Source organism: Lentibacillus jeotgali (assembly GCF_000224785.1).
GTDB classification, from domain to species: domain Bacteria; phylum Bacillota; class Bacilli; order Bacillales; family Amphibacillaceae; genus Lentibacillus; species Lentibacillus jeotgali.
Genome location: NZ_AGAV01000024.1, coordinates 1 through 40,639 on the forward strand (window position 1 = coordinate 1; position 40,639 = coordinate 40,639).

Annotated in this window: 35 protein-coding genes, 3 rRNA genes, 1 riboswitch and 1 other annotated feature; of the genes, 24 read left to right on the forward strand and 14 right to left on the reverse strand. The window is 45.2% G+C overall.

The features are described from left to right. Positions 1 to 327: 327 nt before the first annotated feature. The 3 genes from ON01_RS17440 to ON01_RS17450 are packed head-to-tail and all read right to left on the reverse strand — an operon-like array spanning position 328 to position 2,018. Entirely contained in the window at positions 328 to 672 is a 345-nt protein-coding gene (locus ON01_RS17440; protein ID WP_010532307.1) for a TraR/DksA C4-type zinc finger protein, read from the reverse strand. A gap of 4 nt (positions 673 to 676) precedes the next feature. Continuing rightward, positions 677 to 1,048, reverse strand: a complete 372-nt coding sequence (locus ON01_RS17445; protein WP_040912602.1) for a hotdog fold thioesterase — start codon at positions 1,046 to 1,048, stop codon at positions 677 to 679. A 40-nt stretch (positions 1,049 to 1,088) separates the two neighbouring features. Further along, positions 1,089 to 2,018: a 1,4-dihydroxy-2-naphthoate polyprenyltransferase gene (locus tag ON01_RS17450; protein WP_010532309.1), complete on the reverse strand. Its 930-nt coding sequence runs from the start codon at positions 2,016 to 2,018 to the stop codon at positions 1,089 to 1,091. Between the two features lie 174 nt (positions 2,019 to 2,192). On the opposite strand from ON01_RS17450, the gene ON01_RS17455 reads away from it, so the two are divergent. The 9 genes from ON01_RS17455 (at position 2,193) to ytkD (ending at position 11,214) form a co-directional block, all read left to right on the forward strand. Next, positions 2,193 to 3,578: an isochorismate synthase gene (locus ON01_RS17455; protein ID WP_010532310.1), complete on the forward strand. Its 1,386-nt coding sequence runs from the start codon at positions 2,193 to 2,195 to the stop codon at positions 3,576 to 3,578. 4 nt (positions 3,579 to 3,582) lie between these two features. Continuing rightward, positions 3,583 to 5,322 carry a 2-succinyl-5-enolpyruvyl-6-hydroxy-3-cyclohexene-1-carboxylic-acid synthase gene (menD, locus tag ON01_RS17460; RefSeq protein ID WP_010532311.1) on the forward strand — a complete coding sequence of 580 codons (1,740 nt, stop codon included), beginning with the start codon at positions 3,583 to 3,585 and terminating at the stop codon, positions 5,320 to 5,322. A gap of 48 nt (positions 5,323 to 5,370) precedes the next feature. Then, the gene (menH, locus tag ON01_RS17465) at positions 5,371 to 6,171 is read left to right on the forward strand and encodes a 2-succinyl-6-hydroxy-2,4-cyclohexadiene-1-carboxylate synthase (protein WP_010532312.1); all 801 of its coding nucleotides are present in this window, start codon (positions 5,371 to 5,373) and stop codon (positions 6,169 to 6,171) included. Positions 6,172 to 6,200: 29 nt separating this feature from the next. Then, entirely contained in the window at positions 6,201 to 7,019 is an 819-nt protein-coding gene (gene menB, locus ON01_RS17470) for a 1,4-dihydroxy-2-naphthoyl-CoA synthase (protein ID WP_010532313.1), read from the forward strand. 204 nt (positions 7,020 to 7,223) lie between these two features. Further along, on the forward strand, positions 7,224 to 8,678 hold the full coding sequence (locus ON01_RS17475) for an o-succinylbenzoate--CoA ligase (protein ID WP_010532314.1): 1,455 nt from the start codon (positions 7,224 to 7,226) through the stop codon (positions 8,676 to 8,678). A gap of 116 nt (positions 8,679 to 8,794) precedes the next feature. After that, positions 8,795 to 9,625 (forward strand): ABC transporter ATP-binding protein, encoded by an 831-nt coding sequence (locus ON01_RS17480; protein ID WP_010532315.1) that lies wholly within the window; start codon positions 8,795 to 8,797, stop codon positions 9,623 to 9,625. A gap of 88 nt (positions 9,626 to 9,713) precedes the next feature. After that, positions 9,714 to 10,031, forward strand: a complete 318-nt coding sequence (locus ON01_RS17485; protein ID WP_010532316.1) for a hypothetical protein — start codon at positions 9,714 to 9,716, stop codon at positions 10,029 to 10,031. 117 nt (positions 10,032 to 10,148) lie between these two features. Next, a complete protein-coding gene (locus ON01_RS18640) occupies positions 10,149 to 10,718 on the forward strand; it encodes a hypothetical protein (protein ID WP_010532317.1) in 570 nt (189 codons plus the stop codon). 31 nt (positions 10,719 to 10,749) lie between these two features. After that, positions 10,750 to 11,214, forward strand: a complete 465-nt coding sequence (gene ytkD, locus ON01_RS17495; RefSeq protein WP_029329186.1) for an RNA deprotection pyrophosphohydrolase — start codon at positions 10,750 to 10,752, stop codon at positions 11,212 to 11,214. Positions 11,215 to 11,460: 246 nt separating this feature from the next. Here ytkD and ON01_RS17500 read toward each other — a convergent pair whose 3' ends face one another. The 4 genes from ON01_RS17500 to pckA form a co-directional block, all read right to left on the reverse strand. Beyond that, positions 11,461 to 12,267: an ABC transporter permease gene (locus tag ON01_RS17500; RefSeq protein ID WP_010532319.1), complete on the reverse strand. Its 807-nt coding sequence runs from the start codon at positions 12,265 to 12,267 to the stop codon at positions 11,461 to 11,463. After that, entirely contained in the window at positions 12,257 to 13,066 is an 810-nt protein-coding gene (locus ON01_RS17505) for an ABC transporter ATP-binding protein (RefSeq protein ID WP_010532320.1), read from the reverse strand. Before ON01_RS17505 ends, ON01_RS17500 begins: the two co-directional genes overlap by 11 nt. A 13-nt stretch (positions 13,067 to 13,079) precedes the next feature. Then, on the reverse strand, positions 13,080 to 14,072 hold the full coding sequence (locus ON01_RS17510) for an ABC transporter substrate-binding protein (RefSeq protein WP_010532321.1): 993 nt from the start codon (positions 14,070 to 14,072) through the stop codon (positions 13,080 to 13,082). Positions 14,073 to 14,300: 228 nt separating this feature from the next. Continuing rightward, positions 14,301 to 15,890: a phosphoenolpyruvate carboxykinase (ATP) gene (gene pckA / locus ON01_RS17515; RefSeq protein ID WP_010532322.1), complete on the reverse strand. Its 1,590-nt coding sequence runs from the start codon at positions 15,888 to 15,890 to the stop codon at positions 14,301 to 14,303. A 199-nt stretch (positions 15,891 to 16,089) separates the two neighbouring features. Continuing rightward, a riboswitch (SAM riboswitch) is annotated at positions 16,090 to 16,197 on the forward strand. Positions 16,198 to 16,324: 127 nt separating this feature from the next. Here pckA and metK point away from each other — a divergent pair. Beyond that, positions 16,325 to 17,527: a methionine adenosyltransferase gene (metK, locus tag ON01_RS17520; RefSeq protein ID WP_010532323.1), complete on the forward strand. Its 1,203-nt coding sequence runs from the start codon at positions 16,325 to 16,327 to the stop codon at positions 17,525 to 17,527. 255 nt (positions 17,528 to 17,782) lie between these two features. Further along, positions 17,783 to 19,684 carry an asparagine synthase (glutamine-hydrolyzing) gene (gene asnB / locus ON01_RS17525; protein ID WP_010532324.1) on the forward strand — a complete coding sequence of 634 codons (1,902 nt, stop codon included), beginning with the start codon at positions 17,783 to 17,785 and terminating at the stop codon, positions 19,682 to 19,684. Positions 19,685 to 19,768: 84 nt separating this feature from the next. Here the strand turns inward: asnB and ON01_RS17530 are convergent, their stop codons facing one another. Further along, the gene (locus ON01_RS17530; RefSeq protein WP_010532325.1) at positions 19,769 to 20,278 is read right to left on the reverse strand and encodes a gamma carbonic anhydrase; all 510 of its coding nucleotides are present in this window, start codon (positions 20,276 to 20,278) and stop codon (positions 19,769 to 19,771) included. A gap of 82 nt (positions 20,279 to 20,360) precedes the next feature. On the opposite strand from ON01_RS17530, the gene ON01_RS17535 reads away from it, so the two are divergent. Continuing rightward, positions 20,361 to 21,431, forward strand: coding sequence for a tetraprenyl-beta-curcumene synthase family protein (locus tag ON01_RS17535; protein WP_010532326.1), 1,071 nt, complete (start codon positions 20,361 to 20,363; stop codon positions 21,429 to 21,431). 37 nt (positions 21,432 to 21,468) lie between these two features. Here ON01_RS17535 and mnmM read toward each other — a convergent pair whose 3' ends face one another. Next, positions 21,469 to 22,038 carry a tRNA 5-(aminomethyl)-2-thiouridylate-methyltransferase MnmM gene (gene mnmM, locus ON01_RS17540; protein WP_010532327.1) on the reverse strand — a complete coding sequence of 190 codons (570 nt, stop codon included), beginning with the start codon at positions 22,036 to 22,038 and terminating at the stop codon, positions 21,469 to 21,471. Positions 22,039 to 22,170: 132 nt separating this feature from the next. Then, positions 22,171 to 22,384 (forward strand) — a binding site (T-box leader). A gap of 129 nt (positions 22,385 to 22,513) precedes the next feature. On the opposite strand from mnmM, the gene leuS reads away from it, so the two are divergent. Continuing rightward, complete coding sequence (gene leuS / locus ON01_RS17545) at positions 22,514 to 24,928, forward strand: leucine--tRNA ligase (RefSeq protein WP_010532328.1); 2,415 nt, start codon at positions 22,514 to 22,516, stop codon at positions 24,926 to 24,928. A gap of 675 nt (positions 24,929 to 25,603) precedes the next feature. On the opposite strand, the gene ON01_RS17550 is transcribed toward leuS, so the two are convergent. After that, entirely contained in the window at positions 25,604 to 26,350 is a 747-nt protein-coding gene (locus ON01_RS17550) for a hypothetical protein (protein ID WP_010532329.1), read from the reverse strand. Positions 26,351 to 26,461: 111 nt separating this feature from the next. Here ON01_RS17550 and ON01_RS17555 point away from each other — a divergent pair, with 111 nt between their 5' ends. The 5 genes from ON01_RS17555 (at position 26,462) to ON01_RS17575 (ending at position 32,521) form a co-directional block, all read left to right on the forward strand. Next, positions 26,462 to 26,770, forward strand: a complete 309-nt coding sequence (locus tag ON01_RS17555) for a rhodanese-like domain-containing protein (protein WP_010532330.1) — start codon at positions 26,462 to 26,464, stop codon at positions 26,768 to 26,770. Between the two features lie 372 nt (positions 26,771 to 27,142). After that, positions 27,143 to 28,708 (forward strand): 16S ribosomal RNA (locus ON01_RS17560). 194 nt (positions 28,709 to 28,902) lie between these two features. Continuing rightward, positions 28,903 to 31,828 (forward strand): 23S ribosomal RNA (locus tag ON01_RS17565). Between the two features lie 328 nt (positions 31,829 to 32,156). Further along, positions 32,157 to 32,272 (forward strand): 5S ribosomal RNA (gene rrf, locus ON01_RS17570). The 16S, 23S and 5S rRNA genes sit together here, the layout of an rRNA operon. Continuing rightward, positions 32,273 to 32,521 (forward strand): hypothetical protein, encoded by a 249-nt coding sequence (locus tag ON01_RS17575; protein WP_010532331.1) that lies wholly within the window; start codon positions 32,273 to 32,275, stop codon positions 32,519 to 32,521. Here the strand turns inward: ON01_RS17575 and ON01_RS17580 are convergent. Both ON01_RS17580 and ON01_RS17585 read right to left on the reverse strand, forming a co-directional pair. Continuing rightward, complete coding sequence (locus ON01_RS17580) at positions 32,518 to 32,697, reverse strand: hypothetical protein (RefSeq protein WP_010532332.1); 180 nt, start codon at positions 32,695 to 32,697, stop codon at positions 32,518 to 32,520. The genes ON01_RS17575 and ON01_RS17580 overlap by 4 nt on opposite strands. A gap of 76 nt (positions 32,698 to 32,773) precedes the next feature. Further along, positions 32,774 to 34,045: a BaiN/RdsA family NAD(P)/FAD-dependent oxidoreductase gene (locus ON01_RS17585; RefSeq protein WP_010532333.1), complete on the reverse strand. Its 1,272-nt coding sequence runs from the start codon at positions 34,043 to 34,045 to the stop codon at positions 32,774 to 32,776. Between the two features lie 148 nt (positions 34,046 to 34,193). On the opposite strand from ON01_RS17585, the gene ON01_RS17590 reads away from it, so the two are divergent. Beyond that, the gene (locus ON01_RS17590) at positions 34,194 to 35,816 is read left to right on the forward strand and encodes a putative polysaccharide biosynthesis protein (protein WP_010532334.1); all 1,623 of its coding nucleotides are present in this window, start codon (positions 34,194 to 34,196) and stop codon (positions 35,814 to 35,816) included. 12 nt (positions 35,817 to 35,828) lie between these two features. Beyond that, positions 35,829 to 36,554: a pseudouridine synthase gene (locus tag ON01_RS17595; protein WP_010532335.1), complete on the forward strand. Its 726-nt coding sequence runs from the start codon at positions 35,829 to 35,831 to the stop codon at positions 36,552 to 36,554. A gap of 33 nt (positions 36,555 to 36,587) precedes the next feature. Here the strand turns inward: ON01_RS17595 and ON01_RS17600 are convergent, their stop codons facing one another. Beyond that, complete coding sequence (locus ON01_RS17600; protein WP_040912605.1) at positions 36,588 to 36,785, reverse strand: DeoR family transcriptional regulator; 198 nt, start codon at positions 36,783 to 36,785, stop codon at positions 36,588 to 36,590. Between the two features lie 181 nt (positions 36,786 to 36,966). Between ON01_RS17600 and thpR the strand changes: the two genes are divergently transcribed. Together thpR and ON01_RS17610 are read left to right on the forward strand one after the other, a co-directional pair. Further along, positions 36,967 to 37,527: an RNA 2',3'-cyclic phosphodiesterase gene (thpR, locus tag ON01_RS17605; protein ID WP_010532337.1), complete on the forward strand. Its 561-nt coding sequence runs from the start codon at positions 36,967 to 36,969 to the stop codon at positions 37,525 to 37,527. Positions 37,528 to 37,715: 188 nt separating this feature from the next. Further along, positions 37,716 to 38,531: a phosphotransferase family protein gene (locus ON01_RS17610; RefSeq protein WP_010532338.1), complete on the forward strand. Its 816-nt coding sequence runs from the start codon at positions 37,716 to 37,718 to the stop codon at positions 38,529 to 38,531. Here the strand turns inward: ON01_RS17610 and ON01_RS17615 are convergent. Further along, the gene (locus ON01_RS17615; protein WP_010532339.1) at positions 38,518 to 38,805 is read right to left on the reverse strand and encodes a YtzH-like family protein; all 288 of its coding nucleotides are present in this window, start codon (positions 38,803 to 38,805) and stop codon (positions 38,518 to 38,520) included. The genes ON01_RS17610 and ON01_RS17615 overlap by 14 nt on opposite strands. Positions 38,806 to 38,897: 92 nt before the next feature. On the opposite strand from ON01_RS17615, the gene trmB reads away from it, so the two are divergent. Further along, positions 38,898 to 39,536, forward strand: coding sequence for a tRNA (guanosine(46)-N7)-methyltransferase TrmB (trmB, locus tag ON01_RS17620; protein WP_010532340.1), 639 nt, complete (start codon positions 38,898 to 38,900; stop codon positions 39,534 to 39,536). Positions 39,537 to 39,681: 145 nt separating this feature from the next. Beyond that, entirely contained in the window at positions 39,682 to 40,533 is an 852-nt protein-coding gene (locus tag ON01_RS17625; protein ID WP_010532341.1) for a YtnP family quorum-quenching lactonase, read from the forward strand. Positions 40,534 to 40,639: the final 106 nt, after the last annotated feature.

The following is a 40,639-nucleotide window of genomic DNA, read 5'->3' on the forward strand; positions in this document are numbered from 1 at the left end:
GGAATATGCGAGACTCCTGTGGGATAGCGAGCCTAAGAGACCCCACAGCGAGCGTTCTATGCGAGCGAGGAGGCTTGTGGTGAGCCCGCGGAAAGCGAGTATATTCCAGCTGCGTCGTTAGAGATTCTCGCTAACTTCTGGTTTGTGTCGCAATTTATATCAACTGCACTGATTTAAGAACACAAGATGCACTGAAGGAGATTAATATTAGAAAAATTGGCTATTGCGAAGCATTATGGCGAAAGACTTAGATGCATTTATTCAGTAAGAAAGTATTTATACTTTCTTAACTGCCAAAAAAAGAATACCTATACGACAGTCACTTCGTTATTGTTCGTCGACGCGGTACTTTGCTGTTGGTTCTGCTTCAAGTCGCTCTTCAGGTATTGGTTTCCCGGATTTTTCGCTTATTCCAAATGTGCCATTCTTAATGCGTTCAAGTGCGGCATTAATTTCTTCAAGCTGGTCGGTTCTAACTCTGTTCAGCCCGGCTTCTTTCTCTTGTTCGAATTGCTCAGTCCCCATATCGCCTGGGTGGTTATCATAATCGGCCAGATCGCCGGTCGCATCATTTGGGCTCGATTCTGCTTCTGTCGCTATTTTCGATTCCAGATCTTTTTTCATTTTCAGCAGCAGGTCTTTAAAATGTTCTTGTTTTTCCGCATTTATCATTATATTACTCCTTTCTATCCTTAGGAACAATGCCAATTGTACAGCGAGAGGTGCATAACAGATTATTCTGTTCATCAGTTATACTGATATTCCATACCATGGTCGTACTGCCTTTGTGGACAGGCTTTGCAGTTGCTGTCACGGAGCCGTCGCGCTTGCTTTTGATGTGATTGGCGTTAATTTCCATGCCAAATACAATGAATTTTTCCTGATCAACATTTAAAAATGCGCCAATACTGGCAGCTGTTTCTGCCAAAGCGACGTTTGCGCCGCCGTGCAAAAAGCCAACCAGCTGATGTGTGCGTTTATCAACCGGCATGGTCATGACAACCTGATCTTCTTCAAGTGATACGGTTTCAATTCCAAGTGTTTCCATTAACGTGTTTTCAAAGTCCAAACATTGTCATCTCCTTCAATCAGAAAAAGTTGCTGACCAAAAGTGAAACGCCAAGCAGTAATCCATATAATGTGTTGGTTTTGCCTGTTGCAGCCATGGCGGGCATCATTTCCAAAGGTTTTGTTTTTCCCCGGAATTTTCTAATGACATCAGCGGCTTTTTTGATGCTCAAAAATACCAGTACGGACCATATAGGTAAAACGCCTGTAAAAATGTATGTTGCAGTTAATAAATAGGCAATGATAAACATTGATGCCAGGAATCGTACAGCATTTTTTCTGCCGAGGAGGATGGCAACTGTTTTTCGTCCGTTTTCTTTATCGCCATCCAGATCACGGATATTATTGGACAGCATGATGGCGCCAATAAAAATAGAAACCGGGATGGACATCCAAATGACAGGTGCTGTCAGTGCTTCTGTTTGAATATAGTAACTGATGCCGATAATGACCGTTCCCATAAAGAAACCGGAAAATAGTTCTCCGAATGGTGTATAGGCTATCGGAAAAGGCCCTCCAGTATACAAATAACCAAAAAGCATGCAGATTAAACCAATCACAGCAATCCACCAGCTTGATTCCATGCAGATGTACACACCAAGCAGAATGGCAATCCCGAAGAATGAGAGTGCCAGTCCCAAAACTTTTTTGGGTGAAATGCCATCACGGACAATTGTTCCGCCAATACCGACGGACTGCTCATTGTCCAGTCCGCGGACAAAATCATAGTATTCATTGAACATGTTTGTCGCTGATTGGATCAGAATAGAAGCCAGCAGCATAGCTAAAAACAATAATAGATTTATGTTATGACTGGTGAGCGCGAACATTGTTCCTACAAATACCGGAATGAAGGAAGCAGTCAGCGTGTGCGGCCGCAAAAGCCGCCACCAGATCTGGAAACCGCTTTTTTCATTGAGTTCTTCTTTTATGGATGTTGTGGTACTCAAAGTTTCCCTCTCCTTTATAAGTGTCACTATAAGTTTAGGCAATTCCATAGGGGGTGTCAATCGGGAAAATCTTCAACAGAGACGTTTGAATGGATTTTCTTGAGGAACGTGTTAAAAAAGAATAAAATAGATGTGACACTTTGTAAGGGAAGAATGGTACGGAGGTTAATATAGATGATAGAGGTAAAAGAAACATCCCTTAAATCAATGCTTGACAGAGCTATAAATGAAGCAAAAAACAATCAGTCATCACCTTTGCTGAGTATGACAAAAAAGATAAATGATATTGATCCGCTCCGTTTCTTTGAAGCGGCTGGACAGCTTTCGATGAACCGCACGTTTTGGTCAACGACAGCTGAAGCATTTTACATTGTTGGTGCCGGCAATTCATATGATTTGGCAGCCAAAGCCAATACGATTGAACAAATGGAACAAAATTGGCAGGAATTGCTTGCTGCATCAATCATTCATAATCCATATGAGACACCTGGCACAGGACTGCTTACGCTTGGCGGCATGTCATTTGACCCGGCAGCACACAAAACCGATCAATGGAAAAATTTCAGCCATCTGTCATTTATTATCCCGGAATTTATATTAACGAAGGACGAAGACAGTTGTTATTTAACTATAAATACCCGCGTAAGAGAAAATGATCATTCGGGTCAATTGGCCAGTCGGATAAAACGGATGGAAAACACACTATGTGACGATTCAGTATACATCCCCGGAGGAACCGGTGTTGAATCAACAGAGGACATTGCCCCTGAAGAGTGGAAACAAACCGTTAAATTTGCTACTGACTATATAAAGCAAAGTGACGTAGATAAAATTGTGTTGGCGCGGGAACTCCTTGTGAAACTGTCAGACAACGCGCAAATAACCCCCGTGCTGGGCAATTTGATCGAAACCCAGACAAATAGTTATGTGTTTGCGTTCGAACGTGACGGGGACTGCTTTGTTGGATCGTCCCCTGAACGGCTGGTCAGACAGGATAAGAATGAGGTTTTGTCCACTTGTCTTGCCGGTACCGCTCCACGCGGGAAGACACAAAAAGAAGATGCCAAAATCGGCAATTCTTTGCTGCATGATGAGAAAAACCGAAGTGAACATGATTTTGTTGTTAAAATGATCAGACAGTCAATGGAACGTTATTGCCGCGCTGTAGACGTTCCGGATAAGCCGGTTATCTATCCTTTGAAAAACCTCCAGCATTTGTATACACCTGTTAAAGCAACGCTGAAGGAAGGGTACAGTATTTTTGATATAATTGGTAAGTTGCATCCGACGCCTGCACTTGGTGGTGTTCCACGGGAAAAATCACTCGAATTTATCCGCAATCAGGAACGTTTAGATCGCGGCTGGTATGGTGCGCCAGTCGGCTGGCTTGACAGTAATGCCAGCGGCGAATTCGCGGTGGCTATCCGATCAGGTCTGATTCAGGGTGATCAGGCATCATTATTTGCCGGTTGCGGCATCGTAAGGGACTCAGATCCGGAAGCAGAATACGAAGAAACTAACATTAAATTCACACCGATGCTGTCTGTGTTGGGAGGATGAAACAATGAATCATACAGAGGAACTGACACGCTATACGGCAAATTTTGTTGACGGGCTTGTCCAAAGCGGGCTAAGTGATGTCGTGATTTCGCCTGGGTCCCGTTCTACCCCGCTGGCGATGACAATAGCTGAACACCCCGGCTTAAAACAGTGGGTTGTCATTGACGAGCGCTCGGCGGCTTTTTTTGCGTTGGGCATGGCGAAAAAGCGACATCATGCTGTTGCCATTGTATGTTCATCAGGAACTGCAGCTGCCAATTATTTCCCGGCGATTATTGAAGCATATTATAGCCGGGTTCCACTGGTTGTGCTGACGGCTGACCGGCCTCACGAGCTGCGGGATACAGGAGCACCGCAGGCAATCGATCAAGTTAAAATGTATGGTGATTATGCCAAATGGTTTCACGAAATGGCACTGCCGGAAGCTGACGAAAAGATGCTCGCTTACGCCCGGGGAAAAGCCTCAAGAGCGGTTAATACCGCTAATGAAGGCAATCCGGGACCGGTCCACTTGAATTTTCCTTTCCGCGAACCGCTTATCCCTGATTTATCCTTGGAGAATCTATGGGGAGAACGAAGCCCTGAACCGTTTTATACTAAAACTGAAGGGAAACGAAAACTCGACCGGGATCAGCTTGAGAACCTCCGCAGCAAACTGCAATCATTTCATAAAGGACTGATTGTCTGCGGGCCGCAAACCGACCAGGCATTACCCGCGGCGGTGAGCGAACTTGCGGCGGCATGGCAGATACCGATTCTCGCAGATCCGCTATCACAGGTAAGAGCTGGGGAGCATCATAAGGATGTCGTCATCGAAGGCTACGATGCCATTTTACGAAGTGAGTCCATCAGGGAAAAGCTGAAGCCTGATTTTATCATTCGATTTGGAGCGATGCCGGTTTCCAAGCCGTATCTTTTTTATGTCAAAGAACATAACAGCATTCCACAGTTCGTGGTTGAAAATACGGCTGGATACCGCGAGCCTGCTGGTAATAAAACAGAAATGATCTATGCGGATGCGGCGTTACTCTGTAAAGATTTGATGAATCTGGCTGACCGAGATTCATCTGATGCGAAGTGGCTGCAAACATGGCAGAACATGAATCAGACCGCAAAGGATTTCTTGCTGGAATCTGATGATGAAAATGGCGTCACGGAAGGTGAGGCTGTTCGCTCGCTAATGGAGGTTATTCCTGACAATAGCGGTATCTATGTCGGCAACAGTATGGCTGTCAGAGATTTGGATACATTTTTTATGACCACTCCAAAGTCAATTGAAGTGCTGTCAAACCGGGGCGCCAACGGTATTGATGGTATGATTTCCAGCGGAATGGGAGCGGCATCTATTGGTGCTCCGGTTACACTATTGCTCGGTGATTTGTCCTTTTTTCATGACATGAATGGACTCTTGGCTGCCAAACACTACGGATTAAATATTACGATTTTGGTCGTGAACAATAATGGCGGGGGTATCTTTTCGTTCCTGCCGCAAGTCAAGCATGAGGCACATTTTGAAGCGTTATTCGGAACACCGCTTGACATAGAATTTGAACAGGCTGTCAATATGTACGGCGGAACCTATCAGCAGCCGGCAAATGAAGCTGAGCTAAAACAGGCGCTGGAAAGCAGTTATGAATATGACGGCTTATCAGTTGTTGAGGTTAAAACAGACCGGGCAGCAAATTTGAATTGGCATCGTGCTAAATGGCGGCAAATCGAGGGATCAATGCGAGCCCGCATCTAACGTGAGACGTCACTTAAGCAAGTAAGAAATGCTCAAAGGGATGACCATATGTATTTGACAGTAAATGACACGAAGTACTGGTATGAACTGAATGGCCAAGGGAATCCGGTTGTGCTCTTGCATGGCTTCACCGGTACGAATGAAACATGGAAGGAAATTACCTCTAGGTGGATGCCTGATTATCAGACGCTCACAATTGATTTGCCCGGTCACGGCAGAACAAAGATGGGCCCTGCTAAGAACATGGAAGGCTTTTGCCGGGATTTAACCGTATTGCTGGATGATTTGCATCTGGAGAAAGTGCACCTTATCGGCTATTCCCTGGGAGGGCGCACTGCACTTTCATTTGTGATGCTTTACCCCGAACGCGTAAAGTCGCTGACATTGGAAAGCGCCTCGCCGGGTCTAAATGATGAACATGAACGTGAAAACCGTCGTCAGCGGGATGAGAAATTGGCTCAGTCAATTAAATCCGGCAGCATTAAAGCGTTTGTTGATTATTGGGACGATCTTCCGCTATTTGAGTCGCAAAAACAATTGCCCGATGCCGTTCGTGAAAGAATTCGTTGTGAGCGCCTGTCACAATCACCGGAAGGGCTTGCCCAGTCGCTTCGCTTTATGGGGACGGGATCACAGCCTTCATGGAAGGGGAGACTTCCAAATCTTTACGTTCCAGTTTTGCTCTTGACCGGAGAGTACGACAAAAAATTTATTGATATCAATCAAACAATGGCGAAACTTATACCATCAGCCCAACACAAAACCGTTAAAAATGCGGGACATGCAATTCACGTGGAACAGCCGTCGATTTTTGGTAAAATAGTAATTGGATTTTTAAAATCTCTCTAAAAAGATCATTAATTAAAGGAGGAAAAAGTATGACTGTACAATGGGAAGAAGCGAAAAAGTACGAAGAAATAATTTATGAGAAATCCAATGGTATTGCAAAGGTGACGATGAATCGTCCGGAAAAGCGCAATGCATTCACCCCGCTTACCGTCAATGAAATGATTGATGCATTCGCGGATGCACGTGACGATTCCTCAATTGGTGTCATTATTCTGGCTGGTGCAGGGGACAAAGCGTTTTGTTCAGGCGGAGACCAATCTGTCAGAGGACATGGCGGGTACGTTGGCGACGATCAAGTGCCACGCTTAAATGTTCTTGATCTGCAGCGTCTGATGCGCACAATTCCGAAGCCTGTTGTAGCAATGGTTTCCGGCTATGCAATCGGCGGAGGGCATGTACTGCATGTCGTTTGCGACCTGACGATTGCTGCTGATAACGCCATCTTCGGTCAGACCGGTCCGAAAGTGGGAAGTTTTGATGCAGGATACGGCGCTGGCATGTTGGCACGCATGGTCGGCCATAAACGTGCCCGGGAAATCTGGTATCTCTGCCGCCAATACAGCGCCCAAGAAGCATATGAAATGGGGCTGGTCAATACGGTTGTACCGCTTGAAAAACTGGAAGAAGAAACATTGCAGTGGTGTGAAGAAATGCTGGAAAAATCACCAACTGCTCTCCGTTTCCTGAAAGCATCGTTCAACGCGGACACAGATGGGCTTGCCGGACTGCAGCAAATGGGCGGCGACGCAACACTGCTTTACTATACAACCGATGAAGCAAAAGAAGGCCGCGACGCATTTAAAGAAAAACGGAAACCGGACTTCAAACAGTTCCCGCGCTTTCCGTAATACATCATTTGAAAAAACCTTTGCTGCAAACAGGCAAAGGTTTTTCGTATGCGAATCGCAGTCAGAGGGCATTGAAATGTAGATCAAAAAGGATAGTAGTAATCCAAAATGCCCGATACTGTTTAACTAACAATAAGTGGGGAAAAATGTCCCACTGATTGAAGTTTCACTTAAACATTTTAATCACGAAAGCAGGTAGTAGTTATGGCCGAAATCATTCCACACTGGCTGACAAAGCAGGCTGATCTTGCACCAGAACAAACAGCTGTCGAACTGACGGATGGAACAAAATATACATTTCGGGAACTGAAAGAAAAAAGCCAGTCATTCGCCCGAAAGTTACGAAGACTGGAGGTCCGGAAAGGTTCAAAGGTTGGGATTCTATCAGCGAATCACATCGATATGGTAATTGCCATACATGCGTTAACCTATCTTGAAGCTGTGGCGGTTATGCTTAACATCCGCCTGACGAAACAGGAATTGAATTATCAGCTTAACGATGCCGGGGTTGGACTCGTGCTGGCACAGAATGACGACAGGAAGCTTGATTCAAACACAGTGTTCTTTTCTGACGTCAGGGAACTACAGGAACAAGAGGGTGAGCTATGCTCGGAGATAAATCTCGACGCGATGTTCACGATTATTTACACATCAGGTACAACCGGTTTTCCAAAAGGTGTTGTCCATACATACGGCAACCACTGGTGGAGTGCTACAGGCTCAGTGCTGAACCTTGGTCTCAGCAAGCAGGATAAATGGCTTGCTGCAGTCCCGATGTTCCATGTCAGTGGCTTATCGATTTTGCTGCGGAGTGTCATTTACGGAATCCCGGTTTACATGCTGGAAAAGTACGATAAACAACAATTCCATGAGGCACTTATGAAAAAAGGTGTCACCATCGCTTCTGTTGTCACGATGATGGTCAGAGATCTTATCAATCAGCTGGGAGATAACCGTTATCCTGATACTCTTAGATGTCTGCTTCTGGGCGGCGGACCTGCACCGGAATCTTTGCTCGAGAAAGCAAAAGCCCGTCAAGTGCCCGTTTTCCAGTCATATGGCATGACGGAAACATCGTCACAAATTGTAACACTTAGCCCTGGGAAAGCACTGGAAAAAATCGGCTCATCAGGGAAACCGCTATTTCCTGCTCAACTAAAAATAAATGCTCCGGACGGCCAAGTAGGCGAAATTTATGTTAAAGGGCCCATGGTCACTAAAGGATACTTCAATAATGAGCAGGCCACCAAAAAATCAATTGAAGACGGATGGCTAGCCACTGGAGATCTCGGCTATACCGACTGGGAAGGTTTCCTGTATGTCGTGGACCGGCGCAAGGATTTGATTATTTCCGGTGGTGAGAATATTTACCCAACGGAAATTGAAAAGACGTTATCAGCGATGGAAGGCATTCGTGAAGTCGGTGTTATTGGGAGGTCGGATGAGAAATGGGGGCAAATCCCGGTAGCTTTCATTGCAGCAGAGGATCCGGCTGTTCCCCCGGATGAGATCTTGGCCTTCGCCGAAAGATATCTTGCTGGCTATAAAGTGCCAAAGGAAATTTATTTTTTGGATTGTTTGCCGCGGAACGCCTCAAATAAGTTAGTACGACACAAATTACAGAGTTATCTTACTGATAATGATTTTCAAAGTCATTGACTTACAGACTAAAACCAAATAAACTGTAATTAGAACATATAAATTTAGCATATGCGTTTATAACCTGCATGTGATATATTAAGGTAAGATTATGTACGACATAGGGAGAGGTTCCGATGCAGACGTTATCAGCGAAGGACTTGACACTCGGATATGGTGACGACATAATAATCGATGATTTAAATATTACTATTCCCAAAGGTGAAATCACCGTTTTAATCGGCAGTAATGGTTGTGGAAAATCCACGTTGCTTCGTTCATTGGCTCGCTTGCTGAAGCCAAAAGGCGGAGGTGTTGTGCTTGACGGGGAAAATATTGCTAAAATGGGCACAAAAGATGTGGCAAAAGAGCTTTCCATTTTACCGCAAGGTCCGGCAACACCTGATGGCCTGAGTGTTATGGAACTGGTTAAGCAGGGAAGACACCCCTATCGCGGCTTTTTGAAGCAATGGTCAAAAGAAGATGAAAACGCTGTTCACAATGCGCTCGATGCCACGAATATGCTGGAATATAAGGATCGCCCGGTTGATTCGTTATCAGGAGGGCAGCGCCAGCGTGCATGGATTGCTATGACGCTTGCCCAGGAAACGGACACTATCTTGCTAGATGAACCGACGACTTATCTGGATATGACACACCAGATTGATGTCCTTGACCTGTTATTTGATTTGAATGAAAAAGACGGACGTACGGTTGTCATGGTATTGCATGATTTAAATCTGGCCTGCCGGTATGCACATCACATTGTTGCAATCAAGGATAAAGATATCTTTGCCCAGGGACGGCCGGAGGAAATTGTAACGTGCAAGCTGGTACATGAAGTATTTCAAATGAAGTGTGATGTAACATTTGATCCCATGTTCGGAACACCTATGTGTATCCCGCATGGAAGGGGACGCTGCATATTTGCGGATAAGGCCGGTCTTCAGCAGACTGCTGCCAATTGAATGATTCCCGCTGGTCTGAGCTGATCGGCGGGATTAACTTATATTATCCCCCCGTTTGAGGCAAATTAAAAGCGGGAGGTGCTTGATATTGAAAAATAAATATTATGTCAATATAGGAAGTCAAGAAATTTCACAGACTAAGTTTGACAATAATGATGAATTTATTATTTATGCGAATGACGACGAGATTCGGACACTGAGGGGCAAACTGGATGGAATGCATGACTCGGATATGCGTGCTTTTTTCCGTGCTCATGTACCAATCATGCCATATCATAATGATAGGGCAAATGATGATTATGATGCCGGTGTAACAGAAGCTTTTCAATTGATTTATGATCTCGGAGACGACGAAACCAAACAGCATATTGAGGACATAGGGATATTAACGGATGATCGTCTATGAATTAAAACAGGGATAAGAAACTAATCTTATTCCTGTTTTTTTAAGTTTAGCCGGGGGAGCAAGAGAGGAATAATATACCATAACCGTTTATCGATTAAATTGAGAGGAGTTAAACATATGTTAAACAATAACGGCATCAGGTGTATAAGCTTAGTTACCGGGATTGCCATGATTCTTACCCTGGCCGTTGTCATGTCCCCAACAACACAGCAGACCGTGTCAGCCAATAAGTCATCTCAAAGTCATGAACTGTCGAAAGCATCACAATCAAAAGGAGGATCTGACAAGGCAGTTGTTAAACAGGAACTATCCCACGATCAAATTATTAGTCTGACAGGTGCGTTTATGGAGAAACTGTCACAGGAGACAAATAATAACAATAAAGTGATTCATTATAATACAAAAAATGCACTATTGAATGAATTTGAAGAAATTACATCAAGAGAAGTGGCTTCAGAGTATGTCAATTATTATTTTATAGAACACTCAGATGGCTTATATATTAAACCGACTGAGACACCTCCATGGTTTCAAGAAAATAATGCTTATGATATGATTAGACAGGATAACAATACGGCAGTTGTTACCCAGGAGAATAAGTCAGACTTGTATGGAATCTACACAGTAAACATTGAATTCACATGGAAAAATAATCAATGGAGAATATCAGATATCAATCATAAATAAAGCGACCGAAAATATGAAAGCAGTTGAAAATATGTATCGATTTACAGATTTTTATCACAATGAAGTAACACTATCATTTGACGATCATCCATTTTCCCGGGACCCGAAACATGTATGGGTCATATGCCGCTATCAAAATAAGTGGCTGTTGACGAAGCATAAGGAACGCGGACTCGAGTTCCCAGGTGGCAAGGTAGAAAGAAATGAAACCGCAAAAGAGGCGGGGGTTCGGGAAGTGATGGAAGAAACCGGGGGAACAGTTGAATCCATTCGGTATGTCGCGCAATATAGTGTCGCCGGTAAAGGCGGTACAATTATAAAAAATGTGTACTTTGCGGAGATAGACAAACTGACTGCACAGGAAACATATTATGAAACTGAAGGGCCGATTCAGCTCGCGCGCCTTCCTGTCAACGTTAAGCGGAATATGAAATATAGTTTCATTATGAAGGATGATGTGCTGGAGCATTGTATGAAATTTATAGGAAAGGAATGAGGGTGGGACAAAGGTATTTAAGACGAAGAAAAATGGGTTTTGGCATAAACCAGCGAAGGAAAAATGCGGAGACTCCTGGGGAGCAGAGGCCTAGATGAGACCCCGCAGTGCGAAGGCACGAGGAGGCTCATCAGCCGCCCCCGGAAAGCGGAGTATTTTTCCGGAGCGATCGTTAAACGATACACCAACATTGTTCACAGCGTTATATTGTGAAGGCTGTAGCCATATGGCCTTATATGCTTAAGATTACCTGCTGTGTTTAATCAGGAATGTTTCAATCCGCTCGACGATTTTGTACATCACTGCTGCAAAAATGGCGATGAGAATTAAACTGGACATAACAAGTGAGAAGTCAAACACCTGGAAGCCATAAACGATTAAATAGCCAAGCCCTTCTTTGGACACGAGAAATTCCCCAACGACGACGCCTACCCAGGACAGCCCCACGTTGACTTTTAGCGTTGAAATCATAGCTGGAATGGTAGCAGGGAAGACAGCTTCCTTAAAAATCTGACCGCGCGTTGCTTTGAAGCTTTTCAATACCTTCACATAGTTTGGGTCGACCTCCCTGAATGCGGAATAGACCACAAGTGTCGTAATAACGACAGAAATGATTGCACCCATTGTAATAATCGCTAAATAACCTGGTCCCATGGCAACAATGATAATCGGTCCCAATGCAACTTTAGGCATGGCGTTCATGACGACCAGATAAGGGTCCATAATGTTAGAGAACCGCTCTGACGACCATAAGACAGTTGCCATGACAATCCCCAGAATAGTACCGATCAGAAATCCTAAGACCGTTTCTAGCAGTGTCACCTGGAGATGGGTAAACATTGATCCATCTGAAAATTTTTCTAACAGCACATAGACGATTTCAGAAGGCGAGCTGAATATTAAAGGATCGATCCAATACATGCTGCTGGCCAATTCCCAGAAACCGAAAAACGCAACTAAAATAACAATCTGCCAGCTTAGAACAAACTTTTTCTCGCGTTTTAAATTGTACTGATAGTTTTCAAACAGCTGCTGATCTGATTCATGTTCCATTTGGCGATTCCACCACCTTGGATTGCGCCGCGTTCGGTTCATTTTTGTTTAATTCTTCCCAGACTCTATCGAATAAAATTTGGTATTTTGGGTGCCGGCGCACTAAAAAGGGTTTCTCATGACGCAGTTCTACGGGTACTTCAAATGTTTTAGCAATTGAGCCCGGGTTTGCGTCCATCAACAGAATACGGTCACTCATCGCGATCGCTTCACCGATATCGTGTGTCACAAGAATCGATGTTTTACTGTATAAACGGAGCAGATCCCAGACGAGATCTTCCAGCTTTAGTTTGGTTTGATAGTCCAAAGCTGAGAAAGGTTCATCCAGAAGTAATATTTTGGGATTAGTGATTAAGGTCCGCACAAGTGCAACTCGCTGACGCATCCCGCCGGAAAGTGAATCCGGATAGTCTTCGCTGATACCGGACAATCCCACTTGAGTCAGCAAATCCGCTGCATTTTCCTTTGTTTCTTTGCTCTGATCATGACTGATTTTGGGTCCGATCAGGACATTATCGATAATCGATTTCCACGGGAATAGGTAATCTTGCTGCAACATATACCCGATATCCAGTTCAGCTTCATGTAATGGCTGTTTATTGACATAAATGTTGCCTGCGGTATGATTCACAATGCCTGCGATGATGGAAAGTATCGTCGATTTGCCGCACCCGCTCGGACCCAGGAGCGCAACGAACTCACCTTCTTTTATTGAGAAGGAAATGTTGTCGAGTGCCTTTGTATAATTCTTTTTGGAGAAATAATGGTGTGATACATGCTCCAAGGTAAGAAATGACATACGTGACGCCTCCTTAGTTGCCAATGACTTCCTCAGCAATTTTAGTGTTGACAAGATCGTCATATGGAACATCCGCCGGTAATTCGCCGGCTTCATCCATAATGTTTCTCAGGTTATTCCATTCCTCCTTGTCGAGTATTGGATCTGTTGCGAATGATCCCTGGTTTTTATAGCGCTCAATGGAGGTTGCGAGCATATCCAGTTCCGTGTCTTTGAAATAAGGCTGTATTACCTCAGCAATGTCTTTTGCACTGTTTTCCTGAACCCATTTTTGTGCTTTATGAACCGCTTTTGTAAAACGTTTTGCTGTTTCAGGATTATCGTTCATAAAGCTTTCTTTGGTCATAAATGTTGTATATGGAACGTGGCCCGATTCCTTACCGAACGAGGCAATTATATGGCCTTTTCCTTCTTTTTCGAATGTACTTGCCGTTGGTTCAAACAGCTGAACATATTCGGCGTCGCCTGAAGCAAAGGCACCTGGTATATTGGCGTAATCAACATTTTGAATCAAATTTAAATCGGCATGTGGGTCAATGCCATGCTGTTTCAGAACATATTCCCCAACCATCTGTGGCATGCCACCGACACGCTGTCCGAGAAATGTACTGTTTTTAAGATCTTCCCATTCAAAATCGGGCTTCGGTTCCTTGGCGACAAGAAAAGTTCCGTCTGTCTGGGTTAACTGGGCAAAGTTAATAATTTTGTCTTTTGATCCCTGTGCATGAACATAAATGGATGTTTCTGACCCTACAAGTGCAACATCAGCCCCATCCGACAGCAGTGCCGTCATGGTTTTGTCGCCGCCCCATGTTGTCTGGAGTTCAATGTTGATTCCTTCTTCTTCAAAAAAACCTTTTTCTATAGCAACGTACTGCGGCGCATAAAAGATTGAACGTGTCACCTCAGCTATTTTTATGTTCGATGCCTCGCCGCCAGAGCCGCAAGCTGATGCAACGATAAGCAACAGACAAGAAAATAACGCAATCATTGAACGCTTTTTCATCGATATTCGTCCCTTTCACATAATAATGGTGTTATGTCATCATAGTTTATGCGTCTAGGTAAAATGTGTGAATGCCTACAATTAAGCAGGTGAGAAGGGAAGCCGGTGAAATAAAACGGGAACGACATAAAAAATCCGGCCTCACATAATGAGACCGGCTGCCAGCAAGAAACTGCCTATATTTCCTTCATATGTTAAATCCTTTTGGGATGAGGAAACTGTTTTTCTTCAGCCCTTATAAACCGGGCCTGCATTGCGGATTTCTTCAGTTACCTTAGTGAATTTACTGAAGTTGTCATGGAATTTCATCGCCAAACCCTTTGCTTCAGCATCATACGCGTTTTTATCAGCCCAAGTATTCCTCGGTACTAGCACGTCATCCGGCACTCCCGGAACATGCATTGGTGCTTCAAGTCCAAAAATATCATCCGTAACGGTTTCGATGTTATTCAGCTCACCTTCCAGTGCAGCATGGACCATGGCACGGGTATAAGAAAGCTTAATGCGCTCTCCGGCACCATACGAACCACCGGTCCATCCGGTATTCACCAGGAACACGCTGGAATTGTACTGGTCGATTTTATCACCGAGCATTTCAGCGTATTTTGCCGGTGCCAGCGGCAGAAATGGCGAGCCGAAACAGGCTGAAAAAGTTGCTTGCGGCTGTGTAACGCCGCGTTCCGTACCAGCAAGTTTGCTCGTATAGCCGCTCAGGAAGTGATACATTGCCTGCTCTTTGGTCAGTCTGCTGATTGGCGGCAGTGTACCGGATGCATCAGCTGTCAGGAAAATAATCGTATTCGGATGGCCTGCGATACTTGGCGACACGATATTATCGATATTTTCGAGCGGATAAGCTGCACGCGTGTTTTCTGTCAATGACGTGTCATCATAGTCCGGTTCACGGGATGATTCATCAAGGATGACGTTTTCCAGTACAGAGCCGAAACGGATTGCATTGTAAATCTGCGGTTCTTTTTTCTGTGACAGATTGATACATTTGGCATAGCATCCGCCCTCAATATTGAAGATCCCGTTTGAACTCCATCCATGCTCATCGTCCCCTATCAGACGCCGGTAAGGATCAGCGGAAAGGGTTGTTTTGCCTGTGCCGGAAAGCCCGAAGAATAACGCAACATCACCTTCCGGACCGACATTTGCCGAGCAGTGCATTGACAAAATATCGTTTTGCGGCAAAATATAGTTCATGACGGAAAAAATCGATTTTTTGATTTCACCGGCATATTCGGTTCCGCCGATCAGGACGATCCGTTTCTTAAACGAAATAAGGATAAATGTTTCGGAATTTGTACCATCCACTGCCGGATTCGCTTTGTATGTTGGAGCAGATATAACGGTAAACTCGGATTGATGGGCATTCAGCTCTTCATCTGTCGGTGTGACAAACAGCTGACGCGCAAATAAATTGTGCCATGCATATTCATTGATCACTTCAATCGGCAGGCGATGTTTCGGATCAGCACCGGCAAATCCTCTAAAATGAAACAGCTCTTGCTTGTTGTGTATATAAGCGGTAACCTTTTTCAAAAGATTATCAAATGATTCTTCATCGATAGGGCGGTTGACGTCGCCCCAGTCAATAAAGTCTTCAGAAACATCGTCCCGTACAATGAATTTGTCCTTTGGAGAACGGCCGGTATACATACCTGTTGAGGCGCAGACTGCACCCGTTGCACTTAAGATCGCTTCGTCCCGTTCAAGGATTTTCTCGACCAATTGCGGGACTGCAAGGTTCGTCTGTATATTAGAATGAGTCAGCAATTCTTTCGTTACAAGTGCATCTTCTTCTGTTTTCATTTTTGATACCTGCCTTTTAGTAAATTCAATCAAAACTCGACTTGATGACTTAATTTGATATTAGTGTAACACATTTCGCAAATTAGTCCATACTATTTTTGTAATTAATTATATGAAAGTTCCGTGTGAATGTTGTACGCCGTCGCAAAAAGTTGACATCGCATATGCTTTTCGATACCATTATGTGCGAGCGGATATTCTCTTATTCAGAGTTGGTGGAGGGACAGACCCGTTGAAGCCCGGCAACCATCACGCAATGTGACAAGGTGCTAATCTGGTGCAAGGATCAATCCTTGAACAATAAGAGCGAAAGGCCTCAAGTTCCTTTCCTCATGATGCAGGGAAGGTTTTTTTTGTTTTTAGGATTCAAATGATATTGTAATAATACACTGAAAAGAGTTCCGTACCAAAGACTTAAGGGAGGATATGGCCACATGGCTGTAAACAATCGTTTGTTCACATCTGAATCGGTGACGGAAGGTCATCCTGATAAAATTTGTGATCAGATTTCAGATGCGATACTGGACGAAATATTAGCAAAAGATCCAAACGCAAGGGTGGCGTGCGAAACAACCGTGACAACAGGGATGGTACTTGTATCAGGGGAAATCACAACAACGACATATGTGGATATTCCAGCGATTGTCAGACAGACCATTAAAGACATCGGTTATACCCGGGCAAAGTACGGGTTTGACGCTGAAACATGTGCCGTGCTTACGGCAATTGATGAACAGTCACCTGACATTGCTGGCGGAGTTGATAACGCACTGGAAGCACGTCAAGGAAAAATGAGCGACGAAGAAATTGCTTCAATTGGTGCAGGCGACCAGGGGTTGATGTTCGGTTTTGCCTGCAACGAAACAGAGGAACTGATGCCACTGCCGATTTCATTGGCACATAAATTGGCGAGGCAGCTTACACATATACGGAAAGAGGATGTCCTGGATTACTTGCGTCCTGATGGAAAAACACAAGTCACCGTTGAATATGATGAACATGATATCCCGGTACGGGTTGATACGATCGTTATCTCATCCCAGCATCACCAGGATATATCGGCAGAACAGATTGAGAAAGATTTGATTGAGCATGTTATCCGCCCGATTGTTCCATCGAAGCTCCTGGATGAAACCACGAAATACATCATTAATCCGACAGGCAGATTTGTCATTGGCGGTCCACAGGGAGATGCCGGCTTGACCGGGAGAAAGATTATTGTTGACACATATGGAGGTTATGCCCGGCACGGCGGCGGTGCGTTCAGTGGTAAGGATTATACAAAAGTCGATCGCTCGGCTGCCTATGCGGCACGCTATGTTGCCAAAAATATTGTGGCTGCTGAACTTGCCAAAACGTGTGAAGTCCAGCTTGCCTACGCAATTGGTGTTGCAGAACCGGTATCGATTTCCGTTGATACATTCGGTACAGGTGCGGTCGGTGAGGAAGAACTTGTGCAGGCGATCCGTAAAGTGTTTGATCTTCGGCCGGCCGGTATTATCCGGATGCTTGATCTGAAAAAGCCAATTTATAAGAACACCGCTGCATACGGTCATTTTGGCAGAACGGACACGCTGTTCCCGTGGGAAAAGACAGATAAGCTGGAAGAACTGCAGGCACTGGCAAAGAATAAATGATATGTAATCGGGGGAAAAGGTGCGGATAAAACCGCGCCTTTTTTGGCGGTTAAGAAAGTATGCATTCTTTCTTACTGCATAAGTGCAACTAAGGCTTTCGCCATTAATGCTTGGCGATAAGCCGATCTCTGATAACAGACCTAGAAGTGATAAATTATTAAAAAAACAGTTCAAACGATCTATTTCCTACTTTAATTATGGTATAATTTTTTAGTCGTTCCAAATAGGTACGAAAGAGAAAGAGGGGGAAGAATTATGTGTGGTTTTATCGGTATGCTGCGGAATAATCCCGTGGCACCAAATAATCAGCAGCAAACCAATTTCAAAAAGCAAAACAATGAGATGTTTCATAGAGGGCCTGATGATGAAGGGTATTACCATGACAATTATATTTCGTTCGGATTCAGACGGCTAAGTATCATTGATATTACCAGCGGTTCACAGCCGTTAAGTTATAATGATGATAAGATTTGGCTTATCTTTAATGGCGAAATCTATAATTATATTGAGCTGCGAAACGATCTAATAGAGCAGGGCTTCAGTTTTACCACAGAATCGGATACGGAAGTGATTGCTGCATTATTCGCAAAACATAAAGAAGAAGCATTTCAATATTTGCGCGGCATGTTCTCTATCCTAGTGTGGGACAAACAAGCGGAAACATTGTATGGTGCCCGTGATCCGTTTGGCATTAAGCCATTATTTTACCGGGAAACAGAAGACGGAACAATGTTTGCGTCAGAGAAAAAGAGTATGACATTAATGGATGAGAATGAAGTAGTTGACCTGGAGGCGCTGCAGCATTACTTGAGTTTTCAATATGTTCCGGAGCCATTGACGATGACAAAAGGGATCAAAAAAGTGGAAGCCGGTCATTATTTTGTACAAAAACCTGATCAGCCCATCTCCTTTCATCGTTATTGGCATGCGACGTTCACTCCGGTACTGATGGAAAAACAAAATTGGATCAATCGCATTCAGGATGCCATGTATGATTCAGTTAAAGTACACATGCGCAGTGATGTACCGGTCGGTTCATTTTTATCCGGAGGTATTGATTCGACGCTTATCGTCGCAATGGCTAAAGAGTTCAATCCAAATATCAAGACATTTTCGGTCGGGTTTGAACGCGAGGGCTATTCGGAAGTCGATGTTGCCAAAGAATCTGCTGCTAGACTGGGGGTCGAGAATATATCATATGTTATTTCGCCTCAGGAATTCGTAGAGAAGCTGCCGAAAATCATGTGGCATTTGGACGACCCTCTGGCAGATCCAGCGTGCATTCCATTGTATTTCGTATCCCGTGAGGCGCGCAAACATGTAACCGTCACACTTTCCGGCGAAGGTTCGGACGAGCTGTTCGGGGGGTACAACATCTATCGTGAACCAGAGTCACTAAGAATGTTTCAGTCGATTCCGGAGCCGGCGAAAGATCTTTTGGCAAGGGTAGCCGAGGTCATCCCTGAAGGTGTTCGCGGGAAAAGCTTTCTTGAACGGGGTACAACCCCATTGCGTGAACGTTATATCGGGAATGCCAAAATATTTGAAGACTCGGAAAAAGAAGGACTGCTGAAAGATTGGAGACAGGAGTTGCGGTACCAGCAAATAACGCAGGGGCTGTTCGATTATGTCGGCGATTATCCGCTTGTCAGCCAGATGCAGTATGTTGATATTCACACATGGCTGCGCGGCGATATTTTGTTAAAAGCGGATAGAATGACGATGGCTAACTCGCTTGAACTGCGTGTGCCGTTTCTGGACAAGGAAGTGTTCCGGGTGGCTAGCGGCATACCGGTTGATATGACAATTGCCAATGGCACAACGAAAAGTATTTTACGTGAAGCTTCTCGCGGGATAATCCCTGACCATGTTTTGGATCGAAAAAAACTCGGATTCCCTGTACCGATTCGTCATTGGCTGAAGAACGAACTGAACGACTGGGCAAAACAGCTGATACATGAAAGTGAAACTGATCATCTGCTGTATAAGTCGTATGTACTCGACTTACTGGAAGCTCACTGTCAGGATAAAGGGGACTACAGCCGTAAAATATGGACGATTCTAATGTTTATGCTGTGGCACCAGATATTTGTGGAGAAGAAATTTGATATGAACGAATTGAGCGAGCCTGATTTGGCGGTTGAGCCAGTTATATAGAAGTAAAGCAGGCGATATTGGCCCGTGCCTTTATCGCCTGTTTTTTGTACTAAAGGCTATCATTGAACAACTGGATTGGCCCGGTTATTGATTCTTTTTATAGTATTGGCCTTTTTCCACATATGTTTTATAGACACGTTCCATCTCCTGGTAATCTTCGTCGCTCAATTCCCTGACCACTTTGGCGGGCCTGCCTAAAGCAAGCGTTCGCGGCGGGATTTTCTTGCCTGGCGGTACAAGACTTCCAGCTCCGATAAACGCATGCTCACCGATTTCGGCACCATCCAGAATGATAGAGCCCATGCCAATCAGAGCATGTTGGCGGATGGTACAGGCGTGCAGCGTCACCTGATGGCCGACGGTGACATAGTCTTCTACCGTTACCGGCAAGTCAGGGCTCTGATGAACGAGGGACAAATCCTGGATGTTAACACCTTTACCAATCCTTGTCGGTGCCACATCTCCGCGGATGATGGTTTTGAACCAGATGCTGGATTGTTCACCGATGGTCACATCGCCAATAATGTCTGCGTCGTCTGCGATAAATGCTGACTGGTGAATGTCGGGCTGTTTGTTTCTATATGGCTGAATCATTTGAATCCCCCTTTAAAATATGGTGATATATACAGTATAGCAAATTATTCTGACTTGAATCGAATGATCGGAGGAATGGGTGTTGGCATACAGCATACCCAGAACACCATTAACATTGATGGCGGCAGTTTACCGTAAAATCTTTCCGGCAGTTAATGCAGAGCTGGACTTTTGGCAGAAGCGCGCCGCTGAAATACCTGATGAAGAATTGCGTCACCAAGCACTGGAAAGCATCAACTTAAAACGGTTCCATTGTTTGGGCGGTGCGGTGTATGCCCTGTTGGCAGGCTTCAGATGGAAGGAGGCAATCCGTTTTATTGTCGCTTACCAGACGATCAGTGACTATTTGGACAACCTGTGTGACCGGAGCACGTCGCTTGATCCCGATGACTTTCGGCTGCTCCATGAAGCTATGTCCGACGCTCTCACCCGGGAAAACCCGATTCAGCATTATTATGCATTGCGCACAGAGCAGACAGATGGAGAGTATTTAGCTGATCTGGTCCGGACATGCCAAAAAGCGATGCGGCAGTTGGATAGCTATGATATCATCCGGAATTACTTGCACGAACTCGAAAAATTATATGGCGACTTGCAGGTACATAAACATGTGAGGCTGGAAGAGCGGGTCCCCAGGCTTGTTAGCTGGTTTGAGGCCAAAACCGATGACTCGCAGCTGTATTGGTATGAATATTCAGCGGCTGCAGGATCGACACTTGGTATATTTTGCCTTGTCTCATACGCATTGGGCGGGAAAATGACGTCTGCGCTGGCAGATAACATTACAGAAAGCTATTTTCCGTTTGTGCAGGGATTACATATACTGCTGGATTATTATATTGATCAAAAAGAGGACAGGCGTGAGGGTGATTTGAATTTCTGTCATTTTTATAACAGCAAGGGACTTATGGAAAAACGTCTTATTTATTTTATTCAACAGGCCGACTTCCATGTTCAGCAACTGCCTGACCGCCACTTTCATGAAATGGTTCATCATGGCCTTGTCGGGCTATATCTCGGGGACCCAAAAGTGAAAGAACTTGAACACGGACCGGACATTACGAATGTATTATTGCGGATAAGCGGGTACAAGGCACGTTTTTTTCATTGGAATACAAAACTTTATCATAAAATGACAAAAACCCGGGCTTGAATCCGGGTTTTGGGGAGCTAAGATAGTCCTTTTTATACTAATTCTTTTTCTGAATGGCCAGTATAAACGGCGGATCATTCTTCTGATTGATAAAGCCATAGTAGAGGACGTGGTAAAGTTTTTGATCCAGCAGCCGTACATAACGCATCAGCTGTTCGCGCTCCAGGTCACCGCCTTCATGGCCATGGTACACCACAAGGACGACAATGCCGTTTTGTTTGAGGTGTGAGAGGATGCCTTCAATAGCTAATATTGTTGTCTCGCTTCGGGTAATGACGGATTTATCGCTGCCCGGGAGATAGCCAAGGTTAAAAATAGCTCCGCCCAATCTGGTTAGTTTATCCACCGGTATATGATGAACAAAATTACTGTGGCTGTCCTTTATAACGGTTGCGTTTCTCCTGTTGTTCTGGTCAAGGCGATACTTGGTATTGGCGATTGCCTCCTCTTGAATATCAAATCCGAATACGTGCCCCTCCTCACCGACGATCCGACTGAGAAAAAGTGTGTCATGCCCGTTGCCGCAAGTTGCGTCAATAACTGTATCACCTTGGCTCACGGCTTCTTTCATCAAATGATGTGAGTAATGTATGATTCCTTTTATCATGAGTGTCAGTGCTCCTTATTAAGCAGTAGCTTTCATAATAGTTTAGCATGAAAGACAAAACATTGGAAAGGGTGGGCGCTGTCATATCTTGACAAACCCCACTACATTGGTTAAACTGCAAACTATATAGAATGAACGACTATGAAAAGGATCAGTAATAAACTACACAGGTAAAGCGAGGCAGTGGCTGGTGAAAACTGTCCCTGATAGTTTGTGAACTCACCTTAAAGTTGCAGAGATGAACGTCAGTAGTCTTTGCCGTTAAGTCCGCGTTAAGGAAACAAGCGAGCGCAAGCAGTGCGTTAATTTGGGTGGTACCGCGGGAGATAAACTTCTCGTCCCTTGTTTTTGGGATGAGGAGTTTTTTTAGCACGAAAAAAAGGCTATAATTGGTTACTGTATACATCAGTCATATGTTTATACCTTTAAAGGCGCTTACACCTTTGATCTTACAAATACATAGGAGGAAATTTGCATGAGTTTTAACCATCAGGAAATCGAGAAAAAATGGCAGAACTATTGGGCTGAACATAAAACATTTAAAACCGATACCTTCTCGGAAAAAGAAAAAGTATATGCGCTGGATATGTTCCCGTACCCGTCAGGAGCTGGTCTGCATGTCGGCCACCCCGAAGGTTATACGGCAACAGATATTTTTTCCCGAATGAAACGGATGCAAGGCTATGAAGTGCTGCATCCGATGGGATGGGATGCATTTGGGTTGCCCGCGGAACAATATGCAATCGATACTGGTAACAGTCCGGCTGTATTTACAGAACACAATATCGCCACGTTTAAAAGGCAAATTAAGGAACTTGGTTTCTCCTACGACTGGGATCGTGAAATCAATACAACTGATCCGAACTATTATAAGTGGACACAGTGGATTTTCACGAAACTTTATGAAAAAGGCCTTGCCTATATGGATGAAGTTCCGGTTAACTGGTGTCCGGCCCTCGGTACTGTTCTGGCAAATGAAGAAGTGATTGACGGCAAGAGTGAGCGAGGCGGTCATCCGGTTGTCCGGAAACCGATGAAACAATGGATACTGAAGATTACGGAGTACGCCGATCGTCTTCTGGAAGATCTGGAGGAACTTGACTGGCCGGAAAGCATTAAAGACATGCAGCGCAATTGGATCGGACGCTCTGAAGGTGCTGAAATAACGTTTGATATTGATGGGCATGATGAAGAATTCACAGCCTTCACAACCCGTCCGGATACATTGTTCGGTGCAACGTATGCTGTATTTGCGCCTGAGCACCCACTTATCGAAAAAATTGTAACACCTGAACAGCAGGAAAAAGTTAATGCTTACTGGAAGGAAATCGAAACAAAATCGGATCTGGAACGCACAGATCTGGCAAAGGAAAAAACAGGCGCATTCACCGGTGCTTATGCGATTAATCCGGCAAACAATGAAAAAATGCCGATCTGGATCGCTGACTATGTCCTTATGAGCTACGGGAGCGGGGCCATCATGGCAGTTCCCGGACATGATGAACGTGACTACGAATTCGCGCAAAAGTTTAAATTACCGATTAAAGAAGTTGTTTCAGGCGGGGACCTTTCCAAAGAAGCCTACGTAGATGACGGCGAACATGTTAATTCCGATTTTCTGAACGGGCTGAAAAAAGAGGAAGCCATAGCCAAAATGATTGAATGGCTGGAGGAGAGCGGAAAGGGATCAGGCAAAGTAACGTATCGCCTTCGTGATTGGCTTTTCTCCAGACAGCGTTATTGGGGTGAGCCCATACCTATTATCCATTGGGAAGACGGTTCGATGAGTGCTGTTCCGGAAGAGAATCTACCGCTTGAACTGCCGGAGTTGGATGAGATCAAACCATCCGGGACAGGTGAATCACCGCTTGCCAACAGTGACTGGGTTAATGTAACTGATCCGGAAACTGGTATGAAGGGCCGGCGGGAAACGAATACAATGCCGCAATGGGCCGGCAGCTGCTGGTACTTTTTGCGATTTGTTGATCCAAATAACCCTGATAAGCTGGCGGATCCAGAAGCGCTTAAACAATGGCTTCCGGTTGACATCTATATTGGCGGTGCCGAGCATGCCGTTCTGCATTTATTGTATGCGCGGTTCTGGCATAAATTTTTGTATGATATCGGTATCGTGCCAACAAAAGAACCATTCATGAAACTATTTAACCAGGGCATGATTCTTGGAGAAGGCAATGAAAAAATGAGTAAATCAAAAGGGAATGTTGTCAATCCTGACGATATCATGAGAACACACGGGGCGGACACTCTGCGTTTGTATGAAATGTTTATGGGACCGCTTGATGCGGCTGTCGCCTGGTCGACCAATGGGCTTGATGGTGCACGTCGCTTTTTGGATCGTGTATGGCGTCTGGTTGTGAATGAACAAAGGAAAGTTTCCGAGAAAATTGTGGACACACAAAAAGCAACGCCGCTTGAAAAGGTTTATCATGAAACGGTTAAAAAAGTGACCGAGGATTTTGAAAATCTGCACTTTAATACGGGCATTTCACAATTAATGGTGTTCATTAACGAATGCTATAAAGCAGAAGAAATACCTAAGGCGTACATTGAAGGATTTGTTAAAATGCTTTCCCCTGTAGCGCCGCATTTATCAGAGGAAATGTGGGAGCTGCTTGGTCATACGGGTACCATCACTTATGCGACGTGGCCGGAATATGACGAATCCAAACTCGTTGAAGACGAAGTGGAAATTGTCGTGCAAATCATGGGCAAGGTTCGTGCTAAGCTTAATGTTGCCAAGGACATTTCAAAAGAAGAACTTGAAAAGCAGGCTATGGAAAATGAACGCATTCAGGAACTGCTTGAAGGTAAAACAGTCCGTAAAGTAATCGTGGTTCCCGGAAAACTGGTGAATATTGTAGCTAACTAAGTTTCAGGTTCTTATTAGAAGGTTGCTTCTAATAATTGTTGACTTTGACACAAAGACTATAAACTGCGACGTAAAGGTTGAGTGGAATAACGTCGCTTCGGAAATACACTACGCTTTCCGCGGGCGGCTGGTGAGCCTCCTCGAACTCCGTTCTGCGGGGTCTCACCTATGCCTCTGCTCCCGCAGGAGTCTCCGTGTATTTCCTTCGCTAAATTCTGTTCAAGACATCTTGATAAAACAAAATAGTTTATGATGGAAAAACCTGTATTCCTTGTTAATCAAAACGAGCAGCTGGAATATGCGAGACTCCTGTGGGACAGCGAGCCTAAGAGACCCCACAGCGAGCGTTCTTTGCGAGCGAGGAGGCTCTTGGTGAGCCCACGGAAAGCGAGTATATTCCAGCTGCGTGGTTAGAGATTCTCGCTAACTTCTGGGTTGTGTCGTAGTTTATATCAACTGCGTTAAAAGCAACAAAGTTTACGAAGCGAGCTTATTTGAAAACTTTCTTATCGCCAACTTTAATGTCGAAAGCCTAACTTGCATTACTTTCTTAACTGTTAAATGAGGAAGGATCTCTGCATATCTAACGGCAGAGGTCCTTTTGTTTATCCGTAGATGCCTGGTTCTGTTCAATTAGCATAGTGGGGAAAAACATCCCGCTGAATACGTTTCACTCTAATGTGACGGGACCCATTCTGTTTTTAAGATAATCCATTCATCTTTTTCGTAATACCACAATGTTTCAACAGTCCCTAATTGGTCTGCTCGGTACGCCCCACTGATTTTCTGGCGGCTTTTCAGTCCATAGCCTTTATCTTCACTGATTTTAACAGGTTCATAAAATGCGATCGGTGCAATCATCGGCGAGGTTTTCTCAATAAGCTTACCACTCTCATCATAGATGCCTAACTCAACATATTCCGAAGACCGATCCTTAACATCGACAATACTCGGTTTTTGCTCATGGTCGATTTGAATTTCAACTTTAAAATTATCTTTGAAATCAGCATTAATAAACTCCTGTTCCGGCAGTGGTATCTCCTTTAACTGGTCATTTTTCAGCGTATGTAAATGAGAATGGTAAAAACCGCCGCTTCCTCCTGCTGCGCTTTGGAAAAACATGTCATTTACGCCATCATGATTCAGGTCGAAAAATTGAACCTCAGGATCGTACCCGCCTTCATATGGGATTTTCCATTCTTGTTCGTCACTGTTTGAAACGGACACCCATATTTCGGCATAGTAATTCGAGTCGGATGCCAACCGTTTCCCCTTCAATTCCACCAGTTCTTCTGTCGTATCTCCTGTCACTTCATGGTTATAGTCATTTAGCTGATGTGAAGTTGGTTCATCGTTTTCCTCTGCTGCGATAGCGGCAGGTAGCAACAGTGTGATTAAACCAACCAGAATAATATTACGCATAATACTTCACCTCAAATCATCGCTTGCTTTATTTTGTGTCGGACAGTTGCACACTATTCATTTCAGGCGTTATGATAATATAGTTAAAATACTTGCAGAGGAGGAAGATATATGGATCATATTAATGAAGTAACACCTGATAGAGTAAAAAAACTTATGAATGAAGATGAAAATATGGTTGTAGTGGATGTTCGCGAGGATGAGGAAGTAGCCCAAGGGATGATAGAGGGCGCTAAGCATATTCCCCTTGATAAAATACCACACTCAACGAATGTACTGGATAAAGATAAGCATTATGTTTTTGTATGTCGGTCAGGCAGGAGGAGTATGACGGCAGCATCATTTCTTAATGAATATGGCTTCAATGTCTCAAGCATGGAAGGCGGTATGAAAAAATGGGATGGAGAAGTAATTGTTTAACAATTAGGTTCCGGAATGATTTAACATCATTAAATTTTAAATTTTGTTTTGATATACCGTTGACTTTTATCATCTGAAGTAGTATTATAGTTCTTGCTGTTGAAAAACAGCCCATAATAACAATCATCATTAAGGCGGAAAAAAAGTTGTTGACAGATGCGATTGATGATGATATAATATTTTTTGCCGTCGACAGAGATGGCGTTATTTTGCTCCTTGAAAACTGAACAAAACAACCAGTATGACAAAGATGTCAGAGGTAAGAGGTCGGAAGCCGGAACTTGGTTTTGGCAGAAGACCAATGAAACCCTGTATCAATTTTTGAAGCAAAGCCATGAAAGAGATTGATCGGTGTCAATCTCCTAACAAACTTTATTGGAGAGTTTGATCTTGGCTCAGGACGAACGCTGGCGGCGTGCCTAATACATGCAAGTCGAGCGCGGGAAGCAGGTAATCGCCCTTCGGGGCGAGCGCCTGTGGAACGAGCGGCGGACGGGTGAGTAACACGTGGGCAACCTGCCTGTAAGACTGGGATAACTCCGGGAAACCGGGGCTAATACCGGATAATACACAGCATCGCATGGCGCCGTGTTGAAAGGCGGCTTTTAGCTGTCACTTACAGATGGGCCCGCGGCGCATTAGTTAGTTGGTAAGGTCAAAGCTTACCAAGGCGACGATGCGTAGCCGACCTGAGAGGGTGATCGGCCACACTGGGACTGAGACACGGCCCAGACTCCTACGGGAGGCAGCAGTAGGGAATCATCCGCAATGGACGAAAGTCTGACGGTGCAACGCCGCGTGAGTGATGAAGGTTTTCGGATCGTAAAGCTCTGTTGTCAGGGAAGAACACGTGCTGCTCGAAGAGGGCAGCGCCTTGACGGTACCTGACCAGAAAGCCCCGGCTAACTACGTGCCAGCAGCCGCGGTAATACGTAGGGGGCAAGCGTTGTCCGGAATTATTGGGCGTAAAGCGCACGCAGGCGGTCTTTTAAGTCTGATGTGAAATCCCGCGGCTCAACCGCGGGCGGTCATTGGAAACTGGAGGACTTGAGTGCAGAAGAGGAGAGTGGAATTCCACGTGTAGCGGTGAAATGCGTAGAGATGTGGAGGAACACCAGTGGCGAAGGCGACTCTCTGGTCTGTAACTGACGCTGAGGTGCGAAAGCATGGGTAGCGAACAGGATTAGATACCCTGGTAGTCCATGCCGTAAACGTTGAGTGCTAGGTGTTAGGGGGTTTCCACCCCTTTGTGCTGAAGTTAACGCATTAAGCACTCCGCCTGGGGATTACGGCCGCAAGGCTGAAACTCAAAAGAATTGACGGGGGCCCGCACAAGCGGTGGAGCATGTGGTTTAATTCGAAGCAACGCGAAGAACCTTACCAGGTCTTGACATCCTCTGATGGCGGTAGAGATACCGTGTTCCCTTCGGGGACAGAGTGACAGGTGGTGCATGGTTGTCGTCAGCTCGTGTCGTGAGATGTTGGGTTAAGTCCCGTAACGAGCGCAACCCTTGATCTTAGTTGCCAGCATTCAGTTGGGCACTCTAAGGTGACTGCCGGTGACAAACCGGAGGAAGGCGGGGATGACGTCAAATCATCATGCCCCTTATGACCTGGGCTACACACGTGCTACAATGGATGGAACAAAGGGCAGCGAAGCCGTGAGGTGAAGCAAATCCCATAAAACCATTCCCAGTTCGGATTGCAGGCTGCAACTCGCCTGTATGAAGCCGGAATCGCTAGTAATCGCGGATCAGAATGCCGCGGTGAATACGTTCCCGGGCCTTGTACACACCGCCCGTCACACCACGAGAGTTGGCAACACCCGAAGTCGGTGAGGTAACCTTAGGGAGCCAGCCGCCGAAGGTGGGGCCAATGATTGGGGTGAAGTCGTAACAAGGTAGCCGTATCGGAAGGTGCGGCTGGATCACCTCCTTTCTAAGGATTATGAGAAAGCGTAGGTGCCTGTTTATCAATTTGATAGGCGCCGGAGCTGGATTATACGGAACATACTGGGTTGTTTGGTTCAGTTTTGAGGGAGCAAATCTCTCAGTTGTACCTTGAAAACTAAATAAGAGCAAAGACATTCAATGCGATAAGCGAGATGCGTTCATCAGATGGACGCATGAATTAGTTAAGTGAAGAAGGGCGCACGGTGAATGCCTTGGCACCAGGAGCCGAAGAAGGACGGGACTAACACCGATATGCCCCGGGGAGTCGTAAGTAGACTGAGATCCGGGGATTTCCGAATGGGGCAACCCGCTGTCCGTAATGGGGCAGCGCCTGTGTCTGAATCAATAGGGCACAAGCGGCAGACCCGGGGAACTGAAACATCTCAGTACCCGGTGGAAAAGAAAGCAAATGCGATTTCCCGAGTAGCGGCGAGCGAAACGGAAGCAGCCCAAACCGGAAAGCTGAGCTTTCCGGGGTTGGAGGACACTCCATTGGAGTTATCAAGAAACGTCTTAGACGAATCGATCTGGAATGATCAGCCACAGAAGGTAAGAGCCCTGTAGTCGAAAAGAGGTTTCCTCCGGAGTGGATCCTGAGTACGGCGGAACACGAGGAATTCCGTCGGAATCCGGGAGGACCATCTCCCAAGGCTAAATACTCCCTGGTGACCGATAGTGAACCAGTACCGTGAGGGAAAGGTGAAAAGCACCCCGGAAGGGGAGTGAAAGAGAACCTGAAACCGTGTGCCTACAAGTAGTCGGAGCCCGTTAATGGGTGACGGCGTACCTTTTGTAGAATGGACCGGCGAGTTGCGATCATATGCAAGGTTAAGTGGCAGACACGGAGCCGCAGCGAAAGCGAGTCTGAAGAGGGCGTTAAGAGTATATGGTCGCAGACCCGAAACCGTGTGATCTACCCATGTCCAGGGTGAAGGTCAGGTAACACTGACTGGAGGCCCGAACCCACGTATGCTGAAAAATGCGGGGATGAGGTGTGGGTAGGGGTGAAATGCCAATCGAACACGGAGATAGCTGGTTCTCTCCGAAATAGCTTTAGGGCTAGCCTCAAGGTATGCGTGCTGGAGGTAGAGCACTGATTGGACTAGGGGCCCTCACCGGGTTACCGAATTCAGTCAAACTCCGAATGCCAGAGATGCAAGCCTTGGGAGTCAGACTATGGGTGATAAGGTTCATAGTCGAAAGGGAAACAGCCCAGACCGCCAGCTAAGGTCCCTAAGTATACGTTAAGTGGAAAAGGATGTGGAGTTGCCCAGACAACCAGTATGTTGGCTTAGAAGCAGCCATCATTTAAAGAGTGCGTAATAGCTCACTGGTCGAGTGACTCTGCGCCGAAAATGTACCGGGGCTAAACGTATCACCGAAGCTGCGGATTGTTCTGACGAACAATGGTAGGAGAGCGTTCCAAATGCAGCGAAGTCAGACCGTGAGGACTGGTGGAGCGTTTGGAAGTGAGAATGCCGGTATAAGTAGCGAGAAAAGAGTGAGAATCTCTTTCACCGAAAGCCTAAGGTTTCCTGAGGAAGGCTCGTCCGCTCAGGGTTAGTCGGGACCTAAGCCGAGGCCGAAAGGCGTAGGCGATGGCCAACAGGCAGATATTCCTGTACCACCTCGTGAGCGTTTGAACGATGGGGGGACGCAGCAGGATAAGGAAAGCGCACTGTCGGATAGGTGCGCCCAAGCAGTGAGGAAGTCGGACAGGCAAATCCGTCCGATGATTTCTGAGCTGTGACGGGGAGGGAAAATGAGTACCGAAGTTCCTGATTCCACACTGCCAAGAAAAGCCTCTAGTGAGTTCACAGGTGCCCGTACCGCAAACCGACACAGGCAGGCAAGGAGAGAATCCTAAGGTGATCGGGAGAACTCTCGTTAAGGAACTCGGCAAAATGACCCCGTAACCTCGGGAGAAGGGGTGCTCAGACCGAGTCTGAGCCGCAGTGAATAGGCCCAAGCGACTGTTTAGCAAAAACACAGGTCTCTGCGAAGCCGAAAGGCGAAGTATAGGGGCTGACACCTGCCCGGTGCTGGAAGGTTAAGGGGAAGCGTTAGCGCCTTCGGGCGCGAAGCGGCGAACCGAAGCCCCAGTAAACGGCGGCCGTAACTATAACGGTCCTAAGGTAGCGAAATTCCTTGTCGGGTAAGTTCCGACCCGCACGAAAGGTGCAACGACTTGGGCACTGTCTCAACGAGAGACCCGGTGAAATTATACTATGCGTGAAGATGCGCATTACCCGCGACAGGACGGAAAGACCCCGTGGAGCTTTACTGTAGCCTGATATTGAATGTTGGTACAGCTTGTACAGGATAGGTGGGAGCCGTGGAAACGTGAGCGCCAGCTTACGTGGAGGCATCCGTGGGATACCACCCTGGCTGTACGGACATTCTAACCCAGGACCGTTAGCCGGTCCGGAGACAGTGTCAGGTGGGCAGTTTGACTGGGGCGGTCGCCTCCCAAAAGGTAACGGAGGCGCCCAAAGGTTCCCTCAGAATGGTTGGAAATCATTCGCAGAGTGCAAAGGCAGAAGGGAGCTTGACTGCGAGACTCACAAGTCGAGCAGGGACGAAAGTCGGGCTTAGTGATCCGGTGGTTCCGCATGGAAGGGCCATCGCTCAACGGATAAAAGCTACCCCGGGGATAACAGGCTTATCTCCCCCAAGAGTTCACATCGACGGGGAGGTTTGGCACCTCGATGTCGGCTCATCGCATCCTGGGGCTGTAGTCGGTCCCAAGGGTTGGGCTGTTCGCCCATTAAAGCGGTACGCGAGCTGGGTTCAGAACGTCGTGAGACAGTTCGGTCCCTATCCGTCGTGGGCATTGGAAGTCTGAGAGGAGCTGTCCTTAGTACGAGAGGACCGGGATGGACACACCGCTGGTGTACCAGTTGTTCCGCCAGGAGCACAGCTGGGTAGCTACGTGTGGTCAGGATAAGTGCTGAAAGCATCTAAGCATGAAGCCCCCCTCAAGATGAAACTTCCCATCACGTCAAGTGAGTAAGATCCCTCAGAGACGATGAGGTAGATAGGTCTGAGGTGGAAGCGTGGTGACACGTGGAGCTGACGGATACTAATCGATCGAGGACTTAACTAACTTACTTGGCATTGAATGGCGCTCTTATTTAGTTTTCAGGGTATAAAGCAAAAGCGTAAGCGCCCGGTTAGCGACGTACGGACTGGACTGACCCGCAGGAGATAAAGAAAACTCTTTGGGAGCGAAAGCGAATCGATGTTGCCTTATCGTACGGAGGTGAGGGAAGTCGCGCTAGTCGCTGGGCGCTGAAGCTGGATGTGGCTTGTCCTGTGAAAGAATGATACAAAGCCAATTTTATATTTTTTTCATTAAAAAAATCCTTGCATTTTTCACTAAAAATGCCTATAATAATTCTTGTCCGTAAAAAAAGACGCAAACCATGCATAGGTCTGGCAGCAATAGCGGAGAGGACACACCTGTTCCCATGCCGAACACAGAAGTTAAGCTCTCCAGCGCCGATGGTAGTTGGGGTTTAACCCCTGCAAGAGTAGGACGCCGCCAGGCATGACAGGAAAGGCTGATTCACAATTTGAATCAGCCTTTCCATTTTGTATAAATCACGAAATTAATGCCATACTTCCCGAAGATCATATAAAAACCCCCGAAATCCATAATGTATTTCCCGAAATTCATAAATTAAGGTTAAAGACAGATAACAGTACAATGAAGGAAGCACGGTGGCAATTAAAAAGACATCATTTAAAACGTGATATAAAAAGCGCACTTCATAAGTGCGCTTTTTATAATATCTAGCCCATTTGATTTGGTCCCTGAGCTTGTTGGTTTCCTCCGCCCATTTGTGAAACGAACGGAACCATTTGCTGCATGGTTTGTCCAAAGTTACGGTTGTTTCTTGTCATGCTGTAGTAGGTTGCTGCACCGACACCGACAGAAGCAATCAATGGCAGCCACATATTGTTGTTTTGCATGATCCCTCAGCCCTTTCTGCATAAATCTCCGGACATTTTTTAGCTTGCTGCAGTAAGGACAAAAACATGTCAGGTATCAATTACCAGAGTTATGAACAGCTTCAATCGCGGCATTCATGCCTGCGAGTCTACCGGTAACTAAAGCAGAAGTTATGTTATATCCGCCGGTATATCCGTGAATGTTCAGTATTTCACCGCAAAAATAGAGCCCGTGCATGAGTTTGGACTGCATCGTTTTCGGTACGATTTCCTTAATCGAAATCCCTCCGCCGGTAACGAATGCCTTTTTAAGGGGCAGCGTTCCGTTGACGGTGAATTGAAAGTGTTTCAGGTTATGAACAATTGTGCGGATGGTTTCTTTTGCAACAGTAGCTGCTTTTTGTTCCGCATCCATTTTGTGCCTCTCAAGCAGGTAATCCAGAAGCCTTTCGGGGGCAATACCTTTTAAAATATTTTTGATGGATTTCTTAGGACTTTCTTCCATTGATTTTAGAATCGAATGTACCATCTGGTCTTCGTGCTGATCAGGCAGTACATCAAGCAGCATGGGTACTTCCTCGCGCCCTTTCATCAGTTCTTTTACAGCGAACTGTGAACAGCGAAGGACAGCAGGCCCTGAGATGCCAAAATGCGTAAAAATCATGTCCATTTGATGTGTGATCAAAGGCTTGTTCTTTTTGTTCAAAACTGACAAGGAAACATTTCTTAACGATAATCCCTGCAAGCTTTTATTCTGGATAAAATTTTCATCGGAAGTTAGCGCAACTTCAGTCGGGTATAATTCCGTGATGGTATGGCCAGCTTTCTTGGCCCATGCATAGCCGTCGCCGGTCGAACCGGTGTGAGGTACAGCTTTTCCCCCGACAGCAATGACAAGGGAAGCCGCATTTAACTTTGAGCCGTCGTCCAGAATAATGGTATGTTCTGTATCATCATAGTGAACTGCTTTTACCGGAGTCTTCATCCGAACCTCCACACCCAGTTCAGCTAACTTGCCAATTAATGCGTTTACAACTGTTTTGGCGGAATTGGTTACCGGAAACATGCGCCCGTGGTCTTCTTCCTTTAAACCAACACCCATTCCTTCAAAAAAATCGATTATATCGTAGTTATTAAAAACAGAGAAGGGACTGTATAAGAACTTGCCATTCCCGGGAATGTGTTTAATCACTTCTTCTTCAGGCAGACGATTTGTCACATTACACCGCCCGCCGCCAGAGATAGCAAGTTTCGTTCCCAGCTTTCTGCCTTTTTCAAGCAGCATAGTTTTTGCGCCATTTTCGGCAGCGGCAATGGCTGCCATAAGGCCTGATGGTCCACCACCAATTATAACGACATCATACGACAATTTACTTCATCCTTTCGTTAGTAGCATACCACGTTTTGCCACAATCCAAAAATAAAACATGTGCACTTCTTATATTAAAATGTGAGGTGCTTTGAAGTGATCTGTGATAAAATGTACACTAAGTTTAATTTTAAATGCAGGTGAAATAATGTCGAATATTGTCAGGGGCACCATGCTGCTTACTGGTGCAACATTTTTATCAAAATTTCTTGGGATGGTTTATGTCATCCCGTTTAATGAGCTTGTCGGTGAAACAGGGGGGACGCTGTTCTCACTTGCTTATACACCGTACAGTATTTTAATCAGCATTTCTACAATTGGCGTACCTTTGGCTGTTTCAAAATTTGTTTCCAAGTACAATGCATTAAATGATTATGAAACAGGGATGCGAATGTTTAAAGCGGGAATCATGCTTATGGCTGTTACAGGGTTCCTTGCTTTTTTAGCGTTGTTTTTCAGTGCCGAGCTGCTGGCTGGTTATATGATCACCAATGAAGCTGAAGGCGATATTGCTGTAGCTGATGTTGCCATGGTTATCCGTATGGTGAGTTTTGCACTGTTAATCATACCTGCGATGAGCATTGTCAGAGGCTTCTTCCAAGGGTATCAGTCGATGGGTCCTACTGCCGTTTCGCAGGTCGTTGAACAAATCGTACGAATCGGCTTTATTCTCGTCAGTGCGTTTATCGTGGTAAAAGTTGTCGGCGGATCGATTGCCACAGCAGTTGGCTTTGCTACGTTTGCCGCTTTTTTAGGGGCAATGGCATCTGCTATCGTGCTATTTGTTTACTGGCGCAAACGGAAGAAAAACATACAGAAACAGGTACAGCAGCAATCATATACGCATGATATACCGACAAAGGAATTGTTTTCTGAACTGTTCCGTTATGCGGGGCCGTTTATACTGGTTGGTGTTGCCATCCCGCTTTATCAACTGGTGGACCAGTTTACGGTTGAACGGGCGATGACGGCGATAGGACAAAAGGAATTGTATGATACAGCCTATTCTGCTATCAATTATTACGGACACAAATTAGTGATTATCCCGGTTACGATCGCGACGGGGATGTCACTGGCAATAATACCGGCTTTAACGAAAACATTCACACAGCAAAATCGCCCGTTGCTCTACCAGCAGATTAATCAGGCACTGCAGATTGTCCTGGTGCTTGTAGTGCCGGCTGTCATTGGATTGTCAACACTTTCAGATGAAGCATATGGAGCGCTTTACGGGGGCATGGATAAGCTCGAAACCACCGGAACGCTGCTCGGTTGGTATGCTCCGGTTGGATTGCTTTTTGCGTTGTTCACAGTATCTGCTTCCATTCTGCAGGGAATTGAACAACAACAGTTTGCTGTCATAAGTTTATCTGCCGGTGTGCTGATCAAAGTATTATTTAATATTCAATTAATCCATACATTCGGTCCAAAAGGGGCAATTTTTGGCACAGCGCTTGCAGCGGGGATAGCTGTTGCATTAAACCTATGGCGGATTAAATCATCCATTGAATTTTCGTTCAAACAAACGTTTAAACGCTTCCTATTGATATGTATTTTTTCCGCGTTTATGGTCATTGTCATTTTAATAGCTAAAGCTGTATTTGCAACATTTCTGGATTATGAAACATCGCGCAGTGCAGCAGTAATTATGCTGATTGCCGGCGTTGTCCTTGGCGGCGGTGTCTATTTGTGGTTTAGTTATGAATCAACACTGCTTGAACGTGTATTAGGCGACCGGGTTAGGGTTCTGGACCGGCTATTTCACAGGTAATGGAGGATTTCAATGCGTCTCGATAAATTGCTGGCAAATAAAGGGTTCGGGAGCAGAAAAGATGTTAAAGGGCTAATTAAGAAAAAGAAAGTGATTATCAATGATCATATCGTTAAGGACAGCGGCTTCCAGGTTAACCCGGAAAAAGATATCGTAGAAGTAAATAACGAGATGGTATATTATCGGGAGTATATCTATGTAATGCTCAATAAGCCATCTGGCTATGTTTCAGCTACGGCTGATAATCGGGATAAGACGGTGGTTGATTTACTGCCGTCTGCCTATCGGCTGTTTGATCCATTTCCTGTTGGCAGGCTTGATAAAGATACTGAAGGTCTCCTGTTGATAACGAACGACGGAAGGCTGGGACATCAGCTGACCTCGCCAAATAAGGCTGTTGAGAAGACATACTTTGCTGAAGTCAGGGGCGATGTAACAGAACAGGACATCGAGAAATTCCGCTTCGGGGTTCAGTTGGATGACGGGTATATCGCCAAACCAGCAGTGTTAAATGTTTTGCATGCTGCTCCTGTGTCACACGTTCAAGTAACGGTTACGGAAGGCAAGTTTCATCAGGTCAAACGGATGTTTGAAGCAGTCGGGAAAAAAGTCATTTATTTAAAGCGGATTCAAATGGGTAATCTTCCGCTGGATGGTAATCTTGGCGCCGGGGACTTCCGCGAATTGAACGAAGAGGAAGTTCAGAGACTAAAAACATTAACCCAAAAAAAGAGCTGACATAGATGTGTCAGCTAGCATCTCCTGATTTTCTCAGGAAATGTTGACAGGTTTGGCTGTGATTTTCCATTTGCCCCGGACAGGGCTTTTCACCAGGCCATTATGTGTCAAGATGTTCAAATCTCGTTGTACAGTACGGTCGGTTGTTCCAAATTCATCGGCAATTTCCTGGGTTGTGACTGTCCCTTTTTCTCTTATGTAAAGGTAGACAGCTTTAACTCGTGTCAGCATACGTGAGGTTGCATGATTCAAAAAACCACTCCCTAAGGAATATCATTTTCTCTGGTGCAACTAACTCTGCCTTAATTCAATTTTACAACTATTTAGGGTTGAATAAAAGTGAAAATTTCGATCAATAATACAACTCTTGATAAAGTATACGGTATAATGAGTATAAAAATGAGGGATATATATGACTTCTCCACATTATTTTATTGCTGTTACACTGCCGGAATCGCTTAAGGAACGGTACGCCGGATGGCAGCAGGCATTAAAAAACAAGTTGCCTTATAGACAATGGCCACAATCGGAAGATTTGCACATTACCATGAAATTTCTTGGGCCAGTTGACGATAGCCGGCTGGAGAAGTTGATACAGGCTATGTCCGAAATTGAAAGGTTTCCTGCTTTTTCCTTGCAAACCGGAACGCTGGGCACGTTCGGCAACCCAAAAAAGCCGCGTGTTTTATGGGCAGGAGTGGAACGGAAACATGAGTTGATCCGTTTGCAGGAAAATATTGAAAAGATTGCATTGAAGGTGGGATTTCAGCAAGAAAAGAGAACGTATATGCCGCATATAACACTTGCCAAAAAATGGGCCGGGGGTGTTATACAGCTTTCTGATCTGAAAGAGCACTACACTGGACAGGATCAATTCAGTGTGAATCAGGTTGTTATTTACCGGATTCATCCCGAAAAACAACCTAAATACCACGCTGCAGCCGTATACAATTTATCAGGAGAGGCGATTTAAAACGAAGGCTAATTTACCAGTCGGGTGGTCAGATAGATGCATATTCGTTTTATGTGGTGACGTAGCATATTAAGGTTATGGGAATATAAGTTTCGGTTGAAAACATCGCGAATATCCGATAATCTATTCTCATGTCTGTTTTTAATGTAAGTTATTGGAAGAATTTAACACGATTTGAGGTATTTACAGTGAATTGGCTTAAACAAGCAGTAGGTAAAGAATGGGATATCACCCCTGCAGGCGGATTAACAGGTGATGCGTATATTGCCAGCAAAGATGACAGGCGCCTGTTTTTGAAACGGAATTCTTCGCCGTTTTTGGCAGTCCTATCAGCAGAGGGGATCGTCCCTAAACTCGTATTTACAAAGCGGATGGAAAATGGTGATGTGATTACTGCCCAGGAGTGGCTCGACGGCCGGGAACTTAAGGCAACGGAAATGCAGCATCACCGGGTAGCCGATTTGCTTCGTAAAATACACGGATCGTCTGAACTTCTTCATATGCTGATGCGATTAGGTAAGAAACCTGTCACATCTGATGATCGTTTTGCAGACGTAACAGCTCAGCTAGAAGCAAGCGGTTTGCTGGATGAGTACAGTGAGGTACAGGATACAATGAATTATCTGAGGCATTTGCTGCCGGCTACCCGTGATCAGCAGCAAGTTGTGTGCCATTGTGATTTGAATCATAATAATATTATCTTGACTACAAAGAGCCAGCTCTACCTGGTTGATTGGGATAATGCCATGATAGCTGATCCTGCAATGGATTTTGGCTTTATTTTGAAATGGTATGTACCTGAAGAAGATTGGGGCAGGTGGCTTAACCAGTACGGTGCAGCAAAAGATAATCACTTATTTGAGCGGATGTACTGGTATTTGATTATGGATGCCCTTTATTATCTGTCATGGCATTATGAGCGCCATGAATATGATAAAGTCCAAGAGCGATTAGCTGATTTGCGAGATTTAAACCATTATGTTGAAAAAGCTATTCTGCGCTAGTCTGCTGAATAGCGTTTACCCATGTTTCGATATTTGACTGGTTTGACAGAATGTGCTCTTCATCGTTGTGGGCAATCTCACCCTGCCGTCCGTAATTGTATATTTCAGGGAGCAGCTGAAGCAGTTGTTCATTTGAGATGCTGTTGTTGGCCATCATCGCTTGAACGAGGCGCTTAATTTGCTGATATTCGGAAATTTCTCCGCAGCGATCTTCCGTCTGCTCTGTTAAAATGTCATGCAATAATTGTAATTGATTGTTTGTTGTCAGTGTCACTAAAATCACCTCAATTAATAGTTTTGACCAACATCATAAATTCTATGCTTTATCCTCTTTTTAAAATGGAATATTTGAAAGGAGAAGTAATCTTGCGACAACGTCATAAACCGTGGGCAGATGATTTTCTGAACGATAATACGCACCTGATTGTCCCGGATGCGAAATCAAACAAGGGAAAATGGAAAGAAATGTTTGGAAATGCTAACCCGATTCATGTTGAGATCGGTTCTGGAAAAGGTCAGTTCATTGCGGGCATGGCTGAACAGCACCCGGATGTCAATTTTATTGGCATCGAACTTGCCAAAAGCATTATTGTGATAGCAGGAAGCAAAGTGAAAAATGCCGGACAGGATAATGTCCTGCTTTTACATGTCGATGCAGCTGATTTAACCGAGCTGTTTGCTGAAAATGAAATATCGGCCATCTACCTGAATTTTTCCGATCCATGGCCAAAAAAACGGCACGCCAAAAGGCGCCTCACTTTCCATACATTTCTCAGGCAATACGAGCATATATTGCAGTCTGAAGGCGAAATCGTACTCAAAACCGATAACCAGGGACTATTTGAATACTCACTCGTCAGTTTTTCCCAATTTGGTATGGATCTGACGGAAGTGAACCTGGATCTTCATAGTGAAGAGGACCCAGAGAATGTCATGACTGAATATGAAGAAAAGTTTTCAGCCAAGGGTCAGCCGATTTACCGCTGCCGGGCACAATTTTCCTAGAATCCTGTTGTGCAGGGTTCTTTTTTCGATGGATGAGAGTCATACCGAAAGAACCGTATTTGCACGTTTTAACTTACACTGCAATCGTTTACATGACTCACAGGATGAGCTAAACTGAATACATAAGCGAAGGGGAGGATGTACAATGGAAACACTTCAAATCGGACGGGCTAAACTAACATGGCTGAACGGTGGTGTGAATTTTCTGGATGGCGGGGCCATGTTTGGGGTCGTCCCGAAACCGTTATGGGGAAAGAAGTATCCATATAATGAGAAAAACCAGATTGAATTGCGGACAGATCCGATTTTATTGCAGATTGACGGGAAAAATTATTTAATCGAATCTGGAATGGGAAATGGAAAATTGACTGATAAACAGCTGCGGAATTTCGGAGTTAAAGAGGAGTCGTCAATTGACAAATCACTTACTGAGGCAGGTCTTTCTGCGGATGATATCGATGCGATACTGATGACGCATTTACATTTTGACCATGCGTGTGGGCTGACCAAACCTTCAGGCGATAATTACGAATCCGTTTTTAAGAATGCGGTGATTTATGTATCTCAGGTAGAGTGGGATGAAATGCGCCATCCTAATATCCGTTCAGCGAATACATATTGGGAAATGAACTGGAAGCCGGTTCAGAAGCAAGTCAAAGCATTTGACGACGAGATCGTTATTACTGACGGCCTGAAGATGATTCACACCGGCGGGCATAGCGAGGGCCATTCCATACTGGTGTTTGAAGACAGTGATAATACGTGGATACATATGGCAGATATTATGCCAACCCATGCCCATCAGAACAAATTGTGGGTGCTAGCCTATGATGATTATCCGGTAACATCTGTCCACCAAAAGGAAGAGTGGATGGATTACGGCTATCGAAGCCAAGCATGGTACACGTTTTACCATGATGCTTATTATCGGGCAATCAAATTTGATGAATCCGGCGATCGAATAGAAGAGGTTGAGCGGGAACGGTATGATTATTGAATAAGAGGTCGGGACAAAAGTATCTTTTTCAAACAAAAATCCGAACAACTAGAATAAATGGTTAGTGCAAATAATCCGCTCCGGAAATATACTCCGCTTTCCGCGG

Coding starts and splice junctions, on each gene's coding strand:
- ON01_RS17530 (WP_010532325.1), bottom strand. CDS start 20,278: ATGATTCAGCCATATAGAAACAAACAGCCCGACATTCACCAGTCAGCA.
- ON01_RS17595 (WP_010532335.1), top strand. CDS start 35,829: ATGCGTCTCGATAAATTGCTGGCAAATAAAGGGTTCGGGAGCAGAAAA.
- ON01_RS17480 (WP_010532315.1), top strand. CDS start 8,795: ATGCAGACGTTATCAGCGAAGGACTTGACACTCGGATATGGTGACGAC.
- ON01_RS17625 (WP_010532341.1), top strand. CDS start 39,682: ATGGAAACACTTCAAATCGGACGGGCTAAACTAACATGGCTGAACGGT.
- thpR (WP_010532337.1), top strand. CDS start 36,967: ATGACTTCTCCACATTATTTTATTGCTGTTACACTGCCGGAATCGCTT.
- ON01_RS17475 (WP_010532314.1), top strand. CDS start 7,224: ATGGCCGAAATCATTCCACACTGGCTGACAAAGCAGGCTGATCTTGCA.
- ytkD (WP_029329186.1), top strand. CDS start 10,750: ATGTATCGATTTACAGATTTTTATCACAATGAAGTAACACTATCATTT.
- ON01_RS17440 (WP_010532307.1), bottom strand. CDS start 672: ATGATAAATGCGGAAAAACAAGAACATTTTAAAGACCTGCTGCTGAAA.
- pckA (WP_010532322.1), bottom strand. CDS start 15,890: ATGAAAACAGAAGAAGATGCACTTGTAACGAAAGAATTGCTGACTCAT.
- mnmM (WP_010532327.1), bottom strand. CDS start 22,038: ATGATAAAAGGAATCATACATTACTCACATCATTTGATGAAAGAAGCC.
- ON01_RS17580 (WP_010532332.1), bottom strand. CDS start 32,697: ATGCAAAACAACAATATGTGGCTGCCATTGATTGCTTCTGTCGGTGTC.
- ON01_RS17590 (WP_010532334.1), top strand. CDS start 34,194: ATGTCGAATATTGTCAGGGGCACCATGCTGCTTACTGGTGCAACATTT.
- ON01_RS17555 (WP_010532330.1), top strand. CDS start 26,462: ATGGATCATATTAATGAAGTAACACCTGATAGAGTAAAAAAACTTATG.
- ON01_RS17550 (WP_010532329.1), bottom strand. CDS start 26,350: ATGCGTAATATTATTCTGGTTGGTTTAATCACACTGTTGCTACCTGCC.
- ON01_RS17455 (WP_010532310.1), top strand. CDS start 2,193: ATGATAGAGGTAAAAGAAACATCCCTTAAATCAATGCTTGACAGAGCT.
- menB (WP_010532313.1), top strand. CDS start 6,201: ATGACTGTACAATGGGAAGAAGCGAAAAAGTACGAAGAAATAATTTAT.
- metK (WP_010532323.1), top strand. CDS start 16,325: ATGGCTGTAAACAATCGTTTGTTCACATCTGAATCGGTGACGGAAGGT.
- ON01_RS17510 (WP_010532321.1), bottom strand. CDS start 14,072: ATGAAAAAGCGTTCAATGATTGCGTTATTTTCTTGTCTGTTGCTTATC.
- ON01_RS17500 (WP_010532319.1), bottom strand. CDS start 12,267: ATGGAACATGAATCAGATCAGCAGCTGTTTGAAAACTATCAGTACAAT.
- asnB (WP_010532324.1), top strand. CDS start 17,783: ATGTGTGGTTTTATCGGTATGCTGCGGAATAATCCCGTGGCACCAAAT.
- ON01_RS17575 (WP_010532331.1), top strand. CDS start 32,273: ATGACAGGAAAGGCTGATTCACAATTTGAATCAGCCTTTCCATTTTGT.
- leuS (WP_010532328.1), top strand. CDS start 22,514: ATGAGTTTTAACCATCAGGAAATCGAGAAAAAATGGCAGAACTATTGG.
- ON01_RS17505 (WP_010532320.1), bottom strand. CDS start 13,066: ATGTCATTTCTTACCTTGGAGCATGTATCACACCATTATTTCTCCAAA.
- ON01_RS18640 (WP_010532317.1), top strand. CDS start 10,149: ATGTTAAACAATAACGGCATCAGGTGTATAAGCTTAGTTACCGGGATT.
- ON01_RS17445 (WP_040912602.1), bottom strand. CDS start 1,048: ATGGAAACACTTGGAATTGAAACCGTATCACTTGAAGAAGATCAGGTT.
- menH (WP_010532312.1), top strand. CDS start 5,371: ATGTATTTGACAGTAAATGACACGAAGTACTGGTATGAACTGAATGGC.
- menD (WP_010532311.1), top strand. CDS start 3,583: ATGAATCATACAGAGGAACTGACACGCTATACGGCAAATTTTGTTGAC.
- ON01_RS17600 (WP_040912605.1), bottom strand. CDS start 36,785: ATGCTGACACGAGTTAAAGCTGTCTACCTTTACATAAGAGAAAAAGGG.